Origin of the sequence: Mobilisporobacter senegalensis (genome assembly GCF_003752155.1) — a bacterium.
GTDB classification, from domain to species: Bacteria; Bacillota; Clostridia; order Lachnospirales; family Lachnospiraceae; genus Mobilisporobacter; species Mobilisporobacter senegalensis.
Window position 1 is genome coordinate 1 of sequence record NZ_RJVG01000013.1, and the last position, 57,671, is coordinate 57,671.

Annotated in this window: 56 protein-coding genes, 1 riboswitch and 1 other annotated feature (1 of these 58 running past the window's edge); of the genes, 10 read left to right on the forward strand and 46 right to left on the reverse strand. The window is 33.1% G+C overall.

The window, feature by feature from the left end; all coding sequences use genetic code 11:
• Nucleotides 1-301: 301 nt before the first annotated feature.
• From EDD66_RS16070 to EDD66_RS16080, 3 genes are all read right to left on the reverse strand, one after another.
• On the reverse strand, nucleotides 302-997 hold the full coding sequence (locus tag EDD66_RS16070) for a CvpA family protein (protein WP_123610608.1): 696 nt from the start codon (nucleotides 995-997) through the stop codon (nucleotides 302-304).
• On the reverse strand, nucleotides 997-2,187 hold the full coding sequence (locus EDD66_RS16075; RefSeq protein ID WP_123610609.1) for a DUF5711 family protein: 1,191 nt from the start codon (nucleotides 2,185-2,187) through the stop codon (nucleotides 997-999). The genes EDD66_RS16070 and EDD66_RS16075 overlap by 1 nt, the downstream gene beginning before the upstream one ends.
• A 253-nt stretch (nucleotides 2,188-2,440) precedes the next feature.
• A complete protein-coding gene (locus EDD66_RS16080; RefSeq protein ID WP_123610610.1) occupies nucleotides 2,441-3,754 on the reverse strand; it encodes a LysM peptidoglycan-binding domain-containing protein in 1,314 nt (437 codons plus the stop codon).
• 271 nt (nucleotides 3,755-4,025) lie between these two features.
• Between EDD66_RS16080 and yyaC the strand changes: the two genes are divergently transcribed.
• Nucleotides 4,026-4,589 (forward strand): spore protease YyaC, encoded by a 564-nt coding sequence (gene yyaC, locus EDD66_RS16085; RefSeq protein ID WP_123610611.1) that lies wholly within the window; start codon nucleotides 4,026-4,028, stop codon nucleotides 4,587-4,589.
• A gap of 131 nt (nucleotides 4,590-4,720) precedes the next feature.
• Here yyaC and EDD66_RS16090 read toward each other — a convergent pair whose 3' ends face one another.
• From EDD66_RS16090 to ispE, 20 genes are all read right to left on the reverse strand, one after another.
• Entirely contained in the window at nucleotides 4,721-5,824 is a 1,104-nt protein-coding gene (locus EDD66_RS16090; RefSeq protein WP_123610612.1) for a hypothetical protein, read from the reverse strand.
• Between the two features lie 289 nt (nucleotides 5,825-6,113).
• Nucleotides 6,114-8,075: a fructose-1,6-bisphosphatase gene (locus EDD66_RS16095; protein WP_123610613.1), complete on the reverse strand. Its 1,962-nt coding sequence runs from the start codon at nucleotides 8,073-8,075 to the stop codon at nucleotides 6,114-6,116.
• Nucleotides 8,076-8,115: 40 nt separating this feature from the next.
• The gene (locus EDD66_RS16100) at nucleotides 8,116-8,793 is read right to left on the reverse strand and encodes a uracil-DNA glycosylase (protein WP_123610614.1); all 678 of its coding nucleotides are present in this window, start codon (nucleotides 8,791-8,793) and stop codon (nucleotides 8,116-8,118) included.
• 225 nt (nucleotides 8,794-9,018) lie between these two features.
• Nucleotides 9,019-9,759 carry a hypothetical protein gene (locus EDD66_RS16105; RefSeq protein ID WP_123610615.1) on the reverse strand — a complete coding sequence of 247 codons (741 nt, stop codon included), beginning with the start codon at nucleotides 9,757-9,759 and terminating at the stop codon, nucleotides 9,019-9,021.
• A complete protein-coding gene (locus EDD66_RS16110; RefSeq protein WP_123610616.1) occupies nucleotides 9,749-10,303 on the reverse strand; it encodes a GNAT family N-acetyltransferase in 555 nt (184 codons plus the stop codon). Before EDD66_RS16110 ends, EDD66_RS16105 begins: the two co-directional genes overlap by 11 nt.
• A 146-nt stretch (nucleotides 10,304-10,449) precedes the next feature.
• The gene (locus EDD66_RS16115) at nucleotides 10,450-10,851 is read right to left on the reverse strand and encodes a GNAT family N-acetyltransferase (protein WP_123610617.1); all 402 of its coding nucleotides are present in this window, start codon (nucleotides 10,849-10,851) and stop codon (nucleotides 10,450-10,452) included.
• Nucleotides 10,852-10,937: 86 nt separating this feature from the next.
• Nucleotides 10,938-11,555, reverse strand: a complete 618-nt coding sequence (locus EDD66_RS16120) for a lactate utilization protein (protein ID WP_123610618.1) — start codon at nucleotides 11,553-11,555, stop codon at nucleotides 10,938-10,940.
• Nucleotides 11,556-11,562: 7 nt separating this feature from the next.
• A complete protein-coding gene (locus EDD66_RS16125) occupies nucleotides 11,563-12,003 on the reverse strand; it encodes an NUDIX hydrolase (protein ID WP_123610619.1) in 441 nt (146 codons plus the stop codon).
• Nucleotides 12,004-12,027: 24 nt separating this feature from the next.
• On the reverse strand, nucleotides 12,028-12,855 hold the full coding sequence (locus EDD66_RS16130; protein WP_123610620.1) for a VanW family protein: 828 nt from the start codon (nucleotides 12,853-12,855) through the stop codon (nucleotides 12,028-12,030).
• Between the two features lie 98 nt (nucleotides 12,856-12,953).
• Nucleotides 12,954-13,760: a CPBP family intramembrane glutamic endopeptidase gene (locus EDD66_RS16135; protein ID WP_123610621.1), complete on the reverse strand. Its 807-nt coding sequence runs from the start codon at nucleotides 13,758-13,760 to the stop codon at nucleotides 12,954-12,956.
• A gap of 137 nt (nucleotides 13,761-13,897) precedes the next feature.
• Nucleotides 13,898-15,133, reverse strand: coding sequence for a DUF5050 domain-containing protein (locus EDD66_RS16140; protein ID WP_123610622.1), 1,236 nt, complete (start codon nucleotides 15,131-15,133; stop codon nucleotides 13,898-13,900).
• Nucleotides 15,134-15,505: 372 nt separating this feature from the next.
• Complete coding sequence (recR, locus tag EDD66_RS16145; RefSeq protein ID WP_123610623.1) at nucleotides 15,506-16,102, reverse strand: recombination mediator RecR; 597 nt, start codon at nucleotides 16,100-16,102, stop codon at nucleotides 15,506-15,508.
• Entirely contained in the window at nucleotides 16,102-16,455 is a 354-nt protein-coding gene (locus tag EDD66_RS16150; protein ID WP_123610624.1) for a YbaB/EbfC family nucleoid-associated protein, read from the reverse strand. Before EDD66_RS16150 ends, recR begins: the two co-directional genes overlap by 1 nt.
• A 14-nt stretch (nucleotides 16,456-16,469) precedes the next feature.
• Nucleotides 16,470-18,044 carry a DNA polymerase III subunit gamma/tau gene (gene dnaX / locus EDD66_RS16155; protein ID WP_123610625.1) on the reverse strand — a complete coding sequence of 525 codons (1,575 nt, stop codon included), beginning with the start codon at nucleotides 18,042-18,044 and terminating at the stop codon, nucleotides 16,470-16,472.
• Between the two features lie 159 nt (nucleotides 18,045-18,203).
• Nucleotides 18,204-19,001, reverse strand: coding sequence for a DUF975 family protein (locus tag EDD66_RS16160; protein WP_123610626.1), 798 nt, complete (start codon nucleotides 18,999-19,001; stop codon nucleotides 18,204-18,206).
• A gap of 113 nt (nucleotides 19,002-19,114) precedes the next feature.
• Nucleotides 19,115-20,179 (reverse strand): Ger(x)C family spore germination protein, encoded by a 1,065-nt coding sequence (locus EDD66_RS16165; RefSeq protein WP_123610627.1) that lies wholly within the window; start codon nucleotides 20,177-20,179, stop codon nucleotides 19,115-19,117.
• Entirely contained in the window at nucleotides 20,160-21,479 is a 1,320-nt protein-coding gene (locus EDD66_RS16170; RefSeq protein ID WP_123610628.1) for a GerAB/ArcD/ProY family transporter, read from the reverse strand. The genes EDD66_RS16165 and EDD66_RS16170 overlap by 20 nt, the downstream gene beginning before the upstream one ends.
• Before the next feature lie 21 nt (nucleotides 21,480-21,500).
• Nucleotides 21,501-23,015 carry a spore germination protein gene (locus EDD66_RS16175; protein WP_123610629.1) on the reverse strand — a complete coding sequence of 505 codons (1,515 nt, stop codon included), beginning with the start codon at nucleotides 23,013-23,015 and terminating at the stop codon, nucleotides 21,501-21,503.
• 194 nt (nucleotides 23,016-23,209) lie between these two features.
• Nucleotides 23,210-23,884 carry a GntR family transcriptional regulator gene (locus EDD66_RS16180; protein WP_123610630.1) on the reverse strand — a complete coding sequence of 225 codons (675 nt, stop codon included), beginning with the start codon at nucleotides 23,882-23,884 and terminating at the stop codon, nucleotides 23,210-23,212.
• Between the two features lie 5 nt (nucleotides 23,885-23,889).
• The gene (ispE, locus tag EDD66_RS16185; RefSeq protein WP_123610631.1) at nucleotides 23,890-24,765 is read right to left on the reverse strand and encodes a 4-(cytidine 5'-diphospho)-2-C-methyl-D-erythritol kinase; all 876 of its coding nucleotides are present in this window, start codon (nucleotides 24,763-24,765) and stop codon (nucleotides 23,890-23,892) included.
• A 185-nt stretch (nucleotides 24,766-24,950) separates the two neighbouring features.
• Between ispE and EDD66_RS16190 the strand changes: the two genes are divergently transcribed.
• Nucleotides 24,951-25,556 (forward strand): hypothetical protein, encoded by a 606-nt coding sequence (locus tag EDD66_RS16190; protein WP_123610632.1) that lies wholly within the window; start codon nucleotides 24,951-24,953, stop codon nucleotides 25,554-25,556.
• A 13-nt stretch (nucleotides 25,557-25,569) separates the two neighbouring features.
• Here the strand turns inward: EDD66_RS16190 and EDD66_RS16195 are convergent, their stop codons facing one another.
• From EDD66_RS16195 to proS, 8 genes are all read right to left on the reverse strand, one after another.
• Nucleotides 25,570-27,138: a DUF3794 and LysM peptidoglycan-binding domain-containing protein gene (locus EDD66_RS16195; RefSeq protein WP_170164400.1), complete on the reverse strand. Its 1,569-nt coding sequence runs from the start codon at nucleotides 27,136-27,138 to the stop codon at nucleotides 25,570-25,572.
• A gap of 76 nt (nucleotides 27,139-27,214) precedes the next feature.
• A complete protein-coding gene (locus EDD66_RS16200; RefSeq protein WP_243115397.1) occupies nucleotides 27,215-27,463 on the reverse strand; it encodes a Veg family protein in 249 nt (82 codons plus the stop codon).
• Nucleotides 27,464-27,848: 385 nt separating this feature from the next.
• Nucleotides 27,849-28,265 carry a protease complex subunit PrcB family protein gene (locus tag EDD66_RS16205; RefSeq protein WP_123610634.1) on the reverse strand — a complete coding sequence of 139 codons (417 nt, stop codon included), beginning with the start codon at nucleotides 28,263-28,265 and terminating at the stop codon, nucleotides 27,849-27,851.
• Between the two features lie 112 nt (nucleotides 28,266-28,377).
• Nucleotides 28,378-30,114, reverse strand: a complete 1,737-nt coding sequence (locus tag EDD66_RS16210; RefSeq protein ID WP_123610635.1) for a phospho-sugar mutase — start codon at nucleotides 30,112-30,114, stop codon at nucleotides 28,378-28,380.
• 29 nt (nucleotides 30,115-30,143) lie between these two features.
• A complete protein-coding gene (locus tag EDD66_RS16215) occupies nucleotides 30,144-31,577 on the reverse strand; it encodes a PEGA domain-containing protein (protein WP_123610636.1) in 1,434 nt (477 codons plus the stop codon).
• Nucleotides 31,578-31,702: 125 nt separating this feature from the next.
• Nucleotides 31,703-32,704, reverse strand: coding sequence for a CotS family spore coat protein (locus EDD66_RS16220; RefSeq protein ID WP_170164401.1), 1,002 nt, complete (start codon nucleotides 32,702-32,704; stop codon nucleotides 31,703-31,705).
• Between the two features lie 126 nt (nucleotides 32,705-32,830).
• Complete coding sequence (locus EDD66_RS16225; protein WP_123610638.1) at nucleotides 32,831-34,216, reverse strand: CCA tRNA nucleotidyltransferase; 1,386 nt, start codon at nucleotides 34,214-34,216, stop codon at nucleotides 32,831-32,833.
• A gap of 69 nt (nucleotides 34,217-34,285) precedes the next feature.
• Nucleotides 34,286-35,719: a proline--tRNA ligase gene (gene proS, locus EDD66_RS16230; RefSeq protein WP_123610639.1), complete on the reverse strand. Its 1,434-nt coding sequence runs from the start codon at nucleotides 35,717-35,719 to the stop codon at nucleotides 34,286-34,288.
• Nucleotides 35,720-35,847: 128 nt separating this feature from the next.
• Nucleotides 35,848-36,081: a binding site (T-box leader), on the reverse strand.
• A gap of 333 nt (nucleotides 36,082-36,414) precedes the next feature.
• Between proS and rsgA the strand changes: the two genes are divergently transcribed.
• The gene (gene rsgA / locus EDD66_RS16235) at nucleotides 36,415-37,410 is read left to right on the forward strand and encodes a ribosome small subunit-dependent GTPase A (RefSeq protein ID WP_123610640.1); all 996 of its coding nucleotides are present in this window, start codon (nucleotides 36,415-36,417) and stop codon (nucleotides 37,408-37,410) included.
• Between the two features lie 69 nt (nucleotides 37,411-37,479).
• On the opposite strand, the gene ytvI is transcribed toward rsgA, so the two are convergent.
• From ytvI to EDD66_RS16255, 4 genes are all read right to left on the reverse strand, one after another.
• Nucleotides 37,480-38,559 (reverse strand): sporulation integral membrane protein YtvI, encoded by a 1,080-nt coding sequence (gene ytvI / locus EDD66_RS16240; protein WP_123610641.1) that lies wholly within the window; start codon nucleotides 38,557-38,559, stop codon nucleotides 37,480-37,482.
• Between the two features lie 84 nt (nucleotides 38,560-38,643).
• The gene (locus EDD66_RS16245) at nucleotides 38,644-39,375 is read right to left on the reverse strand and encodes an RluA family pseudouridine synthase (protein ID WP_123610642.1); all 732 of its coding nucleotides are present in this window, start codon (nucleotides 39,373-39,375) and stop codon (nucleotides 38,644-38,646) included.
• 22 nt (nucleotides 39,376-39,397) lie between these two features.
• Complete coding sequence (locus EDD66_RS16250) at nucleotides 39,398-40,087, reverse strand: response regulator transcription factor (protein WP_123610643.1); 690 nt, start codon at nucleotides 40,085-40,087, stop codon at nucleotides 39,398-39,400.
• Complete coding sequence (locus EDD66_RS16255; protein WP_123610644.1) at nucleotides 40,080-41,663, reverse strand: sensor histidine kinase; 1,584 nt, start codon at nucleotides 41,661-41,663, stop codon at nucleotides 40,080-40,082. Before EDD66_RS16255 ends, EDD66_RS16250 begins: the two co-directional genes overlap by 8 nt.
• 371 nt (nucleotides 41,664-42,034) lie before the next feature.
• Nucleotides 42,035-42,132, forward strand: a riboswitch (SAM riboswitch).
• A gap of 121 nt (nucleotides 42,133-42,253) precedes the next feature.
• Here EDD66_RS16255 and metK point away from each other — a divergent pair.
• The gene (metK, locus tag EDD66_RS16260) at nucleotides 42,254-43,441 is read left to right on the forward strand and encodes a methionine adenosyltransferase (RefSeq protein WP_123610645.1); all 1,188 of its coding nucleotides are present in this window, start codon (nucleotides 42,254-42,256) and stop codon (nucleotides 43,439-43,441) included.
• Between the two features lie 55 nt (nucleotides 43,442-43,496).
• On the opposite strand, the gene EDD66_RS16265 is transcribed toward metK, so the two are convergent.
• The 4 genes from EDD66_RS16265 to EDD66_RS16280 form a co-directional block, all read right to left on the reverse strand.
• A complete protein-coding gene (locus tag EDD66_RS16265) occupies nucleotides 43,497-45,209 on the reverse strand; it encodes a S8 family peptidase (RefSeq protein ID WP_123610646.1) in 1,713 nt (570 codons plus the stop codon).
• A 126-nt stretch (nucleotides 45,210-45,335) separates the two neighbouring features.
• Nucleotides 45,336-46,112 (reverse strand): hypothetical protein, encoded by a 777-nt coding sequence (locus EDD66_RS16270; RefSeq protein ID WP_123610647.1) that lies wholly within the window; start codon nucleotides 46,110-46,112, stop codon nucleotides 45,336-45,338.
• Nucleotides 46,106-46,804, reverse strand: coding sequence for an ABC transporter ATP-binding protein (locus EDD66_RS16275; RefSeq protein ID WP_123610648.1), 699 nt, complete (start codon nucleotides 46,802-46,804; stop codon nucleotides 46,106-46,108). The genes EDD66_RS16270 and EDD66_RS16275 overlap by 7 nt, the downstream gene beginning before the upstream one ends.
• A gap of 19 nt (nucleotides 46,805-46,823) precedes the next feature.
• Nucleotides 46,824-47,195 (reverse strand): GntR family transcriptional regulator, encoded by a 372-nt coding sequence (locus EDD66_RS16280; RefSeq protein ID WP_123610649.1) that lies wholly within the window; start codon nucleotides 47,193-47,195, stop codon nucleotides 46,824-46,826.
• Between the two features lie 198 nt (nucleotides 47,196-47,393).
• Between EDD66_RS16280 and EDD66_RS16285 the strand changes: the two genes are divergently transcribed.
• Genes EDD66_RS16285 through EDD66_RS16295 form a run of 3 tightly spaced genes read left to right on the forward strand, consistent with a single transcriptional unit; the run spans nucleotide 47,394 to nucleotide 49,677 of the window.
• Entirely contained in the window at nucleotides 47,394-48,146 is a 753-nt protein-coding gene (locus EDD66_RS16285) for an amino acid ABC transporter ATP-binding protein (protein WP_123610650.1), read from the forward strand.
• A 40-nt stretch (nucleotides 48,147-48,186) separates the two neighbouring features.
• Nucleotides 48,187-48,984: an amino acid ABC transporter substrate-binding protein gene (locus tag EDD66_RS16290; protein ID WP_123610690.1), complete on the forward strand. Its 798-nt coding sequence runs from the start codon at nucleotides 48,187-48,189 to the stop codon at nucleotides 48,982-48,984.
• 30 nt (nucleotides 48,985-49,014) lie between these two features.
• Complete coding sequence (locus EDD66_RS16295) at nucleotides 49,015-49,677, forward strand: amino acid ABC transporter permease (protein WP_123610651.1); 663 nt, start codon at nucleotides 49,015-49,017, stop codon at nucleotides 49,675-49,677.
• 91 nt (nucleotides 49,678-49,768) lie between these two features.
• Here the strand turns inward: EDD66_RS16295 and EDD66_RS16300 are convergent, their stop codons facing one another.
• The 6 genes from EDD66_RS16300 to EDD66_RS16325 form a co-directional block, all read right to left on the reverse strand.
• On the reverse strand, nucleotides 49,769-50,284 hold the full coding sequence (locus EDD66_RS16300) for a transcription repressor NadR (protein WP_123610652.1): 516 nt from the start codon (nucleotides 50,282-50,284) through the stop codon (nucleotides 49,769-49,771).
• A gap of 10 nt (nucleotides 50,285-50,294) precedes the next feature.
• Nucleotides 50,295-51,191, reverse strand: a complete 897-nt coding sequence (locus EDD66_RS16305) for a M15 family metallopeptidase (RefSeq protein WP_243115398.1) — start codon at nucleotides 51,189-51,191, stop codon at nucleotides 50,295-50,297.
• Nucleotides 51,192-51,211: 20 nt separating this feature from the next.
• Nucleotides 51,212-51,481, reverse strand: coding sequence for a hypothetical protein (locus EDD66_RS16310; protein ID WP_123610653.1), 270 nt, complete (start codon nucleotides 51,479-51,481; stop codon nucleotides 51,212-51,214).
• A gap of 216 nt (nucleotides 51,482-51,697) precedes the next feature.
• Nucleotides 51,698-53,047 carry a glucose-6-phosphate isomerase gene (locus tag EDD66_RS16315; protein WP_123610654.1) on the reverse strand — a complete coding sequence of 450 codons (1,350 nt, stop codon included), beginning with the start codon at nucleotides 53,045-53,047 and terminating at the stop codon, nucleotides 51,698-51,700.
• Nucleotides 53,048-53,155: 108 nt separating this feature from the next.
• On the reverse strand, nucleotides 53,156-54,046 hold the full coding sequence (locus EDD66_RS16320; protein WP_123610655.1) for a hypothetical protein: 891 nt from the start codon (nucleotides 54,044-54,046) through the stop codon (nucleotides 53,156-53,158).
• A gap of 130 nt (nucleotides 54,047-54,176) precedes the next feature.
• Nucleotides 54,177-54,875, reverse strand: coding sequence for a 5'-methylthioadenosine/adenosylhomocysteine nucleosidase (locus EDD66_RS16325; protein ID WP_123610656.1), 699 nt, complete (start codon nucleotides 54,873-54,875; stop codon nucleotides 54,177-54,179).
• Nucleotides 54,876-55,196: 321 nt separating this feature from the next.
• Here EDD66_RS16325 and EDD66_RS16330 point away from each other — a divergent pair, with 321 nt between their 5' ends.
• The 3 genes from EDD66_RS16330 to EDD66_RS16340 are packed head-to-tail and all read left to right on the forward strand — an operon-like array spanning nucleotide 55,197 to nucleotide 57,440.
• On the forward strand, nucleotides 55,197-55,436 hold the full coding sequence (locus EDD66_RS16330) for a TIGR03905 family TSCPD domain-containing protein (RefSeq protein WP_123610657.1): 240 nt from the start codon (nucleotides 55,197-55,199) through the stop codon (nucleotides 55,434-55,436).
• A gap of 2 nt (nucleotides 55,437-55,438) precedes the next feature.
• Nucleotides 55,439-56,326 carry a radical SAM/SPASM domain-containing protein gene (locus EDD66_RS16335; RefSeq protein WP_123610658.1) on the forward strand — a complete coding sequence of 296 codons (888 nt, stop codon included), beginning with the start codon at nucleotides 55,439-55,441 and terminating at the stop codon, nucleotides 56,324-56,326.
• A gap of 31 nt (nucleotides 56,327-56,357) precedes the next feature.
• Nucleotides 56,358-57,440 (forward strand): undecaprenyldiphospho-muramoylpentapeptide beta-N-acetylglucosaminyltransferase, encoded by a 1,083-nt coding sequence (locus tag EDD66_RS16340; protein WP_123610659.1) that lies wholly within the window; start codon nucleotides 56,358-56,360, stop codon nucleotides 57,438-57,440.
• A gap of 174 nt (nucleotides 57,441-57,614) precedes the next feature.
• On the opposite strand, the gene EDD66_RS16345 is transcribed toward EDD66_RS16340, so the two are convergent.
• Nucleotides 57,615-57,671: the 3' portion of an HIT family protein gene (locus tag EDD66_RS16345; protein WP_123610660.1), read on the reverse strand. 360 nt of this gene lie beyond the right edge of the window; only the last 57 of its 417 coding nucleotides appear in the window; the start codon falls outside the window, past its right edge; the stop codon is at nucleotides 57,615-57,617.

Here is a 57,671-nt window from a genome sequence, read left to right on the forward strand (position 1 = left end):
GTTAGTTTAATCTTAACTTCAAAATTAACGTTAGCTAATTTTTCCGTTTCCTTTAGTTCTCACTAAAGTTTACTGTTTTTAGGTTGTGTCCAATTCTCATTGAACACGGTTCGTTTTATTACTGAAATTCTTTTTATTTAGAATTTTCAGGGTTGTTTCACTGTTTAGTTATCAATGTTCTTTGTGTTCCTCTGACAGGCCCTCTGGCGCGTCAGCAAAAATGATTATAGCATCATCAAAAGACGATGTCAACACCTTTTCAAATATTATGTACATTTTTTTTAATATTATGTCTAAATTTCTAAAATAGCACTTTCGCCATATTGGTTATTACACTTAAAAGCAAATTATTGTCATAAATCATCATTAAAAAACTGCTTTCATTAATCAGCTTATAAATGTCTCCACCCCATTCGCTTCCTCCAAAGCAAGTCAGCAAAATACACAGCACCCATATTACCACCAGCCCGTGTATTAATCCAATAATAAATCCGGCACTTTTATTGAGGCCATTGATTATTGGCAATTTACTAATTAGATCTAATGTATTTGAAATCAGGAAAAGGGCAATATTTATTATTAGAAATGTTAATATAAAAGAAAGCGCATTGATAATGACACAAGTAAGATAATTATTTACATATTCCTTAAAACTATTAATTGCCAATGCTTTATATACTTCCCCATTATTATTTTCTATCAGAGCATTTTTAAGAGAGTTTGGCAATGACAGCTCTTTTATATCTTCAACTTGTTCTGTCACTGTTCCATCTTCTTTTTCAACTTCCACGATTTTTGAGACTGCTCCTGAAATATAGGAATATATTTTTTCATTATTTTGAAGGGCCTTGCTAATATAAGGACTAAATGTTGAGGTTAAGAACAATGCAAATATCAGAGAAAAAAGGGTAAATACAGTTTTGATAAATCCTTCTCTTTTTCCTTTAAATCCATAGAATATTAGTATTGCAAGAACTACTACTACTAACCAATTCATTATTCGTTATCCTCCATTAGCTTTATTTCTTTTATATTCACGTCATCTATCAAATAATATTTATTTAATTTGTTCATAGGATAAATATAAGATATATTTTTATCAAAGGTTCCATGGAACTTTTCGTTTCCGTTCACCCTAAGAATATAGCATTCTAAATTTGTTTTAAATATAATATCATTCCCATAAATAGCCACATTTTCATAATCGTAATCCACCGTTTTATCCAAGATTTTTTTACCCTTTAAATCATACACCAGGATTTTATACTTTTCGGAACCCTCGAGATTTTCAAGGATAAATCCAATACGTTCTTCATCGTAAAATATACTTCTGATCTCTGATTTAAAAGTTTCTTCATAAATCGTCTTAGGTTGTTCCTTCATAGAATATAATGTGAATTTATTTTCTGCAAATGCACAAACAATATTATTAGTGATGAATTCCACTTTAGGAACGATTACTTGCTTATATACAAACATGCCAACTATATTATTAATTGCATTTTCGCCCACTTCACTAAAACTGTAGAAAGTAACCGCATTTTCTGTTACTCCATTTTTTGTAGACAAATAACTTGTCACTAATTTGGTCCCATCCTCTGATATATCAATATCAATTGGGTATCCATCCTCAGTTGAAGTTTTTAAATCATTCAATAAAGGTTTAGATGTATCATACGGGTAGTATATACTTATGATATTTGCATTCTTGTCCTGCAATAATACCGCAACAACTCCTTGTTTTGCTACCTTAACCTGCAGAATTGGAAGGAGCGTCTCTACTTTTCCCGCTTTTCCCTTATTATCAAAAACATAGAGATTTTTACTGCCTATATCTGCAACAGCAACATAATCTCCGCATATATCCGCTTTTGGTTCCTTCATATCATATGTACTATTCCAAATTACATTGCCTTTGTTGTCAAGTGCAGAAGCTCCATCTCTACTATATTTCAATAACTTATTTCCATATTTTAAATATTTAACAGTATTGCTATCTGCTCTTTCTGTTGAAGATAAAGTTTTATATGTGCTATAGCTCTTATGAGCTATGGAATAAAAAATATATATTGAAAAAATAAGAGCTATTAGGATAATAATACTGATAAATATCTTAAAAGTTCTCTTGTTTTGCTTTTTATTTATGTTTTTATTTCCATCATCTAAAAGTTCTTTGAATCTTGCCATCAATTATAAACCTACTTTCGTTTATCTTACGCTTTTTATGGTCCCGTTATAAGTTAATACAATATACAAGCAGATTAGGCTCAAAAACTTCGTTTTTTCGCTTACGTTGCTCCTGCTAATACAAAAATGCTTCACATTTTTGTCCCGTGAGCAATTTTACTCTTGCGAGCAAGTAAAATTGCTTTCACGAGTATTATACCTTATTTTGGGGAAAGTGCAAACTACGAAATCCTAGGTTATATTTACTATAAAATTACGGAAGTCTGATTTTTTGGCCAATCAGGATCTTATCTTGATCCTCTATATTATTCGCTGCCATAATTTCGTCCACATAATCAGATGTCTTGTAATATTTCATACTTATTGATATTAACGAATCACCTGATTTTATTGTATGATATTTGGGCTTGGCGGTTGTCTGTTTTGAAGTAGTTTCTTTCTCTTCCTTTTTTTCGTTGGTTTCTTTATCCTGGGATGTATCTTCTTTTGATTCCTCCTCTTTTTTAGTCGATTCATTTGAATCCTTCGTTGTGTCTTTTGAAGAGTCTTTCTCCTCATCTACTTTAGAAGCGGTTGATTCCTCTGATGTTTTTTTAGAAGAATCATTTTCTTTCTCATACTCTTCTTTTAATTTATCAATTTCTCCAGACATTGTCTCCACTTCAGTAACTTTTTCTTTTTCTTCTTCCTCTTCCATTTGAGTTGCTTCTTCTATTGGCAGATCTTTCTGTTCTCCAATCACATAGTCAGAGATTGTATTTAATGTCTTCTCTATTTTTTGCATTTGGTCATAATTGTTTAACATAGTTGCTCCAATTACCAATACTACAACTGCAAGAACAGTACTTGCTGCATATAACAGATTTACTACATTCCCCTGTTCTTTCTCCGGTTTATTCTCTTTTTTACTCTCGATAATATGTCTTATTTCTTTTATTGCTTTATCTTCATAGCCTGCGTCTATGCTGTTAGCTTTCTTGTTTTCTACCATGTAGTTCTGCATTTCTTCATTTCTCTCATAATATATGTAATAACCCGATTGCCTGCACAATTTATTATTATTAAAGACATGAAAAGCTTCCTCTTTTTCTATACTATCATACATTAAAAGAGCTTTATCCTGGCCTGCAAAATTATCTACATGAACTTTTAACAGCTGATCTGTAGTATCCAGTGTCATCCCTGGTTTCGATACATACCATCCCACAATTTCTACATCATCAAAATACTTTTTTACATCATCATATATATTCGTCCAGATTTCATTGGTAAATGCCGTCTGTGTCTCAATATCAACCCCGATTGCTTCCACTGCCCCACTGATGAATATACTTTTGCCTCCATCTATTTTAATGAACTGACCAAGCAAGACAGCAACTTTATAATGGCTATAATCCTTCATAGCCAGTTGCCTTACATAAGTCATTACATAATCTTCAATATATATTTTTCTTGAGTTGTCAGGTTGTCCTATTTGCCTTATATTCTTTGGCATACGAAACATTATATTTGAATTGTTCCAATTTTTTTCACCCTTTTTTTCATTACTATATATACTTTCTATCATTTCCCTCTTCCTTTCCTATGTAGTTTACCTACTTGTCCTTATAGATATCCTAGCATAGAAAGTTTAATATTTTTGTCAAATCTGGATATTTTCCCCTTAAAGTTTTCTACCTTTTACCAAATAATATCCATTAAGAATTTATATTTCGAAAATATTATTGATTTTTAAATTCTATAAATAGACAAAGCAAAATAATTTTAGGCATGCTGTGTAAAATTACTAATATTAGGCAATACTTTTCCTATCAAGTTTAGATATTTAGAGGTGTAGAATGAACTATTGTTTGGAGAACAAAAAGAAGACGTACTATTTTAATGCTTTAGAAAATCTGAGTGCTTTTCATTTTAGCAAAGCCCTTACAGAATTATTACAGAAGTATATGAATAGAAATACCAAAATCGTTTTTTTATGTATTGGTTCTGATCGTGCAACTGGCGATAGTCTAGGTCCTATCATAGGATATAAATTATCAAAAATGAATTATCATAATTGTAAGGTATATGGAACTCTTGAAAGTCCGGTACATGCAAACAATCTTGCCCAAACGATTGAATCCATACAAGCAAACCATAAGAATTCATTAGTTGTGGCAATTGATGCATCCCTTGGAACCCGAAATCATATTGGCTATATTACACTTGGGGAAGGTTCATTAAAACCAGGGTCTGGTGTTGAAAAAATTTTGCCGGAAGTAGGGGATATTCATATTACCGGAATTGTAAATTTATCTGGTATCTTTGACAATATGCTGCTGCAAACTACGAGATTGAATGTGGTTATGAAATTAGCTGACTGTATCAGCCTTGGGATTAAATTTAGTATGTTGGGATTATAAGGTTGAAGGAGATCTTTCAGCCCTGATTTAAGAAAGTAAAATGATTAATAGCAAAAGTGCTGCTGCAAAATAGTTTCATTTAGTCTGAACACTGATTTTGCAGCAGCACTTTTAATTTCATAATGTCTTCGTTAATGATTCCCTTCCTGTTCCCAGGCAGCCAAACCTTCAGATACCGTTGTTAATCCTTGGCTTTGCATAAGTTGAATGATTCCATCCATCTTCTCTACTCTTAAAAATTCTTTCCCTATGTAGGCTTCATAATTATTCGCCATATATAAAGTTATCTCTTTGATTTTAGTATCATATTGATTCATTTCATTATGTGATTTTTCATAATTAAGATTTAAATCATTAAGTTCTTCCTGATACTTTGCCTTGATTTCAGTTACGATCACTAATTTAGTTGTATCTTCAAAATTAAGGATAGCCTCCTGTTTTTGCTCTTCAATCTCTTTTAGAACTCCATCCAGTTCCATCATTTCCTGATTGATCTTATCAAGTCCGTATCGGCTTTCATCTTTATCTTTTAATATAGATTTTTTAATTGCTTTTATCTTTTTTCTATTGGCTCTAATCTGAATGCGCAATTGCTTCGCCTGAATAATACTATCTAAATACTTTGATTTACTTATATTATTTATTAAAAGGTATAATCCACAGATAAGAATAATTGTCATAAAATAAATGGCAATCAAATAGATTATTTTTCTTTCCGGCAGCAGCCCGAAATAAATGCCACATGGGATACCTATAAAAGCAATCATTATTAAAGCTAAAATTATTATAATATCCTTAAAACTGCTTGGAAAATATAGAGAATAATATAGATTACTATTATAAATTCCAGGAATTTTGTTTTCCTTAAATATATTTTTAATATTTATGAAAAGCTTTTTATTTTCTTCCACAAGTTCCCCTGTCTCATCTTCAATTCTTTCTGAAACCTTTGCGTTCTTTATTTTTTCTTTTTTATTCTGTACCTTTTTCATTTTAATTTTTATTTTTTCTATTTGTTCATCAAAGGTCTTCTCTATTTCATCTTTTCTTTTTTTTAATGTAATGGTTATTTCATCCTGGATATCTCTCTCTTTTGATTCAATTCCTTTTTCTAATTTCTTTTCTTCTATGGCTAATTGCTCTGCATTTTCTTTATAACCATTTAATTCTAATAACTTTTCTTTGACTGTATTAAGAGCTTCAATTCCTTCTGACAATATATTCGTATTTTCCATCGTTTATCCCACCTTAAAATTGGTCTTTGATTACCTCCTCATTTTACCAAATTTTGAGCTTTTAAACAATCAAAATATAATTCTGTCTAAAATATAAATAACACTTTATATTTATTTAAGAAATTGACAGACACATTAATATTTTTTTAAGAGTTTGTACACAGTTTAGTCACATCTTTTTACTATAATAATTCTTGTAAGAGATTTTCATACATTTGAAATACTCCCCCCCTCTCATTAGCCTCAGAAAAGGGTTGGACAGATATTAAAATATTTGTCCAACCCTTTTCTATTTTTTGTTTTCTTTTATTAAACCATTATGATATGCATTTAACAGTTCTTCTAATCCATTAATTCTTTCCATAATATCTTTCCCAATATCGGTATCCTTTACAAATCTTCTGATATTAGCTCGCTCTACAATTAAAGTATCCGAATGAATATCACTTTCATTTGCAATTACTTCTTCTTTGGATGTAAATGGTTCGTGGGATATAAGTCGAAGCCCATATGAATTATATATTAAAGTATATCCCGCAATACCTGTCTTTGCCTGATATGACTTGGAAAATCCTCCATCGATAATTAAAAGCTTTCCATTGCATTTGATGGGACTTTCCCCCTTTTTTAATTCCACAGGCATATGACCATTAATAATATGTGTATCTGTCGTATCTAATCCAAACTCTTTTAATATCTGATTTACAATCTCTTCTTTCTCAAATAAATTGTAATAATAGTTTTTCTTTTCTCTTTGAATCTCTTTATCTGTTAAAAAATATCGTTCAAAGGTCGCCATCTTTTCTTTTCCATATACAGGAGAGTTTTCATTGGACCAGATGTACCATATAATATCCTGGCCGAATGTTTTTTCCTCTTTATTATCATAGGCATAATAACCTTTGCGGATATTATATTCCAGTACATCATATAGTTTCTTTCCGCTATAATAATATTCCCCTATCTCTACCTCACGAAACGTTCCATCTTCATTTAAAGGAACACAGCCATGATATAAAAGATTATTATTATATACAAGATAAAGGCTGCCTTTCGCAAGAAGAAAACGGATGTGCCGCTGCAATTTCTCGCAATTTATAAATGCCTGCTTCAAGCGCTGCATCAATTTTACTTCGTCCTCTGAAAGTTCATATGGATTGTTCCAATCTATCGTTGGAAAATTAGTATCCTTCAGTTCGTATTCTTTTTCATTGTAAACCAATATCTTCTTTGATAAATCTATCTTATCAAGCAGCAACCTGTCTTCCATTTTGAATTCCTGTCTTTTTTGAATGATCTGACCTTCTAATTTAAATTGGATGATAGCAATTGCCTTATGCATTTTTCTCTCTAATTCTAATTCATTTTGATTAAAAAGCATTTTATTTTGTTCCACCTGGAAAGCATTACAAGGATCATCTCCATAGATTTCTCCTGCAAAAGTGGCCAATGGAATTAAATTAATACCATAACCGTCTTCTAATGTATCCAGATTCCCATGCTTTGCAGAAATACGAATCACATTGGCTATGCAGGCAAGGTGCCCTGAAGCTGCACCCATCCACAATATATCATGATTTCCCCATTGAATATCTACAGAATGATATTTCATTAGTGTATCCATTATAACATGAGGACCAGGACCTCTGTCGAAAATGTCCCCAATAATATGGAGATGATCGATCACTAATCGCTGAATAAGATCGCATAATGCAATAATAAAGTCGTCTGCCTTACCGATTCTTATAATAGTTGCTATAATTTCATTATAATAGGCTTCCTTATTCTGAATATCAGCTTTCTCATTTAATAGTTCTTCAATTACATATGCAAAATCTCTAGGTAATGCTTTTCTCACTTTGGAACGGGTATATTTGGTAGAAACCATTCTACTGATTTGAATTAAACGATTAAAGGTAATTTTATACCAATCTTCCAGACAATCTTCTTCTTTTCGAATGAGTTTCAATTTCTCTTCCGGATAATAAATCAGGGAAGCCAGACTTTTCTTATCTTTATTGCTTAAGGTATTTCCATAAGCCACATCGATTTTATTCTTAATCGCACCAGACCCATTCTTTAATATATGTATAAACTGTTCATATTCTCCATGAATGTCTGAAATAAAATGTTCTGTTCCTTTGGGAAGATTAAGTATTGATTGTAAATTAATTATCTCCGTACATGCCTCTCCCACACTGGAATATTGTATTGCCATACTTTTTAGATACTTCATTGTTAAGCTGTCCATATTTTACCTCCAAAAGTTTTCTAAAACCTTTTCTTTATGGCTAAATATTCTCTATCTGCCAATCAATTGGCCCTATTCCATTTTCTTTTAAAAATTCATTTGCCTTACTAAAATGCTTACATCCAAAAAATCCTCTATAAGCAGACAATGGACTTGGATGAGGAGCTCTCAGTATTAGATGTTTCGGATTCGTTAACATGGGAATTTTACTCTGTGCAGGTTTTCCCCACAGAAAATACACGATTGGTCTGTCCTGTTCATTGACTGCCCTTATCACTGCATCTGTAAACTGCTCCCATCCTTTTCCCTGATGAGAATTGGCTTGATGTGCTCTTACTGTGAGAACAGTATTCAATAAAAGTACTCCTTGGTCTGCCCATTTTTTCAGATAGCCATTATTAGGAATATAACATCCCAAATCATCAGAAAGCTCTTGATATATATTCTGCAGTGAAGGAGGAATTTCTTTCTGATCCGGCAGGACAGAGAAACTCATCCCATGGGCCTGACGTTCATTATGATATGGATCCTGTCCAAGTAATACAACTTTTACTTCACTTAACGGAGTCAGGTGAAAAGCATTAAAAATATCATCGGAAGGAGGATAAACCACTGCCGTACTATATTCCTTTTTCACAAAATAAAAAAGTTCTTTATAATAATTTTTACTAAATTCATTATGCAATGAAGCCAGCCAGTCATTTTGAATCATAGCCATATTTATTACTCATCTCCCTTATATCTGTAAACCACAAGAAACACCCTTGGGAAGTTTCTTTGTGGTTATTGTCGTAAAATTTTTAATCTCGCCTTGATTTTACTAGTGTTTTATAAATTGGTCAAGGAATAATTCCACCATTTTATAGTCTTGCTCTGTTTCTTGTCTTATTATCAAATCCATGACTAACCTCTCTTTGTCATATCAGATGTATTTAAATTGATTTTAAATAACTGCGAAAATTAATAAAATAAGACCGCCAATAATACCAGCACGCCAAAATATCTGCTGCATTGCAACATAAAATTCTGATGGTTCTGGATTAGCTACACTCCAACGATATTTTTGATAAAAATAAAACCTGGGGAATTTGATGTCTATCCCTGTTATTACCAGAATAATAACAGCAAAAAACACATAAAGATAATTCCCTCGAATAGTTTCCGTATTATATGTGGCCAGATCTACCACATTTTTTAATGGCACTCTATAATCTTTATTGTAAATGGATTCTCCATTTACAATAACTGTAACAGGATCATCAAATAAAATATTTCCATCTTTATCTGTTAAAAACATACTATCGACTCTATAATCAGCCTCATGAATCATTCCACTATTTACATCCTGAATATTTTCAAGCCCCGATTCCCAGTGATTGGGGTCTTTATAGTTCACTATATAATGAAACTTTAGATTATTGGGCAGATCATAAATCACTTCAGAAGAAGCAGACTTGTTTTTACTACCTTTGACTGTGATATTAATATTTCCATCTATGCTATATCCTTTATAATGAACCTCTTTTTCTGTAACAATTTTTTTCAAGAACGAATCATTATAGTAAACTCCAGGAGTTAAAAAAAATCTGCCATATAGGATGGATAGAATTATTACAATTACCACAACAGCTGATTTTAATACTAAATTCTGCCCTATCATCTGTCTCATATCCTTAATTGTCAACTCTATTCCTCCTGTAATAATCGTCATAACCCATAAATCTCTTATTCATTGGAGAATATCCATTATTTAATAATGATTGAATTCGTTCCCCCGCTAATGGGATAGCTTTGGTAAGTATAGAGTTAACCTCAAATGCCTGATATAAATTTTCATTTACAATCTCTAAAATATCATTGATTATTTCCTGTTTCTCAAATCTACTTTGTAAATCAATTCGTAATATACCAAAATGGTTAAATTCATCCTCGGCAATCCTATGAAACATTTCTATGGTTCCAATGATTTCTTCCGTATCATTTATAATGATTGTCCATCTTACAAAATATCTGTTCTTATAGGAAAAATCCCAAAAGTCAATGGCCTGTTTCATCCTTTCCAAAGTAGTATAATAAAAATCATCTCCATGGCAATTATCTGAATTAAATAATGGTACTGCCGCTTCATCCGAATAGCAGTTTAGTAACTCTTCTGCATCCTGAGTTTCTGTTTGCCTTAATGTAATTTGTCCCTTTTTAAATTCAGGACATATTTGATAAATATCCATGTTTCCTCCTCTTTCATTTCTTATTAATCTTCAGCTTCAAACCAGTTTACATTTTCGTAATTGATAAAACCCATACCTGTTGCTAAATTCATTGACTTTTCATTTTCCTGCTCAATATGTACAAATGGTATCTTATCATATCTTCATCATTTCTTGATTCTTTTCATCCCACATGCTTTTGGTTCTGAATATTCAAATCCAAATTGGGTATATAGTTTATCAGCAGGTTTATTGGCAATTAAACATACATATGCATATTCATCTGTATTCTGCTCCAGATAATTATCGATTTCTTTCATAATCATTTTACCATATCCTTTTCCCTGGTAAGCAGGATCCACCATAATATCCGAAACGATAAAAGTAATCCCCTGATCCCCTACAACTCTTCCAAATCCTATTAGATTACCTTCATCCCACAGTGAAACAATAAATAAAGAATTTTTTAATGCAATTTCGCTGTTTTTAATATGTTTTGTTCCCATTCCTGTTTTCATTCTTAGAGAAATATACTCGTTTGCAGATGGCACCGTATGTCTTATATCCATTTAAATTTCTCCCATATACTTGTAAATTATGTGTCTCTTTCTATCTTTTGCTTAACGTATATGATAACCAAAATTAATATTGTATTTTAATAACCATAAGAACCTTCAACAATTATCACATGGATACGATTACTATCAAACTGCCTGGAAATCTTTACGAAACTGTTACATATTCTGTCCTTACTCTTACAGTTAATACATTTATCCAATTTTACACATGGTGTTTTTTTCATAAGACGTTTTGCATCTAGAGGTGCTGCAATTTGTCTGACCCGTTGCAACCCTTCTTCTTCACTTTGAGTTATCTTATTGGTCCCAATAATTAAAATCACCTTAGATGGCCCATATATCATAGGGGCCACTCTGCTTCCATTTCCGTCAATATTGATAATATCTCCTTGGGTGGTGACTGCATTACAGCCGCTGATAAATATATCCACCTGAAAATTTTTCAAATAAATTTCTCTTTTTTGCTCTCTTGTTAATCCTTCTTTGTACTTATCATAAAAATCTATATTGGCTGCTCTTAAGTATTCAAAGATTCCAAGCTCCTCTAATGTGACTGAATCTCCGCATCCTACCGAAGAATTTTCAGGTATTAATCCCTTTAATAGAAAGATAAGTTCTTCCTTGTTGGATAAATAGTACCCATTCATATTATTCACTTTTAAATTATTTATTACTTTCTCTATTATCTGTACCATATTTTCCTCACGTACTTTTATTGACTATCACTGTATTTATCTTCTTGATAAGCTCGGGTTGGATCAGTGGATAAGTCCATCTATCCGGCAATTCTTTAAATAATTCAACTTTTTCAATTTCATATTCCGGTAATTCCCCAAATACTTTAATATCCGCATAATAAAGCATACCGAATGTCTCTGTTTCTTCTTTTGTTACACCATCATAACTACTTACTGAGTAAACACTTATTGGTACCATCGTATACTCAGTTGCTCCTGTTTCTTCATATAATTCTCTTTTTGCAGCTGTTAATATATCTTCCTCCGGCTCTCTATGTCCACCTGGACATTCATATGTATCTCTGGCTTTATGCTTGCAAAAGACCCATTTATTCTGAAATTTAGATATTATAACAGCAAATTTTATCAGGTTGTCCTCTACTTGATCATGGAACTTTACTTTCATTACTTTCCTCCTTAGGAACATGTGTTATATCTCTATACTTTTATCCTCTAAAAATGGCTCATACATCATAAGAGCATGATTCTCAGTGACATACTCATCTAGAATCTCATTTCCCTGAATATCATATACTTTCCGGCATATGATATTATGTCTGCTATATTTCCCAAATATCTCTTTTCTAAAATAATGTTCCTTCTCATACACCTTATAAGATTCTAAAAGTCTGGTATTCACATTATAGCATCCGCAAAGCTCTGAATCCGTCAGCCACACATTTAATTGATAAGGCTGATTCGTATCATTACGAATCATTAAATCTCTATAATTATACACACAGGTTGCTCCACTGCCAAATGGCTGGGTTCGGTTACTGTCTGGAAATACATCATAACTATGACGGTATCTCTCTACAATAGTAAGAGGAGTATGAAGAGTCATCCAATAGATCAGATTAGATAGCTGGCATAATCCTCCCCCAACTCCTGTCATAAACTTACCAGAAAATAGAATCATTCCTTTTTGATACCCTTTTCTTTTGTTTGGTTTCCCTATTAATTTCCAATAAGAGAAGGTTTCTCCCGGATTTATGATAATATGATTTATCTTTTCTGCTGCCAGGGAAAGATTTGCTATTTTGTTGTATTGCAGGTACATGTCTACATCCTTTAACTTACGGAGCAATGGTGTACTATGAAAAATACACGTATATTGATACGGATGATTATCTTTATATTTTGCAAATTTAATATCACCTGTCATCCAGAAAATTCTTCTCCTCATTCGATAATAGTACTTGCCCATAAATAATCTTATTCTGCTTCTCTTCTTCGGTTTCAGATTGTAATCTATCATACCTTTCTTCTTACCCTCTTACAATTTTATTTATATTACATATTCTAACATAAATAATATACTTATCATCAACAGATTTCACTTCTTTTAATATTTTCTCATTTAGGGCAGGAAACTTTATCACTCCACCTATGCCCTGGATAAATAAAAGATAAGGCTGTAAATCCTAATATGCTGGGAATCAGGATAAAAGCCAAAAATTTCAATGTATCAGCCCCCTTAATAATAAAATGATTATGAATTGGGCTTAAAATCTGGGTTGTAGTCATAAGGGCAACATGAAATCCTGTTGATGTCCAAAAACTTCCGGATACCGCTCTTAGATAACTTAAAATAAATGCAAATCCAGGCAAGAATAAAAGTTGCTCTATGGAATAAATGCTACCAATGAAATAACCAAATACCGTGAATAATATCACTTGCAAAACTAAAGTCAGCCAATGGGGAAATATAACATTTAAATATTTATATATAAATCCTCTAAAAATAAGTTCTTCGGGTAAACCTTCTATTAGAAATACCGTGATAAATAAGATTATATAACTCCCTATAATCTGCTTAAAATCCGTCCTCACTGTTATTTCTACCCATCCTGTTACTAAACAAATTGCAGCACCGATGAATGCAGGTATTGTCCAAAGAAGCACTCCTAATAAAAAAGAACATAAATTAGAACGTATCGCTCCTCTCCTTAATTGTCTTATACCTGTATTTATCATTTGCATGATAGCAATAAGAATGATGCTTAGAATACTGGTGATCACCCCTAGAAGAAAATGATTGAAAGAGTTATAACCTTCTTTAAAATATTCTTCATTAAGATATTTTATTAAATTCCAAATGATTATTGAAAATATATATATTATCAGAATATTTAAAATGATTTTTCCTTTATCACGATACAAATTTCATTCCTCCCAAGATTGCATAACTTTCATAGTTACATTTATTTTTAAAAAACCATAGAAAATAGGTAATTCTAATACCTGTTCCCTATGGTCCTAAATTAGGCAAAACTGTCATTGGGTAACCCCCAAACCATTTACTGAAACTGTGCAAGTATCTTACCATCAGAATCGGCGACATACCAGGTGACACTAACACATCTGCCTCTCCATCCATAGCTGGTATCATTATAATCCATACATGTCACAGGAATAATCAGATAATCACCATATTTTTTTACATATGCACTATAGTCAAATTTCTCGTTTTGTTTGTAAGAAAGATTAATAAAGGATTTGACTAAATTACTCTTATTGGTTCCAGATGTAAAACGGGATACCGTAATCAATTCTTTACCGTCCGCCTTTGCACAATAGGTTTTATCTCCCAGAATATTGAAGGATTCTGTACCAGTAGTTTTGTATATATAAGAAGATGTTTTACCGGTCTTTGTGTTGTATTGAAAATGTTCTCCGCTGCTATCGGTTCCCCTATAGAAGATGCTGCTATCATTATGATATATCTGGTCCTCATATAACTGCTTTGCGATAACAGATTTTGTATTTGTACTGGAATCTAATTTTTTTAATGTTCCGTACCAATAGCTGCCGGAACCTTCATACGTACCATATTGATAATAAATATCTCCGTTTATTTCAGCGATATCGGACACCGTTGGATATATCCGCTCCGTTCCATTCAGCTTAATCTTTTCTGTAGTTAAAACAGACAGCCTTGTCTGCTCTGGCATCAGCGTGTATAATGTAAGCTTTGAAGAAGCCTCATTAAATTGAGCAAAATACAATGTGTTATCCAAGTTTTTCACAAAACTGAAGGTCATGTTGCCGGTATAAATCAGAGTAGCTTTTTTGCTGTCATAATCTCTTTTATATAACTTACTTTCTTCCCCTTTAATAACAGAATAGTAAATACTGCTGTCGTCAAGACATATGAAGTAGCCGTTGCAAATAGTTTTTTGTTCTTTGGCATCAATGGAAACCGAATAAGTCTGATAGACATCTTTTTCCCCTTCATAGCTGGTATAATACAGGGTGTCATTATGAAGCATCATCCCTAAAATATCATTCTTTGACGATAACAGTCTGGTTTTATTACCCGTGGCAACCTCAAACCGGTAAATATCGTATGAATATTCATCGCCTTCTACCCGCTGAATATAATAGATATTTCCTCTGTCTTCCACCATAGGAGAATATTCGTAAACTGTTGCGTTAGCAGCTGCACTGGTAATAAGGACATTCTGAGGCAGTAGAAAGACAATTATGGAAAAGACTAAAATAAAGCTGAGTATTCGTTTTGTTATTGTGTTCATTGCATTCTCCTTATTCTCAAATAGTTTATATGATTAACAGATTCCGGTATTACACTCTAGATTGCCCATCATCAAAACATTTATCATCAATCTTATCTTAGTATATTATTACTTTCTTTTCAATTATTATTTTGGAATTATTAGGTTTTATATCTTATTCTTTTCTTGGCTTTTTCTAGCGTTAATTTTAAAGAAATTATCCGTGGTCTGGTCTGGAAAAGAAAAAAACAGACCTGAGACGGGGCGGTGAAACGCTCTATCCAGGTCTGCTTTCGATTTTATTTTAGTGCTATTTTCTATTCTGTCTAAAAGGATAAACGAGGCTATTCCACGATAAATTGGGATACATGTTGACAAAATCCATAAATACCCTTATAGCTCTACTCTTCCTTCTAAAGCACGAAGGAGCGTAACCTCATCAATATATTCAAGATCTCCTCCAACCGGTACTCCACTGGCAATTCGGCTTACTTTAATACCTGTTGGTTTAATTAATTTACTAATATACATTGCAGTTGTTTCGCCTTCCAGGCTTGAGTTGGTTGCTATAATTACCTCCTCAACCTCTCCTTCCAGTCTGATCATCAACTCTTTTAATTTAATATCAGCAGGTCCAATGCCTAACATAGGAGAGATAGCACCATGTAATACATGATATACCCCTTCATATTTTCCTGTTTTCTCATAGGCTGCAAGGTCTCTTGGATTTTCAACAACCATTATCGTCTTTTTGTTTCTTTTATCACTTCTACAGATGGGACACAAGTCATTATCCGTAAGAGTATAACAATCCTTACAGTATCTTACATTCTTCTTGGCCTGTTCGATGGAACTGGACAGACTTTTTACTTGGTCTTCTGGCATGTTGATAATATGAAATGCAAGCCTTTGAGCTGATTTGTGGCCAATCCCAGGTAATCTTGAAAGTTCTTCAATTAACTTGCTTATCTGACTGCTATAATAATCCATTAGAAAGGAAATCCTCCACCAAGGCCGCCTAATCCACCAGTAATCGAGTTCATCACAGATGCAGATTCTTCTTCCATCTTTCTAAGTGCTTCATTCGTAGCTGCAACAATTAAATCTTCCAGCATCTCAATATCATCCGGGTCTACTACTTCCTGTGATAACTTAACAGATAATACTTCCTTCTTACCTGATACTCGAACTGTAACAGCTCCACCACCGGCAGTTGCTTCCCATTCTTTTTCCTCAATTTCCTTTGTCTTTTCTTCCATCTGCTTTTGCATCTTTTGTGCTTGTTTCATTAAATTATTCATGTTACCAGGCATTGCTCCTGGGAATCCTCCACGTTTTGCCATACTAACGTCCTCCTTTAATCTTCATATTCGATATTCATTTTTATTATTTTAGTCAAGTCAGGAAAATCATTCATTGATTCCTGCCCTTGATTAATAAGCTTAGTCCTAACGATTACTTGTTTATGGATCATCTTTTCAATTGCATTTGTTATTTCCCTTAAGCGCTCTTCATTATCAATAAAATCTTTATCCACTTCTTCATTAAAAACAAGAAGTAATGTATTATCGCCATTAATACTTGGCCTTGCACTTGTTAATAATGCCCGTATTACCGGTGATACATTCATAACAATACTATTCCAGTTTTTTGCTACCTCTTTCAAATCTTCTGGAATTGCATTTGGCAGGATGATTGGGGCTTGCAGCTCTTGTTCCTTCTCTGGGATAACTTCTTTCGGGACTGTCCCATTCTCCTGATTATTAACTGCAGGAATCCCTTTCTCTATCTTCGCCTCAATTTGACTTAATCTATTTAAAATAGAATCATAATTTGTTTCCATTGCCGGTTTACATAGCTTAATCAATGCTATTTCTACAAGAACTCTTTTTTGGGTGGCATATTTCACCTGGTTGGATAATTCTGATAATATTCTGATATATCTCATTAAAGTATCCACATCGATCAATGTAGCTTCCTGTCTTAGCAATTCTACATTATCAGATGATATATCAATAATATCAAGGGCTTGATCCGATGTTTTCACTAATAAAAGATTTCTCAGATACCATGTAAAATCAATTACAAACTGTCCAATCTCTCTTCCACCTATAATCAGTTCTTCTAATAGCTCTATGCAGCTTATTATATTATTATTAATAATATTCTTTAGCATTCTACTGAATATTTCAATATCTACTGCCCCCAGAACTTCTAATACATTATCATATGTTAATTTCTGTCCGAAGTAAAAAGCGATACATTGATCTAATAAGCTTAGTGCATCTCTCATAGAGCCATCTGCTGTTTTAGCAATATACCTGATTGCTTTATCTTCTACTTCAATACTCTCTTTCTCCATAAGTTCCAGTAATCTGGCAGAAATAGTATCTATAGTAATTCGTTTAAAATCATATCTTTGGCATCTTGAAAGAATGGTAATAGGTATCTTGTGGGCTTCTGTTGTAGCCAATATAAAGATCACATATGCAGGCGGCTCTTCCAGGGTTTTCAAAAGAGCATTGAACGCCCCTGCTGAAAGCATATGAACTTCATCAATGATATATACTTTATAACGGCCTTCTGTTGGTGAATATTGTACTTCATCAATAATCTCACGTATATTATCAACACCATTATTGGATGCTGCATCTATTTCTATTACATTCATGGAAGTTTGACCATTAATTGATTTACACATACTACATTCATTACATGGACTGCCTTCAACTGGATTCTCGCAATTCACAGCTTTCGCTAATATCTTGGCGATTGTTGTTTTACCAGTACCTCTGGTACCGCAAAAAAGATATGCATGTCCAATTCTTCCAGCATTCACTTGATTTTTTAATGTAGTTACAATATGTTCTTGTCCCTTTACATCGTTAAACTCGCTAGGGCGAAATTTCCTATAAAGAGCTGTATATGCCATTTTTGCACTTCCTTATCTAATTCCTGATTTTATTTATCTCTAAATCACTAAAGTTAATTGTACTATAATTATTATAATTTATCCATAGAATTTTTCTACTTACCAAGGAAAAGGCTGTTGCGTAAATAAGCAACAGCCCTCTGTTATTTTAAGTAAATGTTAAAAATTATTTTGAATTGAGTTATAAAATCCACATAACTCAGATTCATTGGAGAATCCTGATCTTATTGCCTCTTCTCTTTTTACGGCATATAACTCAGCCATGGTCGCTTCAAAATATGGTTGAACAAAAAGAATTCCTATTCCGCAAGGAATTGCTCCAAGAAGATACCATCCTATAAAAGATAATTGCAGAACAAATATATTAAATTTATCTCCATCTGTCATATACTTACTTAATTCAAATGCTCTGTTTTTATCTATATCAGGATTCTCAGCCATAATATATGGTATCATACAGTATTCATATGATTTTATGATTCCTGGTATAATAAGCAATAGTGTCCAAAGGAACGTATAAAGACCACGGAAAAACATAACTGTTACTGTATTCATATATCTGCCTTTTCGAAAATTAGCAAACATTGTGGTAAATTGTGCACCATTCTCTCTGCTATGCATAAAGAAATAATTTTTACCAGCTTCAATTGGTCCTGAAACAAAAGTAGCAAATACAATTGCAATAATAATTACCAATATGATGAATCCTATTATGAATGGTAAAAATGTCACAAACATGGTGGTTATTTCATTTTCTATGGCACTTATATCATTTCCTAAAGGAAAAGAATTATTATTCCTCGTATTAGAATAATTTCTAAAACTACTTCCACCGCCTCCGCCAGAACCACCGGAGCCTCCTAAGATTCCTGCAACAATACATACCACAAAAGCAATCCAATAGTATCTTTTTAGAGCTGATTTCGCTTTAGTTTTTAATTCAGATCTACTCCACATTACTTATCCCTCTTTCCTATAAACAACGTATTATTTAATTCTATTATATAGTATATGAGGTAAACTTACAACAATCCATCTAATTTCTAATTGGGTTTTAATCGGATGTTAATCTATTGTAATGTAAAGTCAACTAATACATCCATGGATAAATCTTCTATGAACTGTTCCGATTTCCCCTGGTATTTTTCCCACAAATTCCGGTCTTTATATGCTGTTTTACGATAAAGATTTAGTATATCTATATTTTTTTCTTTTGTAAAATTTTGATTTAAATATAATATTGCTTCGCTCACATGGGTATTAAATATTTTTCTGGAATCACCTGAGGTGTTGCTTTGCAGTTCTGTTCCTTCCCCTGTGATTCGGATTACAATATAAGGTTTCTTATCCTTCATGGCATAAGTAAATTTTGATTTTATCCCTTTAATCTTTATGACCTGTGAATTCTCTATTACAATATCCCTGCCTTTTCCCATTCCATTCATCATATGAACATATGTTAATTGAGTCTCATCCAGGGAATCAACATATTCATTTTCTGAAAATATCCCAGCTCCAGAAAGCCAGATACGTTCTTCTTTTATCTCCAATATAGGAATGAGGACTACTTTTTTAACCTGATATTGACCATTGATCAAATCACCAATCGTCACTTTTTTAGCATCTGAGTTTTGAGGGTTATTCTCATATAACTGTTCTACATTTTCACCTATATTCCCACCAATTGTATTCACTTCTAAAAGTTTATCTGCTTGATCCTTCGTATAAAATACCATTGTATTTCTTGAAATTTCATATTTATTTTCAATAAATCCTAAAAGTTCATTTAATTTAACTTTATTCTTTACAATACTAGAGTCTAAAACTATAACTTTAAGGTGCCTTAAATCAAGGCGTTTATCAGAATTCCTTGCATAATCTTCTTCGATATCAGATATTGTTACTCCCGAATAGGTCATCACAAATTTTTCATTTTTTCCTACGGGTTGTCCTGTAAGAGCACTAAGATCCGGCCTTGCATAGGTTACCTTATACTTACCATTATCAAAACTGATTCCCATTGCCAATATAAAATCTCTATCTTCAATTTGTGTCATTTCACTGCATCCTGTAAATAAAATCAGAATCATTCCCAGCAGCAACAGATACCGGCATCTATTTTTTAATGTCTTCATGTCCAGTCGCCCTCCTTTTATCCTGCTTACTTTTTGGAAATCTTACGATACTTACTAATAAAATGAAAAGAGGGATCAGTATGGATTGTGGAATCCCTATATAGGCAAAGTATCTTCCAAAGTTTACAAATTCGTCTTCAATACTTGTGATGAACAAACTTGCAATATAAGCAAGAACGCCAAATGCAATAATTGTGTAGGAATGAATGGGTGTTTGATGTATTGCATTTTTATCACGTTTTCTATTTGGAAAATGATTCAGTATACAAAGCTGTATATATTCTTCTGTAATGTGAGCAAGGTAAAACATATAAGCGCTAAGTAAAGTAAAAATACTAAGTGTCCAAAATGCAATCATAATGCCATCCTGTCTTTTAATGAATCCTCCTGGTAATTCAATAACTTGCATAATCGTTATCACTGACCAGAACTTCTCGCTGGTCTCCCCAACTCCTAAAGTACCCACCGTAACTATATAGATAAATAAATTTAATATTCCAATTATTAAAACACCCTGCATGATATAATTGAATATTTTTTTATTTTTACTAAGATTATTACTTACATAAGGAATTACGAAAAGTAACGTTTCTAATACGGAAAAAGTTAATAAGATCAAATAACCTCCCCATAAATAATTATGGTCACCTTTTACAAAGAAACTTTGGCTCATATTGTTTTCATTCATTGCAGGTAATACTAAATTGGAGATATCTATCCTTGGTATTCCAAGAAGAAGGTATCCTATAATGGGAATAAGGACCAGATAGTAGACTAACTCAGTAAACCTTGCTCTTTTCTCAATTCCCTGTACTCCTCCATAAGCGGCCACTAAAAGTAAGGTTGTTAATATTACTTTTGGATTTGTATCCGAAAGTAATGTATCTCCAATAACATACGTAAATAGATTCACTGAGAATACCAAGAGAACGAAAAATTTTATCAGGTATAATATACTAAAGATCCCTGTAATAATACTCCCTACCGTTTTTTTAGAATACGAAATATAGCTTACTCCAATTGTTTTACTTTCTCTCTGATGGACCGGATATTCTCCCTGCCCTTGCACCTGTCTTGTATCTACTACAACTTCTCCTTTATTAAATTGTTTCATAAAGAGGTACATTATACCGGCATATACAAGTGCTAAAATGGTTCCCAGAATAACAGGAATAAATCCTTCTTCCTCTTTTCCCCTTACCGCTAAATATGGTACTATCAAACATGATGCACTGAACATATCAAATATCAACATTCTTTTTAATTGCCTATTTGATATCTTGTCATTACTAGAAAACATGATATCACCTACTTCTTATATTTATTCTTTCTTCTTTAACCGGACTCTTTCGTCTTTCTTGGCATATATTGGTCTTTTATGCAATTTATTTGTTGGAAAACGAATGATAGAATCTCTCGCATCTTCACCACCTTCAAGTCCTGATGCTACATAAGGCATTAAGTAAGGAATACCAAAGCTTTCCAGGCTGGATAAATGGATAAATATTAAAACGAGTGCACAAATAAAACCGTATAATCCCAACCAGGCTGAAAATGCTATCACAAGATATCTCGACAAGCGGAATGCCGTTGCAAATGCTTCATTTGGAATTGTAAATGAAGCTACTGCTGTTAAGGCCACCACTATTACAATAATTGGGCTTACTATATTTGCACTCACAGCTGCATCTCCAATGATAAGACCACCAACAATTCCTATTGTGTTCCCCATAGGTCCGGGAAGCCTTATTCCTGCTTCTCTTAATAGTTCAAATGCCACTTCCATAATAATAACTTCGAAGACTACCGAAAAAGGGACCCCTTCCCTTGCCGCAGCAAAAGACAGTGTCAGTGATGTTGGTATCATTTCTGATTGATAATTAGCAATCGCTATATAAAGCCCAGGCAAGGCTATTGCTATAAATGCTGCAAAATATCTGATAATTCTGGTAAATGTTACGATTTCCCACCGGTTATAATAATCGTCTGCTGCCTGAAAGAAGGAATTCACTGTAGTAGGCAACATTAATATAAATGGAGTGTTATCGATTAATACTGCGATCCTTCCCTCTAAAATACCTGAGGCAACTTTATCTGGACGTACAGTAGATTGGAATTGTGGAAATGGAGAATGCCAATGGGCTTCTGCCAACTGTTCAATCATGCCGCTATCTAAAACTCCATCTATGACAAAATCGTTCATCCTTTTCTTGATTTCTTCTACCAGACCATACTCTGCAATATCTTCAATATACATAATCGCAACATCTGTTCTGCTCCGAACACCAACTTTCATCTGTTCTATTTTTAATTTACTGTCTCTGATTCTTCTACGAATTAGGACTTTATTAATTGCCATACTTTCTACAAAAGAATCTTTCGCTCCTCTAACAGATACTTCCGTATCTGCTTCCGAAACGCTTCTTCCAGGATACCCCCGAATGGCAATTTTGATAGCTTTCTTAAAGCCATCAACCATAATAACGGCATCCCCTGCTAAAACTGCCTGAACAATATCTTCCATGGTAATTAGTTCAGATGCATCAGCGGTTCTTAATCCTTTATTCATGATATAATCAAACTGTTCTGTCTCTGGAAGATTATCCATAAAATAGATGAAACTTTTTACTGTATCTTCTTCTAATAATTTTCTATCAACCAGAAGATCAATATAAGTCATATAAATATCTATTTTATTTGCTCCACCTATTGTAAACTTTCGCTTAACTACATCCGCACATTTATCAAATAAAACTTCGTATGCATCAATATTATCCTGAAGAGAAGTAGTTAATGGTGCTAATATTACATTATTGCTATCATGCATAGTCTTCATAACAATATCCCTCAATCACTCTATTTTCTTCATATTGTTACCATTTGTATTAAAAATTATGCGTTCTGGAAATTATAAGAAAAGACCCATTAAGTTTTATGGAGTTTTAAGGATCCGTATCCTTAACTGACATAATACTTAATGAGTCTTTCTGTTCTTCTATACCCTAAAGGCAAAGCGTCATATAAACCGACTTAACCTTCATTTTTTATATTCTTACTAACAGTGGTAACCTGATTATAGATATGATGTTCAATATGTTTTTTGGCACTATCGCAGTCTCTGTTCTCTAAATCAGAAATAATAGATTCATGTTCTTCAACCAATTGTTGATGTGTCTTCGCATCTTTTAGATATTCCACACGATAACGATACATTTGTTCACGGAAATTATTAAGTAATTGAACTAATCTATCATTATTAGTGGCCGCAAATATAATATCATGGAATTCTACATCTCTTTCTGCGAGAGCAGTAATGTCCCTGCCTTTTACAGCTTGCTTAAACTCACTCAAATTATCCTTTAGATCCTTAATTCCCTCTAAATCGATTCTTTTACATGCTAATTCAACCGCCAAACCTTCTAAAGCGCAACGAACTTCCAGAACATCATTTAAATCTTTCTCTGTAATTTTCGCTACTTCTGCTCCTTTTCTAGGAATCATAACGACTAAGCCTTCCAGTTCAAGCTTACGAATGGCTTCTCTGATCGGCGTCCTGCTTACCCCTAAGCGTTCTGCTAATTGTATCTCCATAAGTCTTTCTCCTGGCTCTAATTCGCCTTTTAAAATTGCTTGTCTTAATGTGTTAAATACAACATCTCGAAGCGGAAGATACTCATTAATGTTAACTTTTAAAGTATTATCCATATTGTTCATCCCCTTTTTTGATTAAAGAAATCCGTTAAATGAACCTGTTTTGCTATATCTAAACCTTTCATATGATAAAATGCTTCTTGTGCTTTCTTCTTATTATCAAATAATCCAAAAACAGTTGGACCACTACCACTCATAATAGATCCTAATGCTCCATATTTTATCATCTCTTGCTTTATGGTATCAATAACTGGATGTTCTTTTATAGTTACTGTTTCTAATACATTACCTAGCTTATTGGTAAGCCCGTATAAGTCGCCATTACTAATATTATCTATCATACCATCAATATCTGGATGTTCCTTGATTTCAGTTATATTTAAATTTCCATAAACAAATTTAGTAGAAACATTAATCCCTGGCTTGGCAATCAAAACATAACATTCCGGTGCAGGTGCAAGTGGTGTCAAAATTTCTCCAATACCCTCGGATAAAGCCGTACCCCGTAAAATACAATAAGGTACATCTGCCCCGAGCTTTACACCCCGCTCCATAAGCTCTTTCTTGCTTAATCCAAGATTAAACAATTTATTCATTCCAACCAGCGCTGCTGCTGCATCAGAACTGCCGCCAGCCATACCGGCTGCCACCGGAATTCGTTTGTCAAGTTTAATATCGACCCCATGTTTTATATTAAATTCATCTTTCAAAAGTTTTGCTGCTCTATATACAAGATTTTTTTCATTGACAGGGAGGTAATGTAGATTCGTCTTAAGATATATCCCGGAATCACTAATCTTTTTCATTGATATCTGATCATAAAGATTTATTGTTTGCATAATCATTCTCACTTCATGATATCCATCTTCTCTTTTTCCAACCACATCAAGTCCAAGATTTATCTTGGCGTAAGCACGTAATTTAATAACATTCATCTCTTCTACCTCTTGTATCTTGTATACAATACATTATACACATAGTACTATTCATTTGCAAGATAATTTAACGGTCCATAAATTTTATACTATATCCATTTCTTCTATTATATATTTCCATAATTTATCCGAAGTATAAATTACAAGCAACAATAATACGGTACTTTTTACAAAGGAGGGTAATTATGAATTTACAGGGAATCACAAATGCAGTATCGTCTTATCAGAATAATACATACACTTCAAAGAAAAGTTCTACAGGAACAGCAAAAAAAGAAAACGAAAAAGAAGATGTGGCAGCTGTTTATGAGCCAAGGGAAAATACTGCTGCTCCACCAGCAGAAAAGACCTATACCCAGGATACAAAAACAATTGAAAGACTTAAGGCAGATGCAGAAAAGCGAACACAGCAATTAAGAACTCTTGTTGAGAAACTATTATTAAAACAAGGTCAAAAGTTCACTGAAACTACGGATATGTATCAACTGCTGCGTGAAGGTAAATTAGAAGTAGATCCCGAAACTGCAGCACAGGCAAAAGCCGATATTGCAGAAGACGGATACTACGGAGTAAAACAGACCTCTGAAAGACTTTTTTCATTTGCTATTGCATTGACTGGCGGCGATCCTGGTAAGGCGAATGAAATGAAAGATGCATTTATCAAAGGATATGAAGATGCCAAAAAAGCCTGGGGTGGAGAACTTCCGGAAATCTGTAAACAAACTTATGAAGCAACGATTAAGAAATTTGATGAATGGATAAATGGGGGCAAAAATATAGAGGGTGAGTAATCACCCTCTATATTTAAAGAATTGCGTCTACTTTCTTAAGAATTAAAAGTTTATCTCCTGGAAGAACACGGTCTTGTGTCAACCCATTCATTTCTTTAATGGTGTCCACTGTAGTGTAGTAATGTTTCGCTATCTTCCATAAAGTGTCATCTTTTTTCGTAATATAGCCAATAATACTTGGCATTTCCTGAAGTTTATCAAGATTAATATCTTCTACCTTCATATCTGTAATGATTGGCTCTCTTAATTTGTCAAATACAATAACGTTTAAGTTAATAATGGCTTTTACTTCTAACTCTTCACCATCAAGCATCATAACATTGATTTGTTCAAGATTTGGTTTAATACGGTAGATACTGTCTGGATTAATTCCTTTGATTTCAACTAGCTGTGTAAATGGAATTACACTCTTTATTGAATTCATAGGTCTGTTATCATCTTCTGTAATATAAAGAATTTGAGATTCAATAATGCCATATACTTCTAATCCATTTTCAACAACTGCAATATCATCAATTTTAACCACACCTGAAGCATTGCATATCTGCAGAATTCTTGGCTCATTTCCGGCAACACGAACTTGATCCACTACTTTTACTTTACTGTTATTTTTCATAACAAGATTTTCATAATAAGCATCTCTTACCACAGGGATTAATTCTTTTGACGTTGAATATACATCACTGAGAATATCAATTTCTTCATCTTCATATGCTTTTAAATCCAGATCAAGAATTACTTCAAAACCAATTACCCTTTCTTCCCCATCAGAATCAGGTTTGATTTCCAAATCTTTACTATGTATGTTTATGTCAACATCCGATATCATGTCTTCTCTGCAACCATTGCAGTCAATAGTTCCACTGAAAGGAACCTCCGTTTCAATATACTGAATCGTATTTTCTTCATCTTCTCCAACATAAAGAATAAAGAGAAGAATCTCACCTTTTAAACTGATTTTATCTTCTAAAAGTCTTATATCAGTATTTCTTAAGCTAACATCACTATATAAGATTTCAAATATATTTGCTTTATTTGAAGGAAGGTTAACTTCATCTTTTATGCGGTATGTATCTTTTTTATTCAATGCTAACTGGGTTAAGTCAACTCTCTTATTCATATACTGAACAGTATCATCGCCTTCTATTCCCACCGCTGTTTCTTCATCATACATATCCTCTGCCATAAATGAGAATAATACAATAGATTTTACACTTAGTTTTCTTGAGTTGATAATACTTGTAGTTAAATCTTCAATTTCCCATCGAAACAAAATATTATCTTCTGCACAAGCTTCATCCATATTTACTACTTCATCAAATGGTATTTCACCTACAATATTATGTATTGGCCTATTCCCATCTTCAGAAATATATAACACAATAAAACTTAGAGTACCTTTCACCATGACTTTGCCGCTCATAGCCTTTATTTCACTAATGTTTATCTGTCCCTGTTCTTTAATTATTTTACCAATATCAGGTTTTACATCAGGAACATTAAAATCATCGTCAAATGTAAGCTGAATATCTGTCTTGCATTTTAATTTATTCATATGAATATTCTTCTTTATTAGCTCCACAAAAAATCCCTCCTTGTCTGATATAATAATAATATTCATACAAGGAGGGATTTATTCATCTATTACAGATTCAATTTTAATTATTACATAGCGTAAGTCGAACATCTTTAGTCAAAATATCTGTATAACTAAATGTCATTGTTTTAAAGGTGTCTTCCAAATCATCGTGTACTTCAATAAGAAAAATACTTGGGTACGTCTCTGATATTACCCCCTCGGTAATGTCAACTTTATGTCTTCCCTTGTTAGCTCTAATTTTGACTTTACTGCCTACATGTTTCACTACGGATCTTCTTACCCGGTTTACATCTGTTTGCTTCATCATAATTTTCACCTCTTCTTATGGCACTATGCTTAGTATACCATGAGGTAGCATAATTTGTCAATAAATTTTCTGACAATTCAAGGCATTGCAATGATTTGTTTGAAAAAACATGTATACTTTTCTAGTTTTTTCAGAGATGTTTTTATGTAATTTATTTACACAAACTTTTTAAACAATCATCTCTTTGCATTATTATGCACAAAATCTACTTTGAAATTCTATGAATATCTAACAAAGTTTTACAAAATAAATATTTTAATACAAGATATATGAAAAAGTTAACAAAATATACTAAATGTTGTTTTAATTTTTATACATCTATAATAATAGACAACTTACCTGGAATTTAAAAAAGTGATCCCATATTATTAGGATCACCTTTTTTCTACTCAAAAACTACACTCTTATCAATATATTCTATTTTCACAACAATATATGGATAAGTAATGGCCTGAGTTACTACCTCATCTTTTGGCGGACCTAAAAGACTCGTATTAAAATATATTGCATTTTTTGTTAAATAAAGATCATCAACAGTAATACTATATCCTCCTGTAGGCTGCTCTCCATATCCTGTTACTATATACAAATAATCTGTATTAGAAAAAGTAAGTTTAAAAGGCTCTGCTTTCTTTTCTTCAATTAACTCCTTCAATTCTTCAGGTACATCTGCATCTTCTACGACAGTAAATTCAAGATCTTTTATTTTCTTTAAATCGGTTTTCTCTGTTTTACAAGATGAAAGCAAGAAGCTCATTGCTAAAATCATCATGATGAATGATGCCTTCAAAATCCTTTTCATACTGCCTCCATAATTACTATTTATTTTATCATATGAAGAGATTCTAAAGAATAGTATTATTATCTGTCAATATTTCTATACTTTTTTATAATACAATAATTAAAAATCTTTATTACATCATTTGATTGATCATAGCAGTAACATTTTCTGCAAGTGCTTTCGATCTTTCATTGGCATCCTCTAAAGAAGTTCCAACTATACCAAAATAAAATTTAATTTTAGGTTCTGTACCCGATGGTCTGACGCATAACCAGGCATTATCACTTAAGTCATAATATAACACATTTGAATTTGGTAACCCTGTAGGTTTTACTTCGCCAGTTTCTAAATTCTTAATGGTATCAAGTTTATAATCTCTTGCAGATAATACTTTATACTCACCTACCTGAACAGGTGGATTTTCCCTTAGAGTATTAAGGATGTTTTGAATCTTTTCCAGGCCTTCGATTCCTTTTAGTGTTATACTTGTGATATCGTCTTTGTAATATCCATATTTCTCATATATGGCTATCATTGCATCCCAAAGTGTCATTCCTTTGGTCTTATAATAGGCTGCCGCCTCACAAAGAGCCATGGTTGCTACGATGGCGTCTTTATCTCTTGCATGTGTTCCAATAAGGCAGCCATAACTTTCTTCAAAACCGAATAAATAAGTTCCTTTTCCGGAATGCTCAAATCCTAAAATCTGTTGACCGATAAATTTAAAACCTGTTAGAACCTCAATTAATCTGATATTATAATTTTCTGCTATTGCATCTGCCATATTTGAAGTTACGATTGTTTTAATTAAAGCACCATCCTCTGGTAATTTTCCATCTCTTTCTTTTCTTTGACTAATTACATAGTCTGCCAAAAGGCATCCAGACATATTTCCTGTCAAAGGAATATATTCTCCGGATTTTGAATCCTTTACATAAACTCCAAGTCTATCCGCATCAGGGTCTGTAGCAAGTACTAAATCTGCATTCTTCTCTTTCGCTAATCTGAGTGCAAGTGTAAATGCTTCTTCTGCTTCTGGATTTGGATAACTGACTGTTGGAAATTCTCCATCCGGAAGTTCCTGCTCAGGAACAACATATACATTCTTAAAACCAATTTCTTTTAGTACACGTCTTGCAGGTATGTTACCTGTCCCATGAAGAGGAGTATATACTATTGTAATTTCATCTCCAACTTTGTTAATGCTGTCCTGATGTATCACTTGCTTCTTTAATTCACTGATATATTTATCATCTATTTCAGCACCAATAACAATGTATAAGCCTTTTTTCTGTGCCTCTCCTTTATCCATGGTTTTCACTAAATTATAATCAGAAACTGACTTTACTTCATTCATAATACCAGAATCATGGGGCGGTGTAATCTGGGCACCATCTTCCCAATAGACTTTATAACCATTGTATTCCGGAGGATTATGGCTTGCTGTTATATTAATTCCAGCAATACAGCCTAGTTCTCTTACCGCAAAAGATAATTCAGGGGTAGGTCTTAATGATTCAAATACATATGCTTTAATATTGTTCGCTGCTAAACATAAAGCAGCTTCGTCTGCAAATTCAGGTGACATTCTTCGGGAATCATATGCAATAGCAACTCCCCTGTGAGCAAAGCCGGCTTTTATAATATAATTTGCCAATCCCTGAGTGGCCTTACGAACTGTATAGATATTCATACGATTTGTTCCAGCACCAATAACTCCCCGAAGGCCTGCCGTACCAAACTCTAACTCGGCGTAAAATCTCTCTTTTATCTCATTTTCATCATTGGCAATCCCTTTTAATTCATTCTTTGTGGCTTCATCAAAATAAGGATTTACTAACCAATCCTCGTATATCTTTTTGTAATCCATTATTAATCCTCCTATAATAACTTTTTATATTATTGTTTCGTTAGCTCTGGGAAACTATAATTTATATCTCTGGAATCATCTTCCACTTCAATGGTATAGCTTTTTGTTAAATAACCATTTTGCCGAAAGGTTATTGTATGAATTCCAATCTCTTTTGTAAAACTACATGGAACAATTCCTTTTAATACTCCATTCAAATAAATTTCTGCACCAACCGGCTGCTTAATTGCTATAGTATGGTCCGTATCATAATTCTTTTTATCTGCATTATTACTATCAGGCTCTTCTTCCTCCTCTGTGCCATCTTCATCGTCACCCAAATCCTCTTCCTTAGGATCTTCACTTGAGGTACCATCTGGCAATATTGTAACATCTCTGCCTTTTTGATTGGACGAATTGTTTGAAGAAGAATTACTTGTTTCTTCCGGAATAACTTCAGCTAACACAATTTCTACTACCTGACTGGATTCATCTACATCCAATATGCCTGCATAAGTTTCATATCCGCTGCGGCTTACTCTTATGACATGGGCTCCATAAAGTAATTCTACCGGATCTTCATAATCAGTTTCTTCTCCGTCAATATATAAAGTGGCTCCATAGGGTTGTATCAGGAAATCTACACTGCCTTTCTTTTCAGGCTCCTTCCTATATTCGCTCATATCTAATATAATTTCCTGATTTCGTATAACATTTATACGTTTTGATCCTTTTAGATTCCCTTTTTCGAGTGTTACTTTATAATCTCCTTCCCTCGCTACAATCAGCATATCTTTAACAATAGGAAGAATGATATGATATCCAACCTCAATAGAACCTTCTAAAAAATCTTCGTAGTTTCTAAGTCTTATATAACCATGTCCTTTGGTAACAATAATTGACCAGATTTCTTCATTAATACCTTTTACTGTAAGCTCGTCTTTCTCATTGATATCAATAAGATTGATCAGGCTGTCATCACCTGCAATTACCAGCCTGTCATTAAATTTATATTTTGAATCTGCTATTTTCATTACCCTGTCCGAACTTTTAATAGTAAAATTCACGACTTCCTTATACTCCCATGCATCTTTTGATATCTGTAATTTCATTAATTTATTATTGCTTCTATCATAAGATACATCCACAATTTCTCCTAAATTCATCTGAGACATAGAAATAACTTTACCATATTTATCCCGTATGTCCGTTCCACCATTAAAATACAATACAATATCTCCGTTCCCTTTAATATCCATAATTGAGATTGCATTTAATTCTTCTTTGATATCCTTTATAATCCCTAAGAAACTACCTCCTGATTCCGGCATAGACCCTGGATCTGTATCAACTTCTTTATTCATATCATATCTTTTTTCACTTTGCATGTTAAGGGATAGTACCACATAAATACCCAGGATTATCATTAATCCTATTAATACAATTGGTATTATTCGATTGTTCTTTTTTAAAAATTCACCCACTAAATCACCTCATATCCCTATATGTTTTTTGTATATGAAATTATATTCACGAGTATTATACTATAATCTGACAAAAATGAAAAGCAACGGGATAAAAAAACAGTGATGGGTATACCACCACTGTTTTACAATACATTGAATTTTTTTAAATGGTTTAAAAAGAGTTCCTTCTGCTCAGCCTGCTCACCAATATTAATAAGCTTTTGAATATTTTTTTGAGGAACCCAGGACTTCTTTCCATTGTAATAATAATTGGTAATTTTCCAAAACTTCTCCGGATATAGAAGCAATACATATAGGACTTCTAATTCGTCTTCAGATAGGGTGATAACTTTATTATATTCTTCTATGATTTTATCCCCAAGTTCTATATTCCAATTATTTTTTTCCATTACTTTACGTAAGAAATGATATAAATCAGATATCTGGACTCCTATCGATGCTTTATCAAAATTCGTTGTTGCAGCACCATCTTGTAAGAAAATTATATTGTGATAAGTATAGTTTCCATGACAGACATGAATCAGATTATTAGCCTTTTCCAGCATTGCACCATATGCTGACTGCTTCAATATATCAATAGCCTTGCATCCTTGTTCATAGAAATTATCATAAAAATTTGAAAAACACAGCTCAAATTCATTTTTAACCTTTTTGTCACGGATATAACTTCTGACTCTCTTCAACTCTCTATTATGTTTTTCAAATAATTCAAATAAATTATTATACGTATTATATTTTATCTGCTCTGTAGTTAGTAAAATACCTCGCATCTTACTATGAAGCACTGCTAAATTATTGGTGGCCTTCAGAACATCTTTAAGTTCCTTAAGATTGCATTCTTCACCAATATACCAATTCTTTATCACATACTGATTATTTCTAAAGTCTTCTGTGACAATTTCACCGTTTATATTATACATATAATTATCAACATATTGATATCCAGCATCTCTTAGGTGCTCCAAAATTCTATTCTCAAATTCTACCCTATTTTTAGAACCCTCAAAATTTTTGCAGAGCTTAATACCATGGTTTGTTTCAAGAATAAATGCTCCTCGTGTGCGATATGTATTATGAATTTTTATATCGTATTGTCTAAAGATCTCCTCATATCTGTCATCCACAGTCAGCCCTCCCAATCAAAAATAGTTACCCATTTAAGGTGTCTACTCTTAATCTTATGAACTATCCTAGTATTTCATGACAAAGATTATATAGAAGTTTTCTTTAAAAAAGGAGTTAAATTTTGTCTATTTTTTTATATCTTTTGCCAGATCTAAAAGAATTATTTTCTCATTGAGAGATGGCTCTTCAATGACTTTAGAAAGAAGACTGTTTAAAGTATTACCCAGCTCAATTCCAGGTTTATACCCTATCCCAATCAAGTCGCTTCCGTCAACTGCAAGGGTTTTCAGATTAACACATTCGTCCTTTCTAAGTATCTCCTGATAAAGTTTATATGCCATCTCTAATCTTTCCAGTTTCTCTTTATGTGTATCTGGATTTTGAGACATAATATCTGCTTTTTTCATTTCAAAATAGAGCATCATAATTTCGATGCCCATTTTATTCATCTGTTTTCTAACTCCTACCGGAGTTAATAAAAAATCGTCATCATGCCATTTGATTAATTTTGTTACTGTATCTATTGTAAAATTATCAAACTTTAGTCTTTGTAATATTTCTTTTCCAATCACAGCTCCCTTTTCAGGATGTCCATGGAAATGATCGTAACCATCTTCACTTGTACTTTTCGTAAAAGGTTTTCCTACATCGTGAAGCAGCATACACCATCTAAGAATATGAAAATATTTTTCCTTCTCACTTACCGTTAATTCCATCTCATTTTCTAATAAATTAGATTTTTGTATATATTCAACTGATTTTAGAGAATGAATGCCTACATTATAAATATGATGAAGGTTATTCTGCTTTGTTTCCATCATTTGATCAAATTCCGGCAAAATAATATTAGTAATCCCCAAATTATATGCATCTGTTAATTTATTTGGATTGTCTGAAGTTAACAATTTATCAAGTTCAACCCGTATTCTCTCTGCACTGATATTTTTGAGCAAGTTTACTTTTTCCTTGATTGCTTTTTTCGTATTATCTTCAATTTTAAAGCCTAATTGAGCTGAAAAACGTACCCCTCGAAGAATACGAAGTGCATCTTCTTCAAAACGTGAATTTGCATCTCCCACACACTGGATAATACCCTCTTTAAGATCTTCCAGTCCATGAAAACAATCTATTAATCCTTCCTTCCTATTATATGCCATTGCATTAATGGTAAAATCTCTACGTTTTAGATCTTCCATTAGATTCGGAGTAAATTCAACAGACTTCGGTCTTCTATTGTCTTCATATTCACCATCGATTCGATAGGTGGTTACTTCATACCCTTGGTCTTCCAGCATCACTGTGACAGTTCCATGTTGTATCCCTGTATCAATTGTTCTACGAAACAATTCTTTTACTTCCAGAGGCTTGGCTGAAGTTGTAATATCCCAATCCTGCGGATTTTTATCTAAAATGGCATCACGAACACAGCCACCAACAATATATGCTTCGTGACCATTTTCAATCAATTTATCTATAATATATTCCACATTGGATGGAACTTCTATTTTCATTCTTTCACCGCCTATAAGAATGGGGCTGTCACGATTTTTTATTGTGACAGCCTTAATTCTGACATACTTTTAATAAGCTTTCCCCCAGTAAACCATTGATTTGGCTGGTTTTCCGCAACAAACACAGGTATCTGCAATATGCTCCTGTTCAAATGGCATACAACGGGAAGTTGCACCTGTTTTTTCCTTAATTTCATCTTCACAAGCTCTATCGCCACACCACATAGCTTTTACAAATCCAGGCTCACTTGTAATTTTATCTGCAAATGCAGTAAAATTTGTTGCTGCAGATGTATGTTCATCCCGATGTTTTCTGGCACGTTCTAACATCTCTAATTGCATTGTTTCAAGGATTTCTCCTACTCTCACTTGAATTTCATCTAAGGAAACTATAATTTTTTCTCTCGTATCACGGCGAACAATTACTGCCTGATTCGCTTCAATATCCTTTGGTCCGATTTCAATACGTAATGGAATACCTCTCATCTCTTGTTCACTGAATTTCCATCCAGGGCTTTTATCAGAATCGTCCACTTTCACTCTGTAAGCACCCAATTTAGAACTTAATTCAGCTGCTTTTTCCAGGACTCCTTCTTTGTGCTGTGCAATTGGAATTATCATTACCTGTGTCGGTGCAATTCGAGGTGGTAACACAAGACCACTATCATCACCATGCACCATAATAACAGCACCTATAATTCGAGTAGACATACCCCATGATGTTTGGTGTGCATATTGAAGTTTATTCTCTTTATCTGTATATTGAATACCAAAAGCCTGTGCAAATCCATCTCCGAAATTATGGCTTGTGCCTGATTGAAGCGCTTTTCCGTCATGCATTAATGCTTCAATCGTATATGTGGAATGAGCTCCTGCAAATTTTTCTTTATCCGTTTTGCGTCCCTTGATCATAGGAATTGCTAAAACTTGTTCACAGAAATCTGCATAAACATTAAGCATCTGAATTGTTCTTTCTTCTGCTTCATCTGCTGTTGCATGTACAGTATGACCTTCCTGCCATAAAAATTCCATAGAACGCAAGAATGGTCGTGTGGTTTTTTCCCAACGTACGACAGAGCACCATTGGTTATATAGTTTAGGGAGATCTCGGTAAGACTGTACTATATTAGAATAAAGATCACAGAACAAAGTTTCTGAAGTAGGTCTTACACATAATCTTTCTTGTAAAGGTTCTAATCCACCATGAGTAACCCAGGCAACTTCTGGGGCAAATCCTTCTACATGGTCTTTTTCTTTTTGAAGAAGGCTCTCTGGAATAAACATAGGCATATATACATTTTCTACACCGGTTTCTTTAAATCTTCTATCTAATTCTTTCTGTATATTTTCCCAGATAGCATATCCATTCGGTCTTAGTATCATACAGCCTCTGACACTTGAATAGTCAATCAATTCTGCCTTTTTAACAACGTCAGTATACCATTGTGCAAAATCTTCTTCCATGGAAGTAATTGCTTCCACTAATTTCTTGTCTTTCGCCATAATATATTCTCCTTTTTATTAAATGTATTCTTGAGATGCAAGTTCGTTTATTATATTATTTTTGATACAACTGAACGATTCCGAATATCAATACATTCATTATTACATAAAAAAAAGCCCTCGCATCCCCAAGGGACCGAAAGACTTCGGCGGTACCACCCTAATTAGTAATAAGTTTACTCATCTTATCACTCTCTTTACTATCTATTAACGCTAGAATCACGCTGCATTTTCATACAGAACTCCAAGGTAGGTTCTATGGTCCATACGTGAATATTCACTCACATCATAAGAATCTTGCACCAATCAATTCTCTCTCTGGGATGAATGAAACATATACTATTCCTCTTCATAGTTTTTTAATATATTTTGATTCTATGCCAGACATATGAATTTGTCAAGGGATATGTTATTGAAAACACATTATATTTAACTCACCTTGCTCCTTAATATAAATAAGAATTGACTTTGCCTGGGCGCATATGTATAATTAAAAAATGATTTACCCGAAAGGAGAGATGTATTATGTCAAATTTATATAAGGTGGTTCTTAACTAAATAATAGCGGAATCATTTATTTATTTTCCGCATCATTGACCTTTCGTGATTTATAATATTTTATTGTAACACGTTTTAAGGCGTGTTTTTTTTATACTTATTTTTCACGATCAGGCATTTAACTTTCGGAGGTAATAATGAATTTAAAAAATTGTGGCTTTGACAATTATTATCAGCAGCAAATAACCAGGGAAGATATCCGTATAGGATTAGTTCCTGGAAGAATCATTGAATCCCATAGGGAATTATATCGCATCATAACTGATGAAGGAGAAACAACTGCCCGTTTAAAAGGATCCTACTTCTATTCCGGTGAGAAATCAATCCTTTACCCTACAGTTGGTGATTATGTATTAGTGAAATCCAATACTCTTGGTGATGATATTATTTATTCTGTATTGGCAAGAAAGACGTTCTTTTCAAGGCTAAATCCAACACCTGGTATAGGAGAACAGATCGTTGCAGCTAATTTTGATTATGTATTTATAATGACTTCCTTAAACTATGATTTTAATATAAGAAGGCTGGAAAGATATCTTGCTGCTGCCTGGCAAAGTGGTGGCAGCCCAGTGATTATATTAACAAAGGCCGATTTAGTCCATGATTATAACTCACAGATTGCAGAAGTTTTAGAAATAGCCCCAGGGGTTCCTGTGATTCCAATTAGCTCGCATACCGGTTATGGTTTAGAAGAATTAAATAAGTATTTACAGCCCTCCAAAACTATTGTCTTTTTAGGTTCTTCTGGAATAGGAAAATCTTCTTTAGTGAATGCCCTGACAAATGATTTGATCATGCCTGTAAAAGAAATTCGAAAAGAGGATAGTCGTGGCCGCCATACTACTACTCACAGACAAATGATCCGGCTGAAAAACGATGTTTTTATTATTGATACACCGGGAATGAGAGAGCTTGGAATGTGGGATGTTACATCAGGAATACAGGAAGCTTTTGCAGATATAGAGAATTTGGCAGAGCAATGTAAGTTCACCAATTGCAGTCATCAAAAGGAACCCGGTTGCGCAATACAAGAAGCTCTTACAAATGGTAATTTAGACATAAAGCGGTGGAAAAGTTATTGTAAACTAAAAAAAGAAACTCAATATAAAAAAAGAAAACAACTTCACAAATAATCATTCATGAAAGGGCTTTCGTTGAGTATATCAATTTACTGAATTTTACGAAAGCCCTATTATACATACCTACGAACCATTTATTACTTCTATGATTGCACGTATAGTCACTAATGAAAGTGGTCCAAGGATAAAACCCATTATTCCAAACAACTGAATTCCTACATAAATTGCCATAATAGTAAATATAGGATGGATTCCAATTTTGTCTCCAATCAATCTGGGTTCAAGTATTTGACGTACCAGTTGGCAAAGAAAATATATGCTCATCAGTATGGCGGCATCAAAAATATCTTTTGAAAATAAGGAAATGATTGCCCAGGGTATTAAAATTATACCACTTCCTAATACAGGGAAAGCATCAATAATTGCAATCACAATTCCGATCAATAATGCATATCTGTTCTTTAATACAAGCAATCCTCCTACATTAATAGCCGCTACAATTGACATAATAATCAATTGAGCCCTAAAATAGGCAACTCCGGCGCTAAAAATCTTCTGTTTAATTGCCCTGATATCCTCATAAATTAATAATTTACTATAACTTTTCTTTATTGCATCTGCATCGTGAATCATAAGAAGGGTAGCTGCTATCAAAAAAATGATCGATCCAGTCAATCCTATTATTTTAATCACAATAAATAATGTATGTTGTGATATGGATGGCAAAATATTTCTTTGAATCGTAGCAAATACTGTATTTATATTGTCATCAAAAAAACCTCTTGTCTGTCCATCTATCAAACCAAACATACCATCGCAACGAACGCAGATAGAATCTACAATGTTCATGATAGAAGCCTGATATACCGGTAGATTTGTTAAAAGCGTTACTATCTGATTTATTAAATTTTTTAATAAAATAAACAGGGAACACCCTAAGAACAGAAGAAGTAATATTAACAAGGTACCTCCTGTTATTGTTTTAGGAATTTTTAATTTTCTTTCAAAAATACGTGTAAGCGGCAATAAAGCTGCTGCAATAAGATATGCAAATAAAAAAGGAACAACAAGAGGCATTACGCATTTCATTAATAAATACACTCCTAGTGTTGTCCCAAGTAAGGTGAGAATATATTTCTTCTTATTTATACCTTTCCCATCCTTGCTTTGATTATTTTGTAAATCATTTTCATATGTTTTCAAACAATCACCCCAAACAATCACTATACTATAATGATGTTATTGTCCGCAGGTTATTTGTTTATATTCTACTTTTCTTAAGGTAAATTATGCGTGGGTTTCTAAAATTTTAAAGTTTATAAATGGTTTGGCTTTAGGTCTGATTTCAAATTTCATCTTCTCTTTTGATTTAGGATGAGAGAACTCTAATTGGTATGCAAACAGAGCAATATCTGTCCATTTCCTGGTATTATTTAAAACATCTGAAAATGCAGGATTATATTTTGTATCTCCCCACAAAGGATTTCCATGTGCAGACATTTGCAATCTTATTTGATGGTGTCTGCCTGTTAGAAGTTCAATTTCTATTAATGATAATTTTGTGTCTTCATCAATCTCTTCCTTTATTACATCTAAAACTTTATAATAAAGTTCTGCCTTTTTTCCATTTTTATCTGTCTGACTTGTTATCTTAGATAAATTTGTACGTCCGTCTTTTGCAATATAATCTGTTAATAATCTCTTTTTATTATCTAACTCATTTGACATATCACTTGTGGATACCGCTAAATATTTCTTAGTAATCTTTTTAAGGCGTATCTGCTCGCTTAAAGTCTTTGCCATATGAGGTGTTTTTGCAAATACCATAATTCCGCCGACTGGACGATCCAGTCGATGAATCAATCCAATATAAGGGGGATTTCCACCTTTTTCAAAAATATAATTTTTCAAATAATTTACCATATCAAAATCAGAAGATTTGTCACTTTGAGCAGGCATACCTGGTGGCTTTTCGCAAACAATAATTTCATTATCTTCATACAATATATTTATATTCATAAGGTTTCCTTTTCACAAATCATTACATTTTAAAGCGGTATCCAACTCCCCAGATAGTTTCAATGTATTGAGGTTTTGAAGTATTAAATTCAATTTTCTCACGAATCTTTTTTATATGAACCGTAACGGTCGCTATATCACCAATGGATTCCATGTCCCAAATTTCTTGAAATAATTCTTCCTTGGTATATACATGGTTTGGGTTCTGTGCCAAGAAAGTTAACAGATCAAATTCCTTAGTTGTAAATATCTTCTCTTCTCCATTTATATAAACTCTTCTTGCGGTTTTATCAATTTTTATTCCACGGATTTCAATGATCTCGTTTTCTTTCGTTCCTGTTCCGATCAATCTTTCATATCTTGCCAGATGAGCTTTAACACGAGCAACAAGTTCACTTGGACTAAATGGTTTTGTTATATAATCATCTGCCCCAAGGCCAAGTCCCCGTATTTTGTCTATATCATCTTTTTTGGCTGAAACCATGATAATTGGAACATTCTTTACCTCTCTTATCTTTTTACATATTTCAAAACCATCTACATTTGGAAGCATCAAATCTAATATTATTAAATTATAATCTTCCTCCAAAGCTTTTTTGACCCCTATATCTCCAGAAGTCTCAATTGCTACTTCAAAACCACTTAATTCCAAATAATCTTTTTCAAGTTCGGCAATGGCTACTTCGTCTTCAACAATTAGTATTTTATTCATCCTTTAATGTCTCCTTTTGGTTTCTTTTTTTCTCTTTCCTGCTCTTCTTATTCTCAGGAATGTCTTTCACTTCTTCCTCATCGGCTCCATCCAAAATTACTTCGGCACTTTTTTTCATAGTAAAGTAAATGGTTGTTCCAACCTCTTCCTTGCTGCTTGCCCAGATTCTTCCACCATGGTCTTCAATAATCTTTTTAGCAATGGCAAGACCTAATCCACTTCCCCCTTGGGAAGAATTTCTTGAAGCATCTGTTCGATAAAAACGATCAAATATATATGGCAGATCTTTTTTAGAAATCCCTTTTCCATTATCTTCAATTTCTATTTGTACTTCATTATCAGCATCATTAATTCTTACATTAATGATACCTTTTCTTCCAATGTATTTTGCTGAGTTTCCAATAATATTATTAATGACTCTTTTTATCTGCTCCGCATCTGCTATTACCTTTATATTTGAATCAATATAATTAAAATACCCTATATCTATATTTTTCAATTCCAAATCAAGACTTAATTCTTCAATACAATCGTTAAAGAAATTATCTATATTAATATTTGCAAAAGTATATGGTATATTATTACAATCAATTTTAGAATAAATAGACAATTCTTCTACAAGAACAGTCATATCCGTTGCTTTGGTACATATTGTACGCAGATATTTGTCCATCTTTTCCGGAGAGTCTGCTACTCCATCCATAATTCCTTCTGCATATCCTTTAATGGCAGTAAGAGGCGTTTTTAAATCATGGGAGATGTTGCTTATAAGTTCTCTCATATCCACTTCATACTGCATTCTGGCTTCGATTAACTCCTTCAGCCTTTTCCTCATTTCTTCAAAATCTTCACAGAGCATTCCGATTTCATCGTCTGTATTCGTCTGTATTGAGAAATTTAAATTTCCATCCTTCATTTTATTTGTGGCAATACGAAGTGTATTAAGGGGACTAAGTAAACTTTTATATATCCAGTAAACCAGTACACAGGCTGTTAAACATATGGTAATCACAAATGAAATTACAAATTGAATTGCGGAAGATTTAATCTGAGGTACTAATGTATTTACATCTGTAATTACAAATACCGTTCCTTCTCCGCCATCCTGATAATAAAAATCTTGCTGCTTTACTAAAAACGGATACTTTCCTCCAACATAAATACCACCATCAACATCTGTATTATACACCCCAAAATTAGGCAGACTATTTTGTATCAGTTTAAGTTTCTCATCATTTCCAATATAAAGAAAATCTCCATTCTTTCTAAGTGCAACATAAGAATATTTACCTTTTAGTTCCTCATTTAATTTATTAATAAATTCAATATCTTCCAGCTTTCTAGGATTTTTTAAGGCAACCAGCTTAATGTCATTATAAACTCCTCTGGTTACACGGTTCATGATCTGTATAGGATTAGTTAATATCTGCTGCATTGTATTGGTATCTACATCATAAGACTGCTTAATGGAATTAACCTGATAATTGGCAATCACTCCACATGCGACTGCGATCAATATGATCGGTATCATTATAATCGTTATAAATGCAAATATTAATCTATTTTTTAATTTCATTATATCACCTACTTAATTTTACCTTCGCCACAGGAAATCACGGCTTCAAACTTATCCTTACAAGCAAGTATTTCCACATCTGTGTTATAAAACACTTTGTATTTTATAACCCCATAATCAATTTCACCCTTGCAAGCAAGTATTTCTCATATATGTGTTATAAAACACTTCGTATTTTATAACCCCATAATCAATTTCACTTGCTTGCAAGGGTGAAATTGATTATATGAGCATTATAGCATACTGAATAGGTAAATACACCTAAACTCTTGGTGACTTTTATAAATATTTTATAAAGTTCTTGACGAATCTTATCAAAACGTTTATCCTATAGATGAAAATTAAAAGAATTCAATATTCTATTTATATTTCTCTTATTTGGAGTGGTGGAGAGTGAAGGCTCTGTGAAACCACGGCAACCCCATAATATGGAAGGTGCCAATCTCAGCGATTTATCGAACAATAAGAGGATTTGAGAAATTATCAAGTCCATCTTATGATGGACTTTTTTGATGCAATAGCCTTTAAAAGAGAAGATCAATAGAGTATGAAATCATCATGGTATTATTACCAGACTAAGGAGGAATTATATGGAAAAACTATTGTTTACATCTGAATCTGTAACGGAAGGACATCCGGATAAAATTTGTGACCAGATATCAGATTCCGTACTAGATGCTTTATTAGAACAGGATCCAATGAGCCGTGTTGCATGTGAAACAGCAATTACCACAGGATTAGTTCTTGTAATGGGTGAAATTACAACTACAGGATATGTTGATATTCAAAAAATTGTAAGAGATACTGTAAGAGAAATAGGATACGATGCCTCAGACAAAGGTTTCGATGCCAATACTTGCGGTGTTATTGTGGCTTTAGACGAACAATCTTCTGATATTGCCATGGGTGTGAATAAAGCACTTGAAGCAAAAGAAAATACCATGTCTGATAAAGAAATTGAAGCAATCGGCGCCGGCGATCAAGGTATGATGTTTGGATATGCTTCTAATGAAACAGAAGAATATCTTCCATACCCAATTGCTCTTGCCCATAAACTTACACGTAAACTTACAGAAGTTAGAAAGAATGGTACTCTTCCTTATCTTCGCCCAGATGGAAAATCACAAGTAACGGTAGAATATGACGAAAATGGTAAACCAATACATCTGAATGCTGTTGTATTATCCACTCAGCATGATTCCAAAGTAACTCAGGAACAAATTCATAAAGATATTAAAAAATATGTTTTTGATGAGGTACTTCCTACAGAATTAATTGATGGAAAAACAAAATTCTTTATTAATCCAACCGGACGTTTTGTTATTGGAGGGCCAAATGGTGACAGTGGATTAACAGGACGTAAAATCATCGTTGATACTTATGGTGGATATGCCAGACATGGCGGGGGTGCATTCTCTGGTAAGGATTGTACAAAAGTTGACCGTTCCGCTGCATATGCAGCCAGATATGTAGCAAAAAATATTGTAGCTGCAGGCCTTGCTTCTAAATGTGAAATACAGCTTTCTTACGCAATCGGTGTAGCACAACCAACCTCTATCATGGTTGATACTTTTGGAACTGGTAAAATAAAAGATGATATTCTAGTAGATATTATCCGTGATAATTTTGACCTTCGACCAGCTGGTATTATAAAAATGTTGGATCTTAGAAAACCAATTTATAAACAAACTGCTGCATATGGCCACTTTGGAAGAAATGATCTTGATTTACCATGGGAACAACTTGATAAAGTTGATTTACTGAAAAAATATTTATAGTTCTCAAATAATAAAAAGACTATTGCAAAATTTTTAATATTTTGCAATAGTCTTTTTATGGTTCTTGTATTTCCCCTCTTAAGCTAATAAATGTATTATATATGTCTAATATTCCATAACCCCACTGAGTATTTGGATATAACTGCCCAGGAGTGCGCCTTGCACCTCTAATGAGATAATTCTTAACTTCGTAGCCATCCATGATCCTAAGATTTTGCCTTAAGATCCCCCACTCCAATAGCATTGCTGCAACTCCTGTTGCCTGGGCTGCCGCCAAACTGCTGCCTGAGCGTATTCCATATTCATTATTAAATACCGGTCCCTGAATATCTACACCTGGCGCAGCAATGTCAGGTTTTGCAATATTCGTCCTTGTGAATCCTCTGCTGGAATTAATATAAATACTTCCTGTTCGATGATTATATGCAGTTACCGTAAGTGGTACATAAGCATTTCCGGGAGAAGTTATTGTAGTATCAGGATTAGATTCTATAAAATAAGTATCCGGTGATATAAACCCGGTAATTGGTAACCAGCAATGAAAGCTATGGATTAAATCTCCTCTTCCATACACCTGAAATCTCCAGGTGCCAGGAGTAGGATCCCGAAATCTTAACAAGATTAACTGATCTCCTGTTTCAGATTCAATAATACTGTAGTCCACAAAAATAGTAGTCCGCTCGAAGATAAAATTAATCTCTCTTGATTCACCTAATCTGGCTGGTATCCTTGGAATGTATTCTCCTGTTGGAGACAGTATATCAATTGAATATGTATTAGGAGCATATCCCCAAACCTCCATGGTAAATCCTGTTTCATTCTCTCCCACTCTTAATTCTACCGTATCCGATCCAATTGCACGGTCTATCGTACCAAAGTAATGATGGCCTGCATTTCCTTCATTGCCACTGGCCACTACGACAGACACACCGACCTGATCACTGATTGTGGATATATAAGTAGATAATGCTCCCCTTCCATCATGCCCTCCCTGATTAGAACCAAGACCGATACATATAGCGATTGGTCTGCCTAACGATCTCGCCATTTCATATAAGTATTTCACACCATGCATAATATCATTTTCCTGATAGCACAATGCGTCTTCTGGAACCTGGAAGAAGCTTTTTAGATAAGGTTTTGCTTCTTTTAATTTAACAACAACAAATTCTGCATCTGGAACAACACCAGTAAAATCATTTTCTTCATCCGTGCTGCCGGCTGCTACTCCTGCCAGAAAAGTTCCATGGCCATTCTCATCTGTACTAGGAACAATTGAAAGGGGTTCTTCACTACTTAGTGCTTCATTGATTTGCTCTCTGGAATATTCTGTTCCATAATAAAATCCTTCCGGATAATTTCCCGATTGGATGGACTGATCCCATATAGAATGGATTCTCGTTGTATTATCTGCATTTCTAAATGCCCTATGGGTGTAATCTATGCCTGTATCAACAATGCCAACTAAAATCCCCTGCCCTCTTAAGGCAAAATTAGGAAGAGTCTGAACTCTAAATATACCTGAAGCTTCCAAACTACTGGTATCAACTGTTGTATATAGAGAAGGAAATGCCGCATAGGTAAATTCATATATACTTCTATTTGTAATTCTACTTACAGGGATATGAACGACAGCAAACCGCGAACTGATTTCATGAATACATTCCGTTTGATATTGCTCTTGTAACCTGGTTATATCAATTGTATATTGAACCAAAAAGTCTGCATAATCATTGCTTACAATTTGTGCTATGCAATCTTCTGTCATCCAATCCCCCCTAACTATGTCATTTTTATTATCATACGTTGCATACCACAATTATATTACAATTCTTGTACTAAGAATTAAGAAAACGCTTTCCAGCCGGGTATAGCAGAAAAGCGCCTTCTTTCATTAATCAAGATTTAATTTTTTTTTCATAATATAAACTGTAACCAAATAATATATTACGGTCATTATAGCAGTTGCTGCTATACTCATGGGAAAAATCCATTGTACTATTATCGATGGATCATTTACATTTACGCCCAGAAAAACAATTGGTATTAAAAAGAGCGCTGAGAATATCTGTGTAATGATATTAATAACAATAGCTGCTGCAATTGCACCAATTATCTTATTACGGCTAATCATCTGTCCAATTGCGATGGAAACATATATATATAGGATATTAGATAAAATCCCTATAGTGGCTAAAATAACAAATTGTATTATAAATGTTATTCCCAGTTTCCCAAAATCATTCTGAATCTGAAACATCCAATCAAAATTTTTACCAGAATTATTTAATTCGGGGAAATAAGCAAAGAAAATTAATGAAGCTATAATAAATACTATGCTTACTACTGTCCATGTAAAAGCTGCTACCACTTTACTAATTATAAGTTGTGATGATGTTACAGGAAGGGTATTCATGAGATATCCTTCTGAAGAAATCAGGTTCTGGTAAAACCTGATAATGATTACAACTACTGAAACAATTGCAATACCTATTAATGAAAATACATATGCCATTATAAAGAAAGTAGGTATTACTTGTAGAAATCCTTTATAAATATCTAAACTAACAATTATTTTTGTAACTGGTGTCAATATAAGCGCTACTAAAAAAATCAGTGTAAAATATCGGGCAGTCGCTTTAAATTCATGTTTTATCAGTTTACTTAACATTTGAATACCTCCCTAAATAATGCATCAACAGATTTTCCATGATTGGTTCTTATATCTTCCACAGATGAAGTCATTGCTACTTTACCATTTTGGAGAAAAATAACATCATCCAATACATTTTCAATATCTGAAATTAGATGTGTTGATAAAAGGACCGATGCATTTTCATTATAATTACTAATGATGGTATTTAGTATATATTCTCTGGAAGCCGGATCCACTCCTCCAATTGGTTCATCTAAACAGTAAAGATCTGCATTTCGGCTCATAACAAGAATTAACTGCACCTTTTCTTTGGTTCCTTTTGACATGGTCTTTAATCGATCATTTGCATTAATATTAAGCCTCTTAAGCATTTCGTATGCTTTTACTTTGTCAAAATCCAAATAAAAATCTCCAAAAAAATCGATAATATCTTTTGTCTTCATCCAATCATTAAGATAAGTTTTATCTGGAAGATATGATACTGCTTTTTTAGTTTCTACCCCCGGTTCCATGTTGTTTATTCGAATCTTTCCATTATCCGGAACTAAGAGTCCGTTAATTAATTTAATCAGTGTCGTCTTGCCACTCCCATTAGGTCCTAATAAACCGATTATTTTACCTCTTTCAAAGGTTAAATTAACATCTGATAATGCAGTAAATCCATTATATTTCTTGGTTAATGATTCACATTCTAATATGATATTCATACATTTTCCTCTCTTCCTATCATTGCTCTAACTCTTTTACTGCTTCTAATAAGATATTCTTAATATCCTTATTTACAAATCCAAGCTGTTTCATCTTCTCTAAGAAGTCAGATAATTGATCTTTTGCTAATGCGTGTTTTGTTTCCTGAATCAATGCCTCGTCCTGTGTAATAAATCTTCCGCTGGTGCGGTTTGTATAAATAAGTCCACCCCGTTCCAACTCTGCTAATGCTTTTTGCATTGTATTCGGATTCACCTCTGCATCTGCTGCCAGCTCCCTTACAGAAGGTAATTTGTCGCCGGATTGATATTCACCGGATACAATACGCCGTTGTATATATTCCATCAGTTGCAGATATATAGATCTATCAGATTTTAATTCCCATGCCATATGTTTGTCTCCTCTCTAAATAGTTGTACCGTTGTATTAATTAAATAGTACAATAGTACAATTATATTTGTCAAGGGGATTTTTAAATAATTGTTTCTTTGCCTTGACATTTATGCTTTATAACTATATACTACTGACATACGATTAATTCATAGTATTCCTATAAGTTTAAATAGCTTTAGAGTGTGAGGTGAAAATATGCTAGAAATTAAAGATATTCACAAATCATTTAATAAAAATACAGTACTTGATGGTGTTAATATAAAAATACAAAAAGGGGATGTTGTTGTTCTTCTTGGACCAAGTGGTTCAGGTAAAACCACTCTTTTACGTTGTATAAATTTTTTAGAAAAAGCAGATAGAGGGCTGATTACCTTTAATGAATTAACTGCAGATTTTACAAATATCAAGAAGAAAGAAATTTCTGAACTTCGTAAGAAAACCGGCTTTGTCTTTCAAAACTATAACTTATTCAATAATAAAACGGCTTTAGAAAATGTGGCAATCGGGTTGATACATTCTCGTAAGGTCTTACCGGAAAAAGCCTATGAACAAGCAAAAAAAGCTCTGGATAAAGTGGGGCTGGAGGGAAAATATGATTATTATCCATCACAACTTTCAGGCGGCCAGCAGCAAAGAGTCGGTATTGCACGAGCCTTTGTTTTCAACCCGGATGTAATCCTGTTTGACGAACCAACATCAGCCTTAGACCCGGAACTAATTTCAGAAGTACTTACTATCATGAAACAACTGGCCAAAGAAGGAACTACGATGCTTGTAGTGACCCATGAAATGAGCTTTGCCAGGGAAGTTGCAAACCATGTGATTTTTATGGATAAAGGTAAAATTGTGGAAGAAGGTACTCCTTCTGATATTTTCACAAATCCGAGGGAAGAACGAACAAAACAATTTTTAAGAAGAATTATCAATGATTTTGATTACGTTATATAAACAAAATAAAATATTAAACAGAAAGAATGAGGATCAGATTATGAGAAAACGTACAATTGCAGCAATACTTACTAGTGTAATGATTATTGGAGCTCTTACCGGATGTGGAAATAAGAAATCTACTTCTACAGATTTACTTACAAGTATTAAAGATGCTGGAGAGATCAAGATCGGAACAGAAGGTACCTATGCACCATACACTTACCATGATGATAATGGAGATTTGGTTGGCTATGATGTAGAAATAGCAGAGGCTGTGGCAGAAAAATTAGGAGTAAAAGCGGAATTTGTTGAAACCAAATGGGATAGTATTATTGCTGGCCTTGATGCCAAACGTTTTGATTTAATTGCAAATCAAGTTAGTATTACAGAAGAACGTCAGGAAAAATATAGTTTTTCTACCCCTTATACATATACCAGAGGGGCTCTTGTAGTGGCTGAAGCTAATGAAAATATTACAAAATTTGAAGATCTGTCCGGTAAAAAATCTGCTCAATCTCTTACAAGTAACTGGGGCGCTCTAGCCGAAAGTTATGGCGCAGAGTTAGTGGGAACGGATGGTTTTAATCAGTCTATTGAACTAGTACTTGCAGGCAGAGCCGATGCTACAATAAATGACAATTTAACTTTCTATGATTATGTAAAGCAAAAACCAGAATCTAAAGTGAAAATTGCTGCTTTATCAGAGGAAGTCAGTTCAAATGCATTCTTGATCAGGAAAGATAATGATACTTTCGTGAAGGCTATTAATACTGCCCTTGATGAATTAGTTAAAGATGGCACTATAAAAGAAATCTCTGAAAAGTATTTTGGAGTTGATGTTTCTACACAAGAATAAATTTGTGACATTAGAAAGGAGGTATTTGTAATGGATGCCCGCACCATAGAGATCTTACAAAATTCCTTTATGAAAATATTAATTCCAGGACTCACTTATACCATTCCACTTACTTTAATTTCTTTTTTCCTGGGATTAGTTCTTGCACTTTTGGTTGCCCTTATACAAATTGCAGATATTAAAGTTTTGAAACATGTTGCAAAGTTCTATGTTTGGATTATCCGTGGAACTCCATTACTAGTACAAATTTTCATTATATTCTATGGTCTTCCTAATATTGGTATTATACTGGATCCATTACCAGCTGCAATTATTGCATTTTCCTTAAATGTGGGTGCCTATGCTTCTGAAACACTTAGGGCCGCAATCCTGTCAGTGCCAAAAGGGCAGTTAGAAGCCGGGTATTGTGTTGGTCTGTCCTATTTTAAAACAATGAGACTTATTATTTTACCTCAAGCATTTAAAACCGCTTTCCCTCCTTTATTTAATTCTTTTATCGGACTTGTAAAGGATACGTCCCTTGCTGCTAATATCACTGTTACTGAAATGTTTATGGCAACACAGCAAATCGCCGCAAAACTATATGAACCTTTAATTCTGTATTGTGAGGTTGCAGTGATCTACTTATTTTTCTGTACAGTCCTTTCAAAGATTCAGAAATATGGTGAGAAAAGAATGAGTATGTCTCAATAATACTGTCTCATCTTAATTCTAAAAGAACTTATATATTTCCCATCTTGAATACTGAGAAATATATAAGTTCCCTCCATTGTTTCCATTTTGCCTATTTTTCCAATAAATACTTTTTCCCTTTTAATGCTATTTCTATCCTGTCTAAAATCTCCTCTGAGTCGGCTTCCACTGTGTGAAGATGAACTCCATCTGTTAATTCCTTAAGAGGCTGCACTTTTTTTGTCTTTACTTTATTTACAAAATCATATACATCCTGTCTGGTAGTTATAATCAGGTTGGTACTTATCTCACCATATATGTCATGTGAAACTATAACATCTAATACTTTCCCTCCATTATCAACTATAGTACACAATTCATCCTCTATTTGATCCGTAGTATGTTTCATAAGAAAGCATCGATTTACCTTTTGCTTTTCCTGATAATATAGAATATATCCTTTTGTAGTTGATAAAATATTCTTGTTGACTGCACGCAGCAAAGCAATATCCTGGACAATTACCTGACGGCTCACTCCAAGACATTTTGACAATTCACTTCCTGATACCGGCTCTTTACTATTCTTTAAAATCTCTATTAATTTCTCTCTTCTTTCATGTCCTTCCATGTAACCCCTCCTACTTTATTGACTTTTCAAAATGCTGATAGTCTTTGCTATTTTTCCAATCTCCACCCCAGGTAAAACCATACTTTGTAAATATATTATAGCAAATATCATTTTTTTTAATATAATATTTATTGTCAATGCTGCGATCTGCATATTTTTCTCCACTTACAGGCAGCACTTCCCTGACTCCATTTTTCATTCTCACATAAGGATTATAAAGAGGATTAATATCAATTGCTAACCCCTTCCCATGATTTGAATATGTTGTTGTGCCATCAATATAGCGAAAATTAAATGCTGATGAATTATTTGCTGACATAGAAGCATTGTCATCTGCATTATACTCATCTACTAATTCCATTCGTTCAATTGGGTATTCTGCTTCATACAATTCTTTAAAGATGGAAATAACATCATCTGCTATTCTTTTGTTTACGATCATTTCTCCAACATGAGTTTCTCCATCAAAGCCATAATATAAAAGTTCTAAATATCTTAGATCTTCTAATGGAAGAGGGCAGTTTTTCTTGTAAGATTTATTATATATCCTGTCATAGATTTCATCTGTTATTTTAATCTTGGTAAAATACTCATTCACATTAACTTCTCCCGTATTGAAAGTGGCTGTTATTCTGTCTTCCTTTTCAACCTGCATTTGATCCTCTGATTCTTTCTCTATAATATTTGAATTATCATTATCATATGCATTTCTTTTTGTACTTTTACTTTTTGCCGGCTCAGAACTTTCGTCATATTCTGATTCTATTTTATCATTAAAATTCTCTTTAGGATCATTTTCCTCTGTTGCTGTTACAGATTCTTGATTCTTTCCATTTAAAGTTAAAAAGAGATACCCCACGATTGATAAAATCAATAAACATAATATTATCCTTTTAAAAATGCTCATGACCTTCATAGGACCACCTCTTAATCATCTTCCTCTATTACATGGATTTCAAGAAAATCAAAATCTATTCCATCAATAAAATTATCCTTTGTAAACCTGGTTTTATCATGGCGTTTAAAATCATCTATATTGGACTCTAACCATAATGGTTTAGATAAATCAAATTCATAACACACTTTATCAATAGCATTGTAAACTTTTCTTGTTCTATTTATTTTATCATCATTACATATTACTACATCACGAAGCATTCTATTGTCTTTAAATATTTTACCCCATAAACGAAACATACATTTTTTCTCCATTTCATAATTAATCCGGTAATACCATATGTATCACTTTTGCTTAGTATTATAGCAACAGTCCTCTCTACTGTCTATAGTAAGCAAACTGGTTTCTTAAATAAAAAGTTCTTTTTGTTCAGGATACCCTTTTCCCATACCATAAAAACGGGCGTCACAGGAATACTCTGTGACACCCTCTTAAAACTTCATCTATCTATTTAATTATAATCTCTTTAATAATTCTTCTCTTTGGTCTTCAAAACCTGGTTTACCAAGTAATGCAAACATATTCTTCTTATAGCTTTCTACGCCTGGCTGATCAAATGGATTTACACCTAACATATATCCGCTTAATCCACAGGCAAACTCAAAGAAATAGAATAATTGTCCAATGTAATATTCATTCTCTTCTGGCAGATTTACAACTAAATTAGGAACATTTCCATCTGTATGAGCTAAAATAGTTCCCTTCATCGCACTTTTGTTCATGAAATCAACTGTTTTTCCAGCAAGATAATTCAATCCATCAAGATCAACTTCTTCCTCTTCTAACACAATTTCATGTTTTTGTTTTTCAAGGTTAATCACTGTCTCGAACATTGTTCTTTGTCCGTCTTGAATAAACTGTCCCATAGAATGAAGGTCTGTTGTTAAATCTACAGATGCCGGGAAGATACCTTTTTGATCTTTTCCTTCACTTTCACCATATAATTGTTTCCACCATTCAGATACATAGTGAAGAGATGGTTCATAGTTTGCTAATATTTCAATATTCTTACCTTTTCTAAGTAAAATATTACGGATAGCTGCATATTTCATAGAATCATTATCTGTGAAACCGTCATTCAAACAACGTTCTCTCTGACTGGCAGCACCTTCCATAAGCTTTGTTATATCTGCTCCACTCACTGCAATCGGAAGTAAGCCAACCGCAGTAAGAACTGAGAAACGACCGCCAACATCATCAGGAACTACAAAACTTTCATAGCCTTCTTCCGTTGCTAAATTTTTTAAAGCTCCTCTTGATTTATCTGTTGTTGCATAAATTCTTTTTGCCGCTTCTTCTTTACCATATTTCTCAATAAGAAGTTTTTTAAATACACGAAATGCTATCGCCGGCTCGGTTGTAGTACCAGATTTACTGATCATATTGATAGAAAAGTCCCTATCTCCGATTACTTCAATAAGATGGCGGATATACGTACTGCTAATATTATTACCAACATAATAGATTTCAGGTGTTTTTCTAATTTCCTTTGATACACTATTATAAAAACTATGTCTTAATGATTCAATAGCTGCTCTTGCACCCAGGTATGAACCACCAATACCTATTACCAGAAGTACTTCGGAGTCACTCTGAATCTTACCAGCAGCTTTCTTAATACGTGCAAATTCTTCTTTATCATAATTAACAGGAAGATCAATCCATCCTAAAAAGTCATTCCCTGCACCACTTTTTCCAACTAATTCATTCCTTGCATTTTCAACTGTTTTTTCAATCATTCTCACTTCTTCATCAGAAATGAATTTTTTAGCTATTGAATAATCAAATGTAACTCTTTCTGCCATAATATTACACTCCTTTTCTCTTTTATTTTATGCTTAACCATTATTTTAACAAATGATTTCTTTATTATCAATAGCTATTTTACACGAGAAATTAGAGCATGATTTACATTATGCCATAAATTCTTTTAAAATATCTTCTATAATTTCTTCTTCTTCCTTATTGATTTTATAATTTTCTGTTGTTTTTTTATCAGGATTTAACTTCCTGTCATTTTTGGAACTAAATTTAGCTTGTCCATCTTCTCTTTTTCTATCTCTATTTCCTTTTATATAATTGACTCCATTTTGTACTTCCTCTTTTACTGCCGCAGTATCTTCTATATGTAATAAATCTTTACCTTTTACTTTCTGCTCTGATTTTTTTTCTAAATGCTGGGAAACATTATGTTTGTCTGTATTGTCTGTATTTCTTTCTTCATTCTCATTAATGAAATATTCATTCCGATATTCTTCTAATTTTTCAGGATAAAAATTCTCCTGCTCTAATCTTACTTTTAGCATATTTTCAAGGTAATCTTTCATATTTATCCGAATAATATTCCGTTTCGCCGGTAGATTTAAAAAGCTTTCAAAAATTATCAACAAGGCGCTTGTAAGTAACCCAATAAAAAATGTGGATAAAATTGCCGTTTTTCCACAGTCATAATAAACAGCTAAACCTGCGCCAATTGCACCAGTTAGTAGGCATAAAATTAGAAGTTGTCCACTTATATTTTCCCATGTGTATAACAATATCCCACAAAATTTATACTTATACATATACTTATCCACAAAAATATCCACATTATTAACACCAATCTTCAATTTGTAGCAGGCTTCGAACTTCATTTTGACTAATTTCATCAATTTATTATTCGTATTTGCCATATTATCAGATGATTTTATCAGATTTTTATATATTCCATAGATAAGAATTTTAACCAATATGCCCAGACTACATAATACGGACATTAAAATTAATAATATATTATTATCAAATAATTCTTGAACTTGTACCATTAAAAATCTCCTCGCTTTTCCATTAATTTACAAATATTATAACGGATATCTATAAATTTGAAAAGGGAGGAGATGAAATTTCGATAGACAAAATAGCACAAAAAATGCATTCTGACAATTTATATTCTGCCTATAATCTTGTTACTAATTCATGTAGAAGCTTTACCGTATGCTCAATTGCTTTCATTTCAAATTCACTGTAATCCATCTCAGCACTGTTGTCTGCTTTGTCTGAAATCGCACGGATAATTAGAAATGGTATATTATTAAGATAAGCAGCCTGAGCAATTGCTGCTCCTTCCATTTCAGTGCAATAACCATCAAATAATTTAACCAGGCTTTCTTTCTTTCCTCGTTCTGAAATAAATTGATCCCCGCTCACAATTCTTCCGACAAATACATTTATATCCTTATTCACTTCTTCACATACTTCCCTTGCTGTTTTTAAAAGAAGGGTATCTGCAATAAATGTTGATGTATCCATGCGAGGTATCACTCCCGGCTCATAGCCAAATCCTGTGGCATCCATATCATGTTGAACTGTATCTTTTGATAACACAATATCACCAATATTAATTTCATTTCGCAAAGATCCTGCTACCCCTGTATTGATAATTCCTTCAACCTGATATTCATCCACAAGGATTTGTGCACATACTGCAGCATTTACTTTACCAATTCCACTTCGTACAACAACAATATCCTTTCCAGATAATTTCCCTTTATAAAATTCCATTGATGCTTTTTTTGTGATGATCACATCTTCCATACGTTCCTTCATAATATTTACTTCTTCATCCATTGCTCCAATGATTCCAATATGATTCATAAATTTCTCCTCGCTTGCAATATTAATGTATAGATTATATTACATCATGAACAAGTTCATGATCTTGTTATATTCGCCAAATGCTTCGCGCTTGGCTCATTATTTTCATTATATCATATATTATTTTCTATGGTATTTATTTTCATATTGGATTGCAAAACTCCTATCACTGGTATAGAATGTTATATGGAATTGAACTCTTACTATTTATTGAATTTTATTACAATGATAGTAAATTGGTTTCTACCAGAGAATTGATTCTGATTCTAAATATGAAGCACCCTCCTAATAGTAATTACATATTTGAAAGGATTTAAATAAATGAAATATAAAACTCATGGGGTATGCTGCACTGAGATAGATTTTGAAGTAGAGAATAATATTATTAAATCTGTAGAGTTTAAAAATGGATGTGCTGGCAATACTGCTGGAATAGCAAAACTTATTGTTGGTATGTCTGTAGATGATGTCATCGAAAAGCTGGAAGGAACAAGATGTGGATTTAGAGAAACCTCCTGTCCCGATCAACTGGCCAAAGCTCTTAAAAGTATAAAGGAGTAGCATTGAAACAATTCAAAAGAATTTATATCGAAATAACAAATGTTTGTAATTTAAATTGCAGTTTTTGTCCACCACTGAAAAGATTACCTAAATTTATGCTTTTAACAGAATTTTCACAAATTCTTGATAAAGTAGAACCATATACAGATTATGTGTATCTCCATATTAAAGGAGAGCCTTTACTTCATCCAAATCTTGGTGAAATACTGGATCTTTGCCATCAAAAAAATATATATGCAAATATTACTACCAATGGTACGAAAATTTCTTCTGCAAGAAATGTACTATATCATGCACCTGCTCTAAGACAAATTAACATCTCTTTGCATAGTTTTGAAGATATAGCCATATCAAGACTTAAGGAATTGGATTCTTATCTAAAAGAGATAATAATAACAGCAAAATATCTTAATGAAAATACAGATTCTATTACCGCCTTAAGATTATGGAATCTTGATAAAGATAACATAACCAAAGAAGCAATGGAAAGAAATAAATATATTCTAAATATTTTAAATCAGGAATTTGCATCCTTAGATTATTCCTCAATTACGGACAGCAAACTGAGGAATAAAGGAATAAAACTAATGAATAAAATCTATCTAAATTTTGACTACGAATTTGCCTGGCCAAGTCTTAATGCCTCCTATGTTGGAGATACTGGATATTGTTATGGCTTAAAAACCCAGCTGGGAATTTTAGCAGATGGCACCGTAGTACCTTGCTGCCTTGATGAAGATGGTATCATTAACCTGGGCAATATATATCAGGATGAATTAGATAATATATTAAATTCCACGAAAGCAAAAAATATAATTGAAAACTTTGGAAATCGTAAAGTAGCGGAGGAACTTTGCCAAAAATGTGGATACAGAGAACGGTTTTCCTGATACTTTATAATTTTTTACCTGGAGGCTTATTATGAAAAAAATAGTATTAACTGGCGGGGGGACTGCCGGACATGTTACACCCAATATTGCCCTCTTGCCTGAACTAAAAAAATCAGGCTATGATATCCATTATATTGGTTCCTATGATGGTATTGAGAGAAAATTGATTGAAGAATTCGATATACCTTATTATGGAATCTCTTCTGGCAAACTAAGAAGATATTTTGATCCTAAAAATTTCAGCGATCCTTTTAAAGTAATAAAAGGATTCAGAGAAGCTTCTTCCCTGTTAAAAAAATTAAACCCTGATATCATCTTCTCTAAAGGAGGATTTGTAACAGTACCAGTTGTTTTAGCAGCGAAAAGACGAGGAATCCCATATATTATCCACGAATCTGATATTACACCTGGTTTAGCCAATAAAATAGGAATCCCTTTTGCATCCAGAATTTGTGCTAATTTTCCTGAAACCCTTAATAATCTTCCCGCTAATAAAGCAGTCCTTACAGGTTCTCCAATTCGTAAAGAATTATTCTCAGGTAATAAAATCAGAGGCCTTGAATTCTGTGGATTTACTGCAAACAAGCCTGTTATACTTGTAATTGGCGGCAGTCTTGGTTCCGTTTTTGTAAATGATTCAATTAGGGGTATATTGCCAACTTTATTAGAGAATTTCCAAGTAATTCATTTATGCGGTAAAGATAAATTAGATGAAAATTTACAAAAAACACCTGGCTATGTTCAATTTGAATATATTAAAAAAGAGCTGAGTGACTTATTAGACTGTGCTGATTTAGTGATATCCAGAGCAGGTGCTAATGCAATTTGCGAAATATTGGCCCTAAGAAAACCGAATATATTAATACCTTTATCTGCAGGTTCAAGCAGGGGAGATCAGATATTAAATGCAGAATCTTTTCAGCGTCAAGGCTTTAGTTATGTCTTGCATGAAGAAAATTTAACAAATATCACATTATTAGAAGCCATTAATACTGTGTATAAAGAAAAAGAAACTTATATTAATACAATGAATCATAGTAAATTACTAAATTCTATTGATACTATCGTAGATTTAATTAATGAAGTCATTGAGGAATCTAAAACAAAAATATAATCAGTAGAAAGAATATATAATAAGAGTCTGTTATATTCCTGTCCCTATAATTATAAGAAAGTCTATGCTATCCCTACAATACACTGTGTGAAGGGAGAGCATAGACTTTCTTGCATTATTCATAATAATTTTACATGTTTACAAATAAGGTTATATTTTAACATTCTTTTTTAGTTATAGTTTTTCCTTAATGGCTTTTGCTAATTGATCCATCTCACCCTCTATATATTT

What these genes read in the sequence shown, in the direction of transcription:
- EDD66_RS16265 (WP_123610646.1), bottom strand. Translation starts at nt 45,209, where the DNA reads ATGACAGAAGATTGCATAGCACAAATTGTAAGCAATGATTATGCAGAC.
- EDD66_RS16160 (WP_123610626.1), bottom strand. Translation starts at nt 19,001, where the DNA reads ATGTGGAGTAGATCTGAATTAAAAACTAAAGCGAAATCAGCTCTAAAA.
- EDD66_RS16245 (WP_123610642.1), bottom strand. Translation starts at nt 39,375, where the DNA reads ATGAATATAAATATATTGTATGAAGATAATGAAATTATTGTTTGCGAA.
- EDD66_RS16300 (WP_123610652.1), bottom strand. Translation starts at nt 50,284, where the DNA reads ATGGAAGGACATGAAAGAAGAGAGAAATTAATAGAGATTTTAAAGAAT.
- EDD66_RS16270 (WP_123610647.1), bottom strand. Translation starts at nt 46,112, where the DNA reads ATGTTAAGTAAACTGATAAAACATGAATTTAAAGCGACTGCCCGATAT.
- EDD66_RS16275 (WP_123610648.1), bottom strand. Translation starts at nt 46,804, where the DNA reads ATGAATATCATATTAGAATGTGAATCATTAACCAAGAAATATAATGGA.
- EDD66_RS16070 (WP_123610608.1), bottom strand. Translation starts at nt 997, where the DNA reads ATGAATTGGTTAGTAGTAGTAGTTCTTGCAATACTAATATTCTATGGA.
- EDD66_RS16175 (WP_123610629.1), bottom strand. Translation starts at nt 23,015, where the DNA reads ATGAAGACTATGCATGATAGCAATAATGTAATATTAGCACCATTAACT.
- EDD66_RS16100 (WP_123610614.1), bottom strand. Translation starts at nt 8,793, where the DNA reads ATGGCTATGATTCAAAATGACTGGCTGGCTTCATTGCATAATGAATTT.
- EDD66_RS16130 (WP_123610620.1), bottom strand. Translation starts at nt 12,855, where the DNA reads ATGATAGATTACAATCTGAAACCGAAGAAGAGAAGCAGAATAAGATTA.
- recR (WP_123610623.1), bottom strand. Translation starts at nt 16,102, where the DNA reads ATGGATTATTATAGCAGTCAGATAAGCAAGTTAATTGAAGAACTTTCA.
- EDD66_RS16115 (WP_123610617.1), bottom strand. Translation starts at nt 10,851, where the DNA reads ATGGATATAAGACATACGGTGCCATCTGCAAACGAGTATATTTCTCTA.
- EDD66_RS16090 (WP_123610612.1), bottom strand. Translation starts at nt 5,824, where the DNA reads ATGGAAAATACGAATATATTGTCAGAAGGAATTGAAGCTCTTAATACA.
- EDD66_RS16315 (WP_123610654.1), bottom strand. Translation starts at nt 53,047, where the DNA reads ATGGCAGAAAGAGTTACATTTGATTATTCAATAGCTAAAAAATTCATT.
- EDD66_RS16075 (WP_123610609.1), bottom strand. Translation starts at nt 2,187, where the DNA reads ATGGCAAGATTCAAAGAACTTTTAGATGATGGAAATAAAAACATAAAT.
- EDD66_RS16125 (WP_123610619.1), bottom strand. Translation starts at nt 12,003, where the DNA reads ATGAAAGTAAAGTTCCATGATCAAGTAGAGGACAACCTGATAAAATTT.
- EDD66_RS16170 (WP_123610628.1), bottom strand. Translation starts at nt 21,479, where the DNA reads ATGTTTTCTAGTAATGACAAGATATCAAATAGGCAATTAAAAAGAATG.
- EDD66_RS16340 (WP_123610659.1), top strand. Translation starts at nt 56,358, where the DNA reads ATGAAAAAAATAGTATTAACTGGCGGGGGGACTGCCGGACATGTTACA.
- EDD66_RS16280 (WP_123610649.1), bottom strand. Translation starts at nt 47,195, where the DNA reads ATGGCATGGGAATTAAAATCTGATAGATCTATATATCTGCAACTGATG.
- EDD66_RS16110 (WP_123610616.1), bottom strand. Translation starts at nt 10,303, where the DNA reads ATGGATATTTATCAAATATGTCCTGAATTTAAAAAGGGACAAATTACA.
- EDD66_RS16200 (WP_243115397.1), bottom strand. Translation starts at nt 27,463, where the DNA reads ATGATGAAGCAAACAGATGTAAACCGGGTAAGAAGATCCGTAGTGAAA.
- EDD66_RS16290 (WP_123610690.1), top strand. Translation starts at nt 48,187, where the DNA reads ATGAGAAAACGTACAATTGCAGCAATACTTACTAGTGTAATGATTATT.
- EDD66_RS16325 (WP_123610656.1), bottom strand. Translation starts at nt 54,875, where the DNA reads ATGAATCATATTGGAATCATTGGAGCAATGGATGAAGAAGTAAATATT.
- EDD66_RS16285 (WP_123610650.1), top strand. Translation starts at nt 47,394, where the DNA reads ATGCTAGAAATTAAAGATATTCACAAATCATTTAATAAAAATACAGTA.
- EDD66_RS16225 (WP_123610638.1), bottom strand. Translation starts at nt 34,216, where the DNA reads ATGAAAATAGAAGTTCCATCCAATGTGGAATATATTATAGATAAATTG.
- EDD66_RS16320 (WP_123610655.1), bottom strand. Translation starts at nt 54,046, where the DNA reads ATGGTACAAGTTCAAGAATTATTTGATAATAATATATTATTAATTTTA.
- EDD66_RS16250 (WP_123610643.1), bottom strand. Translation starts at nt 40,087, where the DNA reads ATGAATAAAATACTAATTGTTGAAGACGAAGTAGCCATTGCCGAACTT.
- EDD66_RS16305 (WP_243115398.1), bottom strand. Translation starts at nt 51,191, where the DNA reads ATGAGCATTTTTAAAAGGATAATATTATGTTTATTGATTTTATCAATC.
- EDD66_RS16330 (WP_123610657.1), top strand. Translation starts at nt 55,197, where the DNA reads ATGAAATATAAAACTCATGGGGTATGCTGCACTGAGATAGATTTTGAA.
- EDD66_RS16255 (WP_123610644.1), bottom strand. Translation starts at nt 41,663, where the DNA reads ATGAAATTAAAAAATAGATTAATATTTGCATTTATAACGATTATAATG.
- EDD66_RS16140 (WP_123610622.1), bottom strand. Translation starts at nt 15,133, where the DNA reads ATGAACACAATAACAAAACGAATACTCAGCTTTATTTTAGTCTTTTCC.
- EDD66_RS16180 (WP_123610630.1), bottom strand. Translation starts at nt 23,884, where the DNA reads ATGGATAATACTTTAAAAGTTAACATTAATGAGTATCTTCCGCTTCGA.
- EDD66_RS16210 (WP_123610635.1), bottom strand. Translation starts at nt 30,114, where the DNA reads ATGGATTACAAAAAGATATACGAGGATTGGTTAGTAAATCCTTATTTT.
- EDD66_RS16080 (WP_123610610.1), bottom strand. Translation starts at nt 3,754, where the DNA reads ATGATAGAAAGTATATATAGTAATGAAAAAAAGGGTGAAAAAAATTGG.
- dnaX (WP_123610625.1), bottom strand. Translation starts at nt 18,044, where the DNA reads ATGGCATATACAGCTCTTTATAGGAAATTTCGCCCTAGCGAGTTTAAC.
- EDD66_RS16310 (WP_123610653.1), bottom strand. Translation starts at nt 51,481, where the DNA reads ATGTTTCGTTTATGGGGTAAAATATTTAAAGACAATAGAATGCTTCGT.
- yyaC (WP_123610611.1), top strand. Translation starts at nt 4,026, where the DNA reads ATGAACTATTGTTTGGAGAACAAAAAGAAGACGTACTATTTTAATGCT.
- EDD66_RS16095 (WP_123610613.1), bottom strand. Translation starts at nt 8,075, where the DNA reads ATGGACAGCTTAACAATGAAGTATCTAAAAAGTATGGCAATACAATAT.
- EDD66_RS16150 (WP_123610624.1), bottom strand. Translation starts at nt 16,455, where the DNA reads ATGGCAAAACGTGGAGGATTCCCAGGAGCAATGCCTGGTAACATGAAT.
- EDD66_RS16165 (WP_123610627.1), bottom strand. Translation starts at nt 20,179, where the DNA reads ATGAAGACATTAAAAAATAGATGCCGGTATCTGTTGCTGCTGGGAATG.
- EDD66_RS16190 (WP_123610632.1), top strand. Translation starts at nt 24,951, where the DNA reads ATGAATTTACAGGGAATCACAAATGCAGTATCGTCTTATCAGAATAAT.
- EDD66_RS16295 (WP_123610651.1), top strand. Translation starts at nt 49,015, where the DNA reads ATGGATGCCCGCACCATAGAGATCTTACAAAATTCCTTTATGAAAATA.
- proS (WP_123610639.1), bottom strand. Translation starts at nt 35,719, where the DNA reads ATGGCGAAAGACAAGAAATTAGTGGAAGCAATTACTTCCATGGAAGAA.
- rsgA (WP_123610640.1), top strand. Translation starts at nt 36,415, where the DNA reads ATGAATTTAAAAAATTGTGGCTTTGACAATTATTATCAGCAGCAAATA.
- ispE (WP_123610631.1), bottom strand. Translation starts at nt 24,765, where the DNA reads ATGAATGTTATTAAATTACGTGCTTACGCCAAGATAAATCTTGGACTT.
- EDD66_RS16120 (WP_123610618.1), bottom strand. Translation starts at nt 11,555, where the DNA reads ATGGTACAGATAATAGAGAAAGTAATAAATAATTTAAAAGTGAATAAT.
- EDD66_RS16205 (WP_123610634.1), bottom strand. Translation starts at nt 28,265, where the DNA reads ATGAAAAGGATTTTGAAGGCATCATTCATCATGATGATTTTAGCAATG.
- metK (WP_123610645.1), top strand. Translation starts at nt 42,254, where the DNA reads ATGGAAAAACTATTGTTTACATCTGAATCTGTAACGGAAGGACATCCG.